This window comes from Vibrio clamense, assembly GCF_050337905.1.
GTDB lineage: Bacteria > Pseudomonadota > Gammaproteobacteria > Enterobacterales > Vibrionaceae > Vibrio > Vibrio cortegadensis.
Genome location: NZ_JAKJTJ010000018.1, coordinates 461,370 through 506,930 on the forward strand (window position 1 = coordinate 461,370; position 45,561 = coordinate 506,930).

Below are 45,561 nucleotides of genomic sequence, written 5' to 3' on the forward strand. Positions count from 1 at the left end.
TGCATGATCTTGATATTAAAAACATCAGCCTTGTGGTTGGCATTGAAGACAGTCGCGGACTGATTCGCCTTGATGACATGACGCTCGCAAGCTCAGATATTGAAGTGATACCAGGAACCGGATTAGATCAGCTACCACAAGGTTTCCATAGTGAGCTAAAACTGGATGACCTGAAAACAGAACAACCTTTGGCATTCGACCTTAACTTCTTACTCCAAGGGATGGGACAACTGCAAGTGACGCCAATTGGCAGCGAAACTACGGTGGAATTGTCTTCTCCTTGGGCTCACCCTAGCTTTATCGGTGACTACTTACCAGTGGCGTCAGATATATCTGAAGATGGATTTAAAGCGCAGTGGGTAAGTAATAACTTCTCTACCAATATCGCGCAATTATTCCAAAGCTGCCTGTCATCAAACAGCGCTTGCTATGAGCTTGAGCAACGACAAATGGGAGTGGATTTGATTGATCCCGTTGATCACTATCTGAAATCTCATCGCGCTGTGAATTACTCACTATTAGTGATAACGCTAGTATTCGCGAGCTTCTTTCTGTTGGAACTGTTTCAAGCGCGTCCAGTCCACCCTGTGCAATATGGGTTTATTGGCTTGGCTCTGGCGCTTTTCTATTTGCTGCTGATTTCGATGAGTGAGCACCTAGGTTTCAACTGGGCATATGTCGTGTCAGCGGTGGCATCGACGGGTCTATTGAGCGTGTACGTCAGTGGTATGTTGAATAACCTAAAGCATGGCACGGTATTTGGTGTGTTATTGCTTACGATCTACGGCTTATTGTTTGGGTTGCTTCAAGCAGAAAGTTACGCGTTAGTCATGGGCGCATTACTGTGCTTCGCGATTTTGAGCTTCACTATGGTGATCACACGCAACATTGACTGGTATGCCCGCAATATAAAAGTGGGAGACGAAGTAAAGGCTACAAATGAAGATGCTTAAGCAGAATATTTCTGCCCGTCAGCAAAGCGAAATGAATGACAATAATACCGGTATTTACTTTCGTTTTTCTACGATACATGGGCTTAAAAGCTTCATCTGTTTCATCGCTCTGGTGGTCATCGCGCTTTACGTTCGAGACAGCTTTATTCGCCCGACATTCGGTGATGTGTTGGTTGTTGTTTGGCTTTACTACTTGTTGGCGAGCATCCTCTCAATGCCCGTCAAATGGCTCGCTGCGTTGGTGGTATTAATAGCGTTTGTTGTCGAATTTGGACAGCTATTACAGGTGGCGACTTGGCTTGGTATCGAATCACCCTCACTTCTTGCCATGATTTTAGGCGCGACATTTGATTGGAAAGATCTGTTTGCTTACGGCGTAGGAGGTGCATTGTGCTGGTGGATGGAGGCGAAATGAAATTGAAAGTGGATTCAACAATAACTCATTGTGTTCAGCCAAAGCGACGTTTTCGTAAAAGAATCAGCTTGCTCAAGCAAGTATACCTTTGGTCATTAACCAACAAAGAGCAGCCTTAGAGTGAATTGGATAAGGTTTTTCTTTTAGGCTCTCGCATTCTCGAATAACCCAAGTGAATCTTAAGCTCACTGCTACTCATGGTGAGCTTAGATTTATTTTATAGATCTTCGTGAATGATCATTTAAGCCAGATTTTGGGTCTCAATAAAAGCTGACAATTTTTCAATATTCTTAACTTTTAATTGGTTACCAATCTTTTCGACAAACCCCAAGTCAAGCAATTGATGAACCACACGGCTATAGGTTCGCTCTGAACAACCAAAACGTTCAGCTTCTTTATATGCCTGAGCAAAATTAATTTTAGGTTTAGCTTCGAGGTAGCGTTGCTCAATATCCCAGGCGATGTTGTAAATTAAGGGATATAAAATTCGGTTCATTGCCACCGACATAGTATCCTGGTATTTCTCTGACAATGACTGGCTTAGCCAAATAGCCAGCATGGGCTCTTGCTGCATAAATTCAGAAATAAGGCTTACAGGTACAACTTTAGCCTCAAGTATATCACTGGCACGGATATCAAACTGGCACTTGGTATTTGTAAGAAATTCGACTTCTCCAAACAAGCGATTGTCGGCAAAAAAGAGACCTAAACTCAAGCCACGTCCATTCTTAGCGGTATGATCAATACTGTACTCGCCCATTCCAACCCAATACAGCTCGCAGATCTCTTGTCCTTGTTTTAGTAAATAGTCACCAGGCTGAAAATGTTTGGTTTTTAGTTCTTGTTTTTCCAAAAGCTGACAGAATAACGCATGACCATGCTTCGATAATTCTTTGATTTTATTCACTTCGATGACCTGCGATTATTTTTGTGAACAGAACAACTCCGATCCAGACAAGTGTCCTGATGCTTTTAAGTAAGTAGGAATAACATAGCAATAAATCTGTTAACTGTTAACTGTTAAGGGTATCAATATGACTCCACATATTAACGCACCTCAAGGTGCATTTGCTGAAACTGTATTATTTCCAGGTGATCCACTGCGAGCAAAGTACATTGCCGAACATTATCTAGAGAGTGCTAAGCAAGTTTGTGATGTACGAAATATGTTTGGTTATACCGGCTATTACAAAGGTAAAAAAATATCAGTAATGGGGCATGGTATGGGTATTCCATCTGTCTCTATTTATGCCCATGAGCTAATCAACGAATACAATGTAAAAAAGTTGATCCGTGTAGGTAGTTGTGGCGGTGTTTCCGACGATATTTTTGTTCGGGATATTATTGTCGCAACAGGTGCAAGTACGGCTTCTACAACAAATAGAACACGCCTTGCCGGTTACGATTATGCAGCGGTACCAGATTTTGAATTACTGAAAGCTTGTTGGGAAACTGCTGATAGCCATAAAATTCCTGCTCGTTTCGGTAGTATTTTCACGAACGATCTATTCTATGGAAAAGACCCAAATCTAATGCCAGCTCTGCTGAAAATGAACATTCTTGCTTGTGAAATGGAAACTTCGGCATTGTTTGCTATTGCTGCAGAAAGCCATGTTCAAGCTCTGAGTATTCTGACTGTTTCTGACCATATCATTAGTGGAGAAGAGACAACTGCAGAAGAGCGTGAAACCACCTTTAACCAAATGATGGAGCTGGCTTTAGAGACAGCTCTTAAGGATTAATGATGTTAACTCCGGATATGCTGGGTTACCTGGCTTCATTATTCGTCGGCATATCGCTTTTAATGAGCGATATAAAAAAGCTTCGTTATATTAACTTTGTTGGCTGTATCGGGTTTGTGGTGTATGGCTTAGCTATCGGAGCCTGGCCGGTAGTCTTTATGAATGGCTTTTGTGCTTTAATTAATGTTTATCACATCGTAAGGATATATAAATCCAGCCAAAAAATAGCCGTTTAATTCCCGCGATTTATTATCAAAGGGGGATAACATACATCCAATAGTGCTTTTTAATATTCTTGAATGAATATAGAAAGAGAGTGTGTGTTTTTCTATTAACAATAAAATATAGAGCGCCTCAAAGCCCAATTCACTTGAGGCACTCTATTGTTAATTCTCTAATACGTGAAACAGTCCATCGGATAACTTGACTCGAAAAATGGCATCCTTTGAACAAAGGTATGATGGCAGTTACTCTTCGTCTGTCACCAGTAGCAGAGAAAAAGTGTTCGTCGGCTCTAGTGGGTTCCAGTTGTAAACTTCGCCATTCACTGAGTCAAACACCATTACGTTTGAACCATCACCGTTCGGAGTGTTACTCCAGATATAGCCGGCATAGTCACCGACTTCTAGCGTGTAACCACTTGCGAATGCAGTGCCATTCATCGCAGGGCTATGGCAAGCACGTTCAGTCAACGCGACCAACTCTTTAATATTGGGTAAGCGCCAGTTCTTTTTGCCAGCGAAGTCATACAAAGCATGGTTGCCTGATTCATTTCGAATTTGCTCTGCGGTTGATAGAGCTAACTGCCATGACATCTTAGTCGCGGCGCCAGAACATGCCTTATTCGCTGTATCCCATGATTGTCCTACAGGACAACGCATCCACGTCAGGCTCGTTTTTAAGTCAGTTATCGTCCCAGCATCAGAGTAAGTGTAACGAGAATTTGGTGCTGTCTTGCCAAAATCTGTGGAACATTCTTGTGCAGCCATGGCAACTTGAGAAGCCAGAACAAGAGATAGCGCGGTCATTATTTTCTTCATTTTATTGGCCCTTAACTGCTACTAGACGGATTGGGAATTGGTATGATGTACCAGTATCACGCTCCACTTTGTCAGAATAAATCTCAACAAAGCTAACGTAACCTCGGTCTGCACCTTTCGCAGCCACTACTGCAAATTGAAGTGCACCTTCATAGTTATAAGTAGAGTAGTTGTTAAATGTGAAATCACTTAACCAAATTGCACCCGATTCAATATCTGGACTGCCCTTACCCTGCTGGGGGAAATAATCCATCGTCATACCATAAACATTACCGTCGGTATCTTTCTCTGTTTCACCTAAGTCCAGAGCATCATAGAACTCTTGGTATGTTGGTAGACGCCAGTCCGCAATGCCACATAGCGACTGCTTGTTTATGTGTTCAACATATTGACTTGTTGAACAGATGCCATCAGCGGCATCCACACAACCAACCACTTCGAGATCTTCGTAATACGGTTTGAATGTTGCTGATTCAAAAACGAATGTACGATCTTTAAATTGAACAGAACTCGCGTCCGCACTCTTGTTTTCCCACACTAGACCAGTGCGCTCATCCATTGTACAAGCCCACTCGGTTGCGTCCGCAGCCAATGTTGCGCCTTGTGAATCTAGCTTAACGAACTTAAAGCCAGCACCTGTTGATGCCTGCTTGTCATCTTTATCAAAACCGTACTCCGCATCTTGACCAGGGTAAGAAGTTTGAACTTCTGCTACGTCTGCAGCGCCATCAGCAAAGTGAAGAACTACGCCAGTATCGTTACTGCCAACGGTCTGCTCTGCCACCGCTGAAATTTCCTCTGCAAACGCTTTTGCCTCTGCTTGAGTCAGTAACTCTGATACTAACGGTTTACTTTGATAACTCAGGCTTTGAGCAAGCAGGGCAACGCCTTTCGTCATTTGATCAGGCTGCATTTCTGCCAACAGTGCTACCGCGTTTTGCTCTAGGTTATCGAACTCACTAGCACTTGCATTAGACATGACCGAACCAGACAGTGAAACGCCTGCATCGGTGAGTTGAGCTTTTACAATTTCTTCAGCTTGAGCGACGGTTTTACCATCCACAACCAAACCTGCCATCAGCGTCGTAACACCGTTAATTGTATTTCCAGTCGCTAGGTTTTGGCCCGGAGTAGCGAGGCTAAGTGTCTGACTTGAACCTTGGTCAACTTGAGCCAGAATCGTGCTAGTCAAAATGTTTTTGTTGCCCGAGTTCAGCGCAAATTTACCTGAATTATCACTCTTTGTATTTGGCTCAGTCGAGTCACAAGCAAAGTTTTGGTTTAAGTCGACACATACTGGTGTATCAAGAAGTGTGCCTTGTGAAACAATGGTGCCCGCTACATCATAAGTCGGCGCTGTCGTGTCACCACCAGAACCGCCGCCACAGCCAACTAGGGCTAATGATGCAGCAATGAAAGAATATTGAAACTTCATAGATTTATCTTCTTTTGATTAATAGTATGTGGTTTATCGAGAGCGGATAACTCTCACCATTGAAAGCAATAACAGTCCAAATAAGGCAAAAGGTGAACCACTACCACCCGAGCCACCGCTATCACTTTCATTAGTGGTATCAGCACTGCACTGATACTGAGCAAAGTGACTCACACCCCACTCTTTCAACACCCCAGAGTTTCCTGACACACGGTCAGATACTTCGAGACGCCAAGTACCCCAACTCGGTTGACCGACAAGCGCTTGTAGCTCCTCGTCGTACTGAGCTGTGAAGTAACCTTTAAATCCATTGGTATTGCTTGATTGATGGCTGAGTAACACAACCGATTTACCTTGAGGTGACACTAGCGTCACTTGTAGATCTTGTAGTGAGTCATGCTCGATATTCAGGTAAACAGCGAAGGAATCGTCAATCGTGCGAGATTTGTCTGATAGCGTTTGAGAGAATAGTCTGTCGCCCTGTTCAGGCAACGAAGAGTTCACTGCTTGAGGTTGTATTTCTAATTTTGGTGTCCCATTCACTAATGCAACGCTCTCTGCCCATTGATGTGTCTTCAAGCTGTCGCCAAATTGGTAGTCCAATGACACTGTAGAATCAAACTGCATACCACAGGTTAGATTGCTTGGAAGCGCCACTTTCATTGCGCTTGCATCTGACAACGTTTCATCAATATCAAACACCGATGCATTGTTCAGCTGCCATTGACCTTTGATGTTGGCTTCTCGGCCCATTTGACTGAGGTTTAGCCCAACATTCTGACTTTGCGCGATGTATCGAGCATCATAACGAACGCGAAATGGTGCTTTAAGTAAGTTATGTTTATTAAAGCTGTCCGTTAGTAACTGGGCATACTCTTTGTCCGGGAACAAACCGCTTGCGGCAAATACCGTCGATTCCGCAAGATCATGCATTTTTACTCCACGCCCAATTCCGAACATGCCCTCTAGAATGATGGTATCAAACTCGCGAAAAACGCCGTCAGATCCATCACCATAACGCTCAACCGAAGCTTTTAACGCTTGGAACAACGGCGTAGACCATAACTCGTCACCCAATTCGCCACCGACACTGACGTGCGCGGGGTATTCTGAGTTTTCAAAGTAACGAGCGTGCTGGTTCCATAAACTGCGAGTCGTTTTACGTGTACCGAACACGCCATCCCAGTTGAAGACCGTATCCAGATCGAACTCTTGACCACGACGTGACGTATCAAGGTATTGAATCTTGTAGCTTGCGCTGCCTGCCCAGTAATCGGCAAAACCTTCTGCAATAGCGCCGGTATGACCATAAGCCCAGTCCGGTACGATTTGATAATGAATACCATGACCAAACTCATGCAGAACCACATCCCCATCGACCGCATCAGGAGAAACGCCACCCACACCAAGCATCAATGCTTTCGGTCCGTAATAGTAAGTAGAGTTGTCTTTTGATAACCCTCGTGCGTCAAAACGCAGCGGCTCATCAAACAAATCGTAGGCTAAGCTCGTCAGATATTGCATCGAGCTATCAAGGTGGTAAAACGCCATTAATTGTGGAAACGCATTGTCTCCAAACTCTGTGTTTTGCATCTCCGCCAGGCTATCAAACGTTTGAACGCCTTCTGTGGTGAGGAAGTCAGACGTATCGAGTACAGGCGCTTCACCAGGTGCTGGCACCGCAAACAATCCGGTCGCATCTACTTGCTTCAATCGCGGATTAGACAGATAGAACTTACCGCCCGACTGTAAAACCTCAATAGATTTGGTCACGTACTCAATCGACAGAGGGTAATCCGCTAAGGATGCCCAAGTAGAATCAGGTGCGGCTTGCTGCTGCATCGTACGTAAGTCAGGGTTGAATAGAGAAACCTCAATATCAATCAGATTACCCGAGCTAAGTGCTGGAGGCTCTTGCGCCTGTAGCTCACGCGGCGATTCTAACTCTGCTGCGATCATCGGTTCACCATTACGGATGATAGTATCTTCAAAGCTTTTAAACACACGAACGACATGATGTTCTTTGTCGGTTGTTACAACCACAGTGCGCTGCGCTTGATACTCCCCCTTCACCCAAACATCAAAATTGTAATGTGCACCAAGTTGAGATTGTGTTTTGTAGCGATACTTAAACTCTCCGGCATTGGCATAATTCGTGTCGAGGTACGTTTTCGCTTCTGCTTCGTTATTCACACTGGCACTGGCTGCTGGATAATCCCACTCAGCGGCCTGTACCGTCGTGGCACAGGCAATAAGGAGTAAAAGCGCTAATGGTTTTAACTTCATGATTTCACCCTAGAATTCGTATTTAGCATTCACTGTAATGTAACGGCCTGGCTCAGTTGAGTAGCGTTTGCTCTCTTCTGCGATCCCTGCAACGTCTTGGTAGCGGATGTACTCTTTATCGAACAAGTTCACGACGGTCGCACTCACACGAAGGTCTTTGGACACGTGGTAAGTTGCACCAATATCAACCGTGTTCCAAGCACTGGTTTGTGCACATTCGGTTGCTAAGCCGAGGGAAGTTTGACACGTTGGAACGCGATCCATCGCAGCGGCCCAATTCCATAATGCGTAAGCACTAAAGTCTTGATTGGTGTAGTTCACTTCTACATTACCTTCGAAAGGAGTGATGCTTCGAATGTAGTCACCGTCGGCTTCTTTTCCGTCCACATAGCCAAACTTGGTACCTACATTCCACTCTTTGGTTAATGCATAAGCAGCAGAAAGCTCAACACCGTATGTCTCTACGCCATCGAGGTTTTGGTACTGTTTGATGTAATTACCGGTGCTTGAATCAAAGCCTGTCGTCACAACATCGATGAAGTTTTCAAACTTGTTGTAAAAAGCAGAGACGTAAAGATGTGCGCGACCGTTATCGAACTTATGACCAATTTCGAATGAGTCTGACGTTTCGGCTTCTAGATCTAAGTTAGGTGCGATAACAAAAGGCGTTAACGGAACAAAATCATGGTTTACGAAACCATACGCTTTATCGTATTCCGGAGCGCGATAACCATGGTTGTAAGAAACATAGACAATGTTATTGGCGAACACTTCTCGGGAAACCGACAAACTTGGAGAGACTTCCGAGCTATCAATATCTTTCAGTGGGAAACCACCAACGTCACCTTTTCCATCAGGCGTAAGACGGTGTGCATCAAAACGTAAGCCGCCAGTAACAGTCCACTTATCCAGTTCCACCATGTCTCTTACATACAAGCCGATGTTGTAGGCGCGAGCGGGAGCAAAAGGTTGCTTGGTAGAAGGCGTAACGCCATTCCAGTCAATTTTAGAGTCGCTATCAGTACGTTCGTAGTAATCGGTAGCCAGCTCAACACCGTAAGCTAATTGATGATCAGTGTTTGCGGCATAGAGGGTATGAGTAAAGTCGCCTCGAAAGCCAATCGTTTCATCAATGAACGTTTTATGCTCTAGCTCACGACGCTTGGTCAGCAAGCCATTATGATCGACTTGTCGCATTAGACGGTTCGTGTCTTCAGCCACTTCGGTATGACGCCAGTAAATCTTAGTGTCTAACTCTTCGAACCAAGTCGGTTCCAGCGGCGTGACTTCGGCACCGATATACGCACTGTACTCTTCTGATTTTTCATCTTCGGCAAAGTTTTCAATATGCCAAATACCGTCTGGCTGAACGGAAGGCGACCCTTCTAAGCGCTCTTGATTCTGAGTGTAAAGCTCTGCGTGTGCTGTCAGCATCAATTCATCACTGTAAAAATGGTTGATGGTGTAAGCACCACTGTAACCATCGAGATCACGGTTGTATAAATCTTCATCAAAGTTACGCGTCTCTTGTCCTTGCCAATAAGAAACATTGAACAGACTCTCTGTATCACCAGAGCGGAACGCTAGATTACTCGTCGCTTTGTATTTGTTGCTGATGTCGGTATAGGTACCAGAAACGTCTGTATAGAAATCCTTATCTTTAAGAAAATCGCCCGGTTGTTTAGATTTCAAAATCACGACACCACCAATGGCACCAGAACCATGCACAGAAGAACTCGCACCTTTGATGATTTGAAGAGATTGAAAATTGGATAAATCGAAAGTATCTCGACCAACCGCATCGTTAATATCATTCGCACCAAAGCCGTCTGCTGAACGGATACCGTCACGGACAATCATGATTCGGTTGCCCGTCATACCACGGATGGTGATGTTTTGAGGACGCCCAGCACCACCTGTAACGCTTACACCCGGCTCATTACGTAGTGCATCATAAAGCTCCGTCTCACCTCTCGCTTCAATTTCTTCTTCCGTAATCACCGCAACACTGCCAGCCACTTTTGATAGGGGCTGATCAATTTTGTTAGCGGTAACGACCACCTCTTCCATAAAGTAAACGTTAGATTCTGCGTGCACTTGACTGGCAGCAAGTACCGAAAGTACTGCCACTGACACTGGGGTAAGCTTCATTTACTGCTCCGCTTTAGATGTTTTAATTAGTGATAATAGAAATGCATATTCCTTTGCTTGTTGCTCTCTTGCCTGTCTTGGATCCATGCGATGGCCAGAGTTAAAATCCGTTTGCAACAAATAAGGTCCTGTCGATTCACTGATCGACGAAATGGTGGCGAGATATTTCGCGCCTTCCCAGTAAGGCACACGTTGGTCGTTCAATCCGACTTGAACCAGTATGGGTGGGTAAGCGTCTTTGCGGATATTAAGAATAGGATCATAGGCTTGCATAATACTGCGTTGCTCTGTGAGGGTCGGGTTCCCCCACTCACCATATTGCTGCGCCGTCAAAGGCAAAGAAGTGTCAGACATGCTTGCAACAACATCAACGAACGGCACTTTTAATACCGCTCCAGCAAACAAGTCAGGAGCTTGGTTAATGGCACCCGCAACTAAGGTGCCGCCCGCACTAGAGCCCAATGCGTATACATCACGTTCTCCATGCTTAAAGTGCTTCAGTGCTTGTGCTACCGCCGTAAAGTCATTGATGGAATTGGCTTTTAGAATCCCACGCCCTTGTTCATGCCAATCGTTACCAAAGTAGCCACCGCCACGAACGTGTGCAATCGCATAGATCGCGCCTTGGTCAAGTAAACTCACCGTCTGAGGCATGAAGTAAGGTTTCATGGTAAAGCCGTATGCGCCATAGCCATAGAGTATTACTGGGGCGTTTTCATTCAGCTTGTCTTTACGATAAGCGAGAGATACGGGTACCTCAACACCGTTCGCTTTCACCGTAATACGTTGGGAAACATAATCTTGGCTTGAGAAGTCACGATAATCATCTTGGGAGAAGTCCGATTTTTCCAGAGCCTTAACATCAAACTCTTCCCACAATGGCGGTGTCGTCATAGACATACTACGAATGTGGAGCTTGTTGGAAGCATAGTCACCGAGCCTACTCAACCACGCGACACGACCTTCTGTTTCCAGTGATAACGATTTCTTAACGTTGCCAGCGTATGAATACACGGTGAGTATGGTTGCGCTCTTTTGCTTGGTTAATGCCACAAGTCCAGCATCATACAGATAGAACTGTTCAACATTGTTCTTAGAAGATGCAAAAGGTGTCCATTTGATGTTCTTACCATGCCCAATAACATCGGAAAGCTTCACCTCAAACAATCCAAAACTTTCACCCAGATTGCTGTTAATGAATACCCTTCCTTGAGCAACATCTGCGTAATATTCAATACTTGCTTCTGGTTTGCGCAGTGACGAAGTCAACGATCCAGAATCTAATTCAAGTAGCTTTTGCTCGGTAGTTGACTCATTGTTACTTTGGACTAGAGCGTAATGTGAATCTGCCGCGGGATAGAAGGACATCAACCAATCGGTTTTGTCCTCTTGCCAAATCACTCGTTTCTCAAGCGTTTGAATATCGATTCGTAAAATTTGATGTGGACGCTGCGTATGTGATTCTTTCGCAACGACATAAGCAAATTTACCGTTAGCGGATAACAAAACACCATTATCAACATTGTCCGTTAGCTCTACTGACTTTCCTTTTTCAAGATCGACGTAAATGGCACGGTATTGTTCGCTACCATTGATGTCTTCAGTAAACAACAAAGCATTATCCTGAATGCGCCACTGACCGATTTGAAAGTATTGATACTCTGCTTGGCGAGACGAGAAATCGTAAACAATGTTCTCTTCAGCATTGCTATCCGAGCGAGACAGCAAAACGTAACGCCCCTTTCGGCGAGTGAGATTCCATTCCTCACCATTTTGAATGACCCACGGTGCCTTACCTTTCTCCGCGGCCATCGAATCCCATTGAGTTAGCAAACTCTGTGTGATGTTGTCGTATCCATTCTGAAACTGTTCTGTTTTTTGGTTTTGTCTTTCGAGGTAAGAAAGCACACGCTGGTCTTGTCGAGAATCATCTCTCAACCAATCAAAATCTTCCGCAGCAAAACTGGGCAAAGAGGTGACTAAAAGCCCCAAAAAAACATAAGTAAATTTCATATAAATGGCACAACTATTTATAGGTTTGATATTATTTTGCGCATCATACACCCCAAATGATAATGAGATCAATTATCATTTGTATTTTGTATGGCGTTTTTATCTATTTTTCTTATGCCAAACGTTTAAATGGCCGATGAATGTAAATTGAGAACCTGTTGAAAATTGATCTACTTTGTCATGCGACAACAAATGAAGTGATTACCCATATCAACAGTTATGCATAAGGTGATAGATGCCTTTTTAGCGACGGTATTCATTAAAAATAAGGTTTGGAATTCTAATTTCTACTGGTAACTGTCGTTTTTGTTCAATCTTTCATAGCACTCATCACCTACTATTCTCGACATAGAAAGTGGGACGTATCCTCAAAGTAACCCCTTCCTTCGTAATAACGCTACCTCTATAGTCAGGAAAAATAGTCATGTTAGAAATCAAACCACTCGAAACATTAGAAGCAATTAACGAACTAAAAAAACAGTATTTTGAACAGTCGACATCGCCACTTGATGGTATGTGGCACTTTGGCTTTGTCCCTATGTCCTCTCATTTCGGCTTTTATGAAGGCGATACGTTAGTTGGGTTCTGCTGCATTAATGGTGATGGCTATATGTTGCAGTTCTATTTGTCACAAGCAGCCCACACTCAGGCCAGAGAACTGTTTACTTTGATTGCAGAGCAAAACAGCGCAGTGGTCGGTTCCATTAAAGGTGCATTTGTGAGTACCGCCGAACCTCACTATTTATCGCTTTGCTTAGATAACTCATCTTCATTTAAAGTAAATGCGCTAATGTATCAGCAAGTTGCGCCATTGGTTTCTGAAGGATCAACAGGTTTAGAGTTAACTCTTGCAAGTCAGGATCAACTATCTGAGTTCGTTGAATTTGCCGTTAGTAATATTGGTGCTCCTGCGCAATGGTTGTCTGAGTACTTCAGTAATCTAATCACACGAGAAGAGCTTTGGGGATATTGGAAGGATGGTCGGTTATTAGCAACGGGAGAATGTCGTCTATTTGATGAACACCAGACTCAATATGCTGACTTGGGGATGATTGTAGCTGAGTTAGAACGAGGTCAGGGGATTGCCACTCGCGTGCTAGGCCGTTTAGTAAACTTAGCCAATGAACGTGGTTTAATTCCGATCTGCTCAACTGAAAGTAGCAATTTGGGCGCTCAAAAGGCGATTCAACGAGCGGGACTCGTTCCTTTAAACCGTATTATCCAGATAGAATTTAACCATCAATAGGCAGTTAATGGATAAGCCCTCCCTCAATTTGGAAAGGGCTTATTTGTGAAAACGCTAACCTGGCATATAGTGAGAGTAGATGCCGCGAACTGATTGAGAGTATTATGATCCACTGGCTAAAGCCTTCAAAAATAACCGAAGTTGCCAAATACATTGAGTGTTATTGGTTCATTGAAAAGCGTCCTGATGCCAAGAGTTTTGACTACCCGAAATTAAACCCTGATCCGTCTGCTCACCTGGTCATTTCTCCAGCCAAACAGACCTACCACTACGATATGAACCCTGGAACGGCTAATGGTAAAGGGAGCCACTTGTTATATCCCCATCATCAGACACTTCAACTCGATCACTCAAAACCTTTTGTCCACCTTGGCGTCAAATTTCATGTTGGGGCTCTCTATTCATTGAAACTATTCTTAATTCAACATCAAACACTTGATAACGCAGAAGAAATTCAGCTAAGCACATTGTTTACGGAGCTATGTGAGAGTAGTGTTCAACTGATTGAAATGGCACGAAGTAATCCAGATCTGTGTTGTAAAAAATTGGATAATCTGTTTTTGCCACTCGCTTTGAACAGCCATGAGGATCAACATAGCCAGATTACACGTAAAGCCCTTAAAGCGCTGGACTCAGGATCAATTTCTGAATTGGGTAACCAGTTATACTGCTCACAACGTACATTAGAAAGAAGCTTCAACAGGGTGACAGGTTTAACGCTAAAACAGTGTCAGTCAATGAATAAGCTTGAGGCGATGCTGGAGTATCTTTACCAACGCGATTCAGATGATATCGATTGGGTCGAGATTGCATTTCGGTTTGGTTTCAGCGACCAACCCCACCTCATCCGCTACTTAAAGAAACAAATTGGCTTAACGCCTAAAACCTACGAAAAAGATCGTAGTTTAACTATTGATGTTTATGGCGGTGTTCGATCTACGTAATCTGTCGGAAATGATTAATCAAGTAATCTATTGCCAAGCGAGCACGCACTGGAAGCAAACGTTGATTTTGATATACGATCCAACTGCTGCTTCCTTTGCCCCAAAAGTCTTGAAGTATTGGAACAAGCGAACCTGACTCCAACCCTTTCGCTAGGCTGCTTTTCGGCATATACGCAATTCCTAGCCCTCGCTCACAAGCAGAGACCACTGCGTTAGAGTTATTACTTTTCCAGCGACCATGGACACGCATGTTAATAGTGTTGCCATCGTTTTCAAAAAGCCAGTGATCGTTATTGGCAATAATGCAGCTATGTTGTTTCAGTTGGCTAGGGTGAGTGGGTTCACCATAACGAGTGAGATATTCTTGACTCGCGACCGCAGCCATCGGGCGATCCACCAGCTTTCTGGCAACTAAACCTGAATCTTTTAGGGCACCATAACGAATAGCGAAATCAATACCATCTTCAATGAAGTTAACCATGCGAGAATTAAAATCCATTTCGATGGTGAGCTCTGGATACGACTTAGCAAACTCCATTAAAGCAGGGGCGACATGATCTTCTGCAAATGCACCCGCAGCGCTGACACGCAAAGTACCACTTAACGTCACTTGCTGTGAGTTTAAGCCTTCATTCGCTTGTTGTAGCCCGGTGACCAGTTCCCGGCATTGTTGGTAATACAATTGACCCGCTTCGGTTAAATTCACTAACCGAGTTGAGCGAGCGAGTAAAACGGTTCCGAGCCTTTCTTCTAACCGAGACACTTGTCGGCTAACGTGACTGGTACTGCAACCTAGCTGTTTTGCAGCCGCTGAAAAGCCATGACTTTCAGCCACCGCGACGAATTCAATAATCCCATCAAAATTGTTCATTCTATTCATCTTTGCTATATAGCAATAATATTTTGCCAATTATCGGTATTATCAGCCAAACGGTTTTGAATTAATATCTTTTTCGAACTCAAAGCATTCAAGGAAGCCATAATGAAAAAGATTCTAATTCCAGTAACGAACCATGCCACTCTAGGCGAAACAGACCAAGCTAACGGTACTTATTCACCTGAGATCACTCACGTCATTCACGAGCTGACCGCTGCTGGCTTTGAATACGATATCGCATCAATTGAAGGTGGAAAAGCGCCACTCTACGGTACTGATATCGAAGGCGATCAGATAAACAGCAATGTATTATCGGATGATGATTTCCAGAATCGAATCAATAACAGCATTCCAGTATCGCAAATCAATATTGATGACTATGACGCTGTTTTCTACCCTGGTGGTTTTGGGCTGCTATCTGACCTTTCAACGAATGTGAGTTTTGCTCAACTGGCAGCGAAACATTACGAGAATGGTGGCATTATCGCTGCTGTATGTCATGGCCCAGCTGCATTACTTCCAATTACATTGAGTAATGGTGACAGCCTACTTGCTTCTAAATCGGTAACGGGATTCACACGTGAAGAAGAGATCGATTTTGGTACGATTGATGACATCCCATTCCTGCTTGAAGAGTCACTCTCTCGTAAAGCGGTTCGCTTCAGTAAAGTGCAACCTTGGCATGAGCTAGTGATCGTTGATGACAGAGTAATTACGGGCCAAAACCCAACTAGTGCTCATGGTGTTGGTAAAGCGTTAGTCACCGCACTATCTTAAACATATTGTCGATGCAGTTTTAAAAACATCCGATAAGAAATAAGGCGGGGAGTGTTAAGTTGGTGAAGTCACTGGCGAACATTTGGCTTTAATGATTTTAGTTTCCTTTGCCACAGTGCTTAAAAGTGAAGATGTGCTTCCGATTCGGTAGCACATCTTTTCATCACCCTTTTATTAGCCGCCAGTTTAAGGGCGTAGGGCTAGTACTTTATCTATATCTTCAGCACTATTACGCTCTGGCACTTGCTCCCACTCTTCGCCCCAAGAGCGATTAATGGTACGTCCGCGCTGTACGCCTTCTCTCTTCTCAAGCATTTTCGCCCAACGAACAACGTTAGTATAAGAGTCTACTTGTAAGAACTCAGCCGCATCATAAATATTGCCCAATACCAAGTTGCCATACCACGGCCAAATGCCCATATCAGCAATACTGTACTCTTCACCCGCAACATAAGTAGTTTTAGCCAGTTGTTTGTCTAACACATCTAATTGACGCTTCACTTCCATTGAAAAACGATTGATTGGGTACTCTAACTTTTCATCGGCGTAAGAATAAAAATGACCAAAACCACCGCCTAATAGCGGGGCTGAACCTTGAACCCAAAACAACCAATTAAACACTTGGGTTCTCGCACAGCCCTCTTTTGGCAAGAAATGGCCAAACTTCTCAGCCAGATGAACAAGGATAGATGCAGATTCAAATACATTAACGTCTTCATCGCCTGATTTATCCAGTAGTGCTGGAATTTTTGAGTTTGGATTAACATCCACAAAGCCAGATGAAAACTGATCACCTTCGCCAATATTGATCAGATAGGCATCGTATTCCGCCTCAGTAATTCCGAGTGCTAACAACTCTTCTAATAGAATCGTAACTTTTTGACCATTAGGTGTACCAAGAGAGTAAAGCTGCAAAGCATGCTTCCCTACAGGTAAATCTTGATCATGCCTTGCACCTGATACTGGGCTGTTTATGTTCGCCCATTTATTACCGCCACTTGAATCATTTACCCAGATTTTAGGTGGTGTGTATTCATTAGCCATTCTATTTTCCTTTTCTATTTTGAAGCTGACATACCAAGATATTGGGTCAGGTTTTTAAGTTAAAAGGTTAGCTCTTATTTTTAGTTAGAATCTTTGGTTATTAAATGGACTCACGAGATATAAGTGAGCTATTTATGGTGAAAATTACAGCGACAAACGCTAAGATACGCGCACTTTAGCAATATGCTCGCCTATATCATTAGTTCAACTATAGACGAGAGATCGAATGTTTTTAAATTCCTCCATCGACATCAATTGCCAACCAAATTTAGCTTTATGAGAATCTCAATGCCACAGACTACGATTAAATTCATTGCTGCCGATATGGACGGCACTTTACTTGATGAAAATAGCCAATTAAATCCGGACTTTTTCCCGCTTTATCAGCAATTAGAGCAAAATAATATTATCTTTGCGGCGGCATCTGGTCGTCAGTATTACAGCCTAATGGAAACGTTCGCACCACTGAAAGATCGCATGATGTTTATTGCTGAAAATGGCACATTAGTGATGCATCAGGGTAAGGAACTTTATAGCTGCACCATCGAGAAAGAGATCATTCACGAGATCCTCAAACAAGCTCGACTCGTTGAAGGTGCCCACATTGTACTTTGTGGTAAGAAGTCCGCTTATATTGAAACACAAGACTCAAAAGCGCGCGCTGAAATCTGTAAGTATTACCATCGCTGTGAAATCGTTGATGACCTTCTAACTATCGAAGATGAATTTGTTAAAGTGGCAATTTGTCATTTTGATGGTTCTGCCGAACACGTTCACCCTCTGATCAACGAGAAGTTTGGTGACAGCCAACAAGTCGTGATCAGTGCAAAAATTTGGCTGGATGTGATGAATTCAGCAGCATCAAAAGGCGCTGCAATTAAACACCTACAAAACGAGTTAGGTTTTAGTTATGAAGAGACGATGAGCTTTGGCGACTACTTCAACGATGTTGAAATGCTGCAAGCAAGTTACCACTCCTATGCGATGGAAAATGCACATGAAGGCGTAAAAAAACACGCCCGATTCAGCGCGCCAAGTAACCGTGAAGCAGGTGTGTTTCAAGTTCTCAGCGCATTGTTGAAATAACAGAAAATCTGAATTTAAAAGTCGCTAGATCGGCAATCTAGCGGCTCTTACTATTCACTATATGGTGATCGTCTAATCTCACCTACCGCTCTTAACTAGGGTTCCAACAGATATTAGCGAGAACAATAGAGAGTGCCCCTTCAGAGAAAAGAACAAATGGCGTATCTAAATGCGCTATCGGAACACCATTCTTATGGAAAAATTCACAAGGAATTGAAACGGTTACAAACTCATCTCGAATCTCAGAGCAGAAATGGCTGATATCAAACTTGGTATGATCATGTAATTGGCTGGCAAACGCTGGTTTTTGGACGCCAATGTAAACGGGCTTTGTCGCTTTACCGCTCACTTTTAATTCAAACTGAAGTGTCCCCGCTTGGTATTGGCTGTAATCCATCACCTGTCCATCGCTTGTTTGAACATAAACAACGCTTAACCCTTCCCCACAACACTGCAATTCTACCGCGTCCTGTTGCTGCTGGTAATTGTAAGGTTTTGTTCTGATCTCGCAGAGTGACAAGCTGTTATTTCTCGACACATCAACCCCTGTCCAGTGAGCCGAATCCGCGACCTTCAACTGATAATCACCAATGGTCGCATTCACCCCGTAGAGATGAATAGGCAGTGTCGCATACTGCTGGCGCTGAGCAGACTCCTCTTCTATATCAAGGTTATCAAGATCTCGTACTTGCGGTGTATCACGATAGTTTAGTCCGTAGCCATATTCGAAAAGGGGGGCATGCTCTCCTTGTGGATCTTGTTCAAACTCTGGTAATTGGTAATTAGGGATATGAGTAGGAAGACGATGCACCGACGTGCTTCGCTTCTTGTTCGGCCAACTAAATGATAGTCGTCCAGTAAAATCAAATTGCGGTTCACCTTGCTTGTTTTCAACCAAAACATCGGTGATACCTTTACCTTCACTTCCTGGTAAGAAGGCGGCAATGAAAGACTCAGAGAGGGCAATTTCTTGATTCACATAAAGCGGGCGACCACTAAAGAATAACGAGATAACCTTTACGCCTTGCTGATGAAGTTGCTTTATTTTTTCACAATCTGCCGCGTAACTGCGCTTTAAGGTTCGAAACTCTAAGGTTTGCCACGCTTTAATGTCACCCATCATTTCAGCATAAGGATCTTCACCGAAAGCCACTATAGCGATATCACCCTCCTGCCACTGTGTGTTGAGATCTGGGTCATAACAAATCTGTTCTGCACCTAACTCCGCCTCCAATGCCATTTTTACTGTCGTAGCACCTGGAAAATCATCTAAGCCGTTTTCATCTCCTTGCCAGGTTAAGTTCCAACCACCAGACTGCTTTTGTAAATCATTCGCGGCACTGCCTGTTAGAATAATCTGTTGATCACGCTTTAATGGCAAAATGCGATTATTATTTTTAAGTAATACTAATGATTTTCGGACAGCTTCTCGCGCCACTTCACGGTGTTGCGGAGCACCTAAAATATGCTGTTCCCCAGCCAACTTTCTTGCTGAAGGACACGGTTTACCCCATAATCCAGCACGCATTTTCACTCTTAAAATACGCGTCACCGCATCGTTGATTCGACTAATATCGATGGTTCCGTTAAGCACATCTTTTCGGGTTCTGTGATACACGGCTTGCCAGTGTTTACGCGTTGGGATCATCAAAATATCGTTACCCGCATTAATCGCGTAACTCGCATTACCATCTGAGCATTTGCTCACTTCTGCGTGGCCATGCCAATCTGTAACGATTAACCCATCAAATCCCATTGCCTGCTTAAGCACACCCGTTAGTAAATACTTACTACCGTGAATTTTATTATTGTAATTGCCCTCAGTGTCTGGAGAGTGATCATAATTACTCGGATCAGCCCAACTATTAAACGATGACATCACCACCTGAGCCCCTGCGTCTAATCCGCTAAAGTAGCCCATAGCATGGATATTACGCATCAAATCTTCACTGTAATTATTCACTCCACGATCTACGCCAGTTGCCGTTCCACCATCACCAAGCCAATGCTTCACATTCGATATAACGTGATATTCATCTTTCAACTCGTCGGCATTTCCTTGCAACCCTTTTACCATTTCACCAGCATAGGCAAAAACAACTTCCGGATCTTCCGAATACCCCTCGTATACCCTCCCCCAACGTAAATCTCTTGGCGTCGCCACAGTAGGAGCAAAGGTCCAGTCCAATCCTGTTGCGGCAATTTCTAACGCAGTAATTCGTCCAATCCTATAAATTAGTTCTGTATCTCTAGCGCAGCCTAAGCCAATGTTATGCGGGAAGACGGTTGAGCAAAAAGCGTTATTGTGGCCATGGACAGCATCCGTCGCCCACATAAATGGAATACGAAATGGTCTATTCTCAAATGCAGTTTCCGCTGCATGCCAATAGCCATCAGCTGAACTGATCCACTCTTTCGCCATGGCTCGCTTATTACCATTTGGCCAAGATCCACCACCATTAAGAATGGATCCAATTTTGTATAGCTCTACCTCTTGAGGGGTAATATCACGCAGCTCCGGTTGGATCATTTGACCTATTTTTTCTTCCAGAGTCATCTGTTCAACAATATTGCGTACAGCTTGCTCGATTGTGTTGTCGACTTTAATCGCTGATTGTATTTTAGGCCACTGAGCATAATAGGGAGTGCAAAACGTTGTCGTCATAAAAACCTCAGATTCAATGCTCTTCAAATACCGAAACAGGTTAGACAAAGAGTATTAATAAAACAGAAATTCATAATGTAGCAATACCAAATGTAACGGTACAAAATGCGAACAAAAAAGCCGCTTCAACTGAAGCGGCTTATGAGTATCTCAAGAGACTTTGTCGGCTTTAACCTGAAGCTAGACAGGCTAAATAAATTGTATCTCTTTAAATCTCACTGCAATATAAATAAGCCTTATGCCACGGCACTGTTAAATGCTTACCTATTGCAAATTAGAATACCAAACTTATAAGTCGTCCGATTTACATGTTTGGCTAAGCATGCCATCGCCCCCGACAGGCATGCTTAAAGGCAATCTCTCCCATTACCTAACTAAAATGGTGATTACCACCACATATCTGTTTGAATACCAACCAGTAGGTCAGCCTTATCACGATCCGAACCGTCTAGGTAAGTGGCTAAGAAACGAATCTCTGGAGCAGGTCCCATCCCTGTAGGAACGATAACCGTTGGTGCAATCGTTAACTTGTAGTTAGTTTGATCATCACCAACACCGTTTGAATCTTCCCACTTGTTGTATTGGTAACCCGCTTCAGTCGCAATAAAGAAGTTCTTAGCGACAGGGAATGAAGGACGGATCATCGCTGATGCCCAACTATCTTTGCCGCCATTATCCATGTCGTTATATTGACCTTGAATCGAGTGGAAGATACTCACACCATTTTCGAAGAAGTAGCCACCCCATACAAGTGCACGGGCTGATACATCACCACTTTCAACTTTCTTCATGTTGCTCGGGCTTTCTAATGCGCCATTGCCTGGTTTGTAGGCGTTGTACGTTGTTAACGTACCACCAAGCAGTTGACCTGAACCTAAACCTTGACCAGCTTGCGCAATATATTTAGTGAAACCCTTATCTGATAAGCCAAATACTGAATCTGAATGCACGATAGCCGTCATTTCAAAACCGTTACTCGCGTATTTTGTTGCGGTGCCACCATTATCAACGTAGTTATCTGGTAAATATTTACCCATGGCATGTAATTCTACGCCGTCAAAATCTACGCCGACATGAACAGAGTGCATGATATTGTTTGAATCACCCCAGAATGACGTATCATCGGCGTTATCACTTGCGATATAAGCGAAATCCCACTTATTGCCGCCAAGTTCAATACCTTCAATACCTACACCTGTACCAGACATATCAGTATAGAAAAAGTCAGTCATAAAGATGTAGTTGTCTTTACCGTAAAAACGTTTACCACCCCATAAAGTGCCAGTGTCTGTCACACCATCGAATTCTGCAAAAGTCTCTACCATACCAATGCTGCTGTTTGCCGCATCAGCATTTGCACCCAATTGGTTGTTGCCACCCGATTGCGTATTATCAGCACCTACACGAGTTTTAATGCGAATTTTTTGTCCATCATCATTTTCAAAGTTTTTTTGTAACGCAAGCTCAAAGTGACTATCTGATTCAAGACCTAAGCGACCTAGACGCTCTTTTGATGCAGGGAATTTTGCACGTTTGTAATCATCATTTTTGCTGTAAAGAACACCTGCACGGAAATAACCGTGAAATTCAAATCCATCTGATTTTTCAGCATAAACAGCAGGGGCAGCAGATAAACCGGCTGTTGCGACCAAACAAGCAAGGGTAAGCTTAGAAAGTTTCATATTAACTCCATGTCCAAATTTTGCCTTCAAAAGAAAGCGCTTTCTTTTATATTTATAAAAAAACCAATCTCTCTGATTAGCTAAAAGTGAGGAAAGAAGTTTTCACTGCCCTGCACTTACTAAAATTGTTGGTATTGGCTGTTTAATTAGTACAAACGAAGTATAAATCGATCAAAGGATAGAAAACTGTGATCCTTCACACCAAAGAAAGCGCTTTCATGGTTATGAGTCACATTTTAAACTTTAACTATAAAATCAAGTCGGTATTTACCTTGTTATTCACTTGTGTTGTGAAACTTAAAAGGACATATTCTCTATAAAAATGCTTTAAACTCGCTTACCTCGAATTTAAAGACTCACTGAATAAGTGGAAGGCTGACCATAAGAACCACTGACTATCTTTTACTATCTAACTCCTTAACTATCGACTTTTATACACAGGAAAATTTAATTCTATCAACGATAAATAAATTAAATTACTGTTATAAAAGGTAATTATTTAATATTCTTTTTTACCCACCCAATATACAACGCCATACCAACATTAACATTACAATACAAAAAGCTGAGTAAACAACTCTAAAACACAGGAGAACCACTCATAATCCGTAAAAATGATGGACACGACTAGGCTACGTTTAGATTTTACATCAACTCCTAATCACTGGAGTAGAGCAAACCAGAGCCACTATAGATAAGTTAATCATAATTAGCCTTTCGTCACTTAAATTGAAAGCGCTTTCTTATATTATCTATTAATAACGACATACAGTTGCGACAATAAACGTGAGGACTCATGAAAAATGTAATCATAGTACCAGCAATACTTGCGCTTTCAGCTTGTACAACAACCACAAATTCACCTGCGCGCTTTTACGTCACCGCTCCCGGTGTAGAAGAACTAAAAAGTGATGATCATTGCTGCTCTCAATTAAATACCATTCATTACCAACCCGTCACGCGAAATGGTGAACATCGACTCAGCATCGCACTCACGAGTCCTAAAGTGGTGTTCAAATCTGGTCGTTCATTTGTCGAAGGTATTCAGTTGCCTGCATCGCTTACCCCTATCTCTTTTTCTGTTCATTCCAATATAACGACCTCAGCTTTTGTGCCTTCAATACTCGTTCTTGACGATCAATACCAACCTTTAGATGTCATTGACGAACAATCAATTCACTATCAAGCGCAAGGTCTATTAAACAGTGCTCGATACACAGGAGACATTGAATTAAATCAGCGTTACAAAAATGGAAAATCACCCGCTTACTTAGTGGTGTTTACAACAAAAGAAGCAATAGAGACTGAGTCTCCAGTTGGTGAACCAAGTGATATGGCAATGCGTTCAGGAGATATACAAGCCAATATCGCGCACAACACCGATTACTCAATTCCGCACTCAGCCATTGGCAATGTTTATTTTACTTTCAACTTCGAAGCGCTTGCTACCCCTGCGTCTGAAGAGTTAAGAGAAGAACGAATAAATGACACCGTCACGAAGAAAGACGCCTTAGCGACACCCCATCAAACCGCAGAAAGTGAGGAGAATGTTTATACTGAACTCGTGGAAAACGCGGTGAAATCAGGAAACTTCTCAACGGCCCTTGCTTATGTTGAAGAGTCTGAACGACTAGCCATTTCGGGTGTGAGAGCAACTTTCATTCAAGCAATGAAGCAGTATGAAGAGGCCGATAACTAAGAAACCAGACAAAATTCAGTCCATTAATAATCATAAAAAATGCCGCTTTTCGCGGCATTTTTTATTCGTTAATCTAAACGTTTCAACCTATGCTTTACGGTTTTTCTAAACGAATATTATCCAGCTTAAACGTCATCGCACCTTGTGGCTCTAGCACCAATAAGTTGCTAATAGCAGCAGGATCGGCTTGATTACCACCAGCAAAACGATTGTCACTATCTAGAATATCGGCTATAGCAATACGCACTTCACCCCATTGGCCAACAGCGGGTAATGGCACGGTGACATCACTCGTTTTCGGCCAGCCACTGTCCATTTTAACCAGTAGCTCAGTACCTTCTCCCATGTTTTCGACTTTCAAATCAAAGACTAAAACGCCTGTTGCTTTCCAGTGTGTAACATCCGTTACTGGCGAGCGGAAATAGACATTACCACCACCATTTTTCTTAGTGATCTCAAGTACAGTCCCTCTATCGGCCTCTTCTACTTCTTGGTGCTCGACAATATCAAGAGGATCATAACTTGCGTAAGCTAAGCTGCTATTTAAGCTATCTGTAAAAATATTTAGCACAGGACCATCAGCGTAACTATCATCCATTGCTAAAATTTCAGGCGCTTGATGGCCTTTCACGAGTGCAGCTTGATCAGAACGACCTGCACAACCTTTCCCTTTCCAACGGTCATTTTTACAACGATATACTTTTACAGAATCAACAAGCATGGTTTTTGGAAATGAATCCGGCTCAATACCTTTGCTGTTTGCATTAGCTGACCACGAGCCACCTACTGCTAGGTTAAGTAATAAATGGAATTTCTCATCGAACGGAGCGGCACCTTTTGCATTGGAGAGTACGCCCTCTTCTGCCTCATATTGACTGTACCAACCTTCTTGGGTTTGAGTGGCGTAATGAATATTATCGACATACCACCGAATCTCTCCCTCTTCCCACTCTATAGCATAAGTATGGAAATCATCGGCAGGGTTAATCCCATTAGGTAACGATGCTCCTTGACCGCTATACACATTGTCTGGCCATTTTTTTCCGTAGTGCAAACTGCCATAAACGCGGTTTTCTAAATCACCCGATTTTGCTCCTGGTGCATCAGACTGCGTTTTTAAGTTCACCGCTTCCATGATATCGATTTCACCAGATGCGGCCCAAGTGCCATATTTATTTTCTGTGGGTAGCATCCAAATCGCAGGCCATGTTCCTTGACCAGATGGCAGCTTCGCTCTTATTTCAAAACGACCATATTTACTGTCTCGTTTATTCAGTGTGCGTAACCTTGCCGAGGTATAAGGGAGGGTTTTGGTCGCCCCACCCGCTTTACCTTCCGGGTTATCAGGCCCAGTAAAACTCTGTTTTTTAGCTACAATATGAAGGAATCCATCTTGTACGAATGCGTTATCAGCTCTTTTGGTGTAACACTGCTGCTCGTTGTTGCCCCCACCCCAACAATTTTCTTCTAATGACCAGTTTCGTCTATTGATCGTGTCACCTTCAAACTCATCCTGCCAAACTAATTGCCAATCACTGCTTGGTACAACAGGCATTTCAACTAAACTGACGGGCTTTTGAGTTTGGACAAGATCGGTATTTCCATCCACAGCATCGTCGGTACTAGCACAACCTGAAAGCAACACTAATGTGGCAATGGAACTTAGAAAAGCGGTGGATTGATTGGGTAAATATCGCATTACAACTCCTTGTTATTATTCTCTTTAGCGCTCTTTTATCTATAAACCACAAAAGAAAGCGCTATCTTATATTTCAGAAAATCTAATTGTGAAAATCCATGTAAGGGCAAGATATGAACCTACAGCCCTTGAGTAAAGGTAGTTAAGCTTATATAAACATGTTCAATGAAAAAGCGATGACGATCATAAAAAGAAAGCGCTTTCTTTTTGAGGTTCACATATTCAAATAAATAATACGCACTCACATGAGTTGGAAAATGCGCTACAGAAAGTAACACTCATCGATTCATGTCTAACCTTTACGTCCAGAAAAGCCGTCTCGTCTGCGCCAAGTATTCATCAATAACAAGCTGATCATCATCCATATCGAACTGCTCCCAGCCGAACTTCCTGCATTACTCGGTGTTGACGTATCGCCTCCTGTGTCATCACTGCTATCATCGCCAGCACTCGTAGATTCATTGCAGTATTGTTCGTCATTTATGGACGTCACTTTGCAGTGCGCAATATAATCCACTTCCATATTAACCTGTTGCAAATTGGGATCAATCACCCCTCCTAACATCCCGCCCATTGCGACATTAAGCAGTGCAAACATCGGCTCTTGATACTGAGTACAACTCCTTAAATCTTGGCTAACAACCAAATGCTCATCGATAAAGAAATCGATCTTGTTAACACTCCACTCCATGGCGTAGCTATGCCAATCAAGCACATCCTGAGCACCATTTGGGTATGTGTAGCGATATTCACTGCCACAACCAGATGTATTAAAAAAGTTGGTGATGTAAGAACTAGGCTGATTCGAAAACCACTCCCATACATCAATCTCTCCCGCTCCTGCGCTTGGCCAATGAGAAAAATCGTTATCACCTTTGTTTGGCTGCTGCGCAATTCGATTTTCCAGCAACCAAAATGCAGGCCAAGATCCCGCTTCTAAATTATGAAAACGGATCCTTGATTCAATTCGACCATATTGAAATTCTTGCTTATCTTTTGAATTTAAACGACCAGACGTCCACGTTTTTTGTTGCCCACCAAGCGTGGCGCAATTCTGAGTTTTCTTACGAGCAATAATTTTTAGTGTGCCATCCGATACATCGTAATTCCGAGCATCTGAAAAATCATCATCGGTATAACATTGTACTTCATTGTTATAATTGGCTTTTGTTTGTGCGGTCCAGTTGTCCCAGTTCACCCCGTCGCCATCAAATTTATCGATCCATTGCACTTCCCAACCAGCAAAGGCTGGAGCGGTAAATAAAAAGGAAGCACTGACTATAAGCCAAATTTTTTTTGAACATAAAATAGAGAGCATTGACATCATCCACTGATTCAGTTTTTTATGCAGATATAGATAATGGCAGTGAGAGCCACTGCCATTGATTTAGTGACATTGATTACTTTTGATAAACCACATTACGAACGTCTACGATACCGCCATCAATATCTGTAGTTCCGCTGAAATACAGTAAAGAGGTCACATCGGTAAAGTCCGGGCTACCATTCATTAGCTCTGATACCGGAACAGAATGACTTACCCACTCGTTAGTGATTAAACGATCACCTTGATTAAACGTTACGCCATTATTGGTTTGTGGACGTGCATCGTTTCCATATAAACCGGTTTGGAATCCAATAACAACCTTTGAAGATGTGGTTCCTCTGATATCAAAATTGAGAGTTCCATTTTCGAAACCAACGAGGTTATCACCCGCTTGACCTGATAAGACTAAACCAGCCCCCCAGCCCCAACCTTTAGCCACACCTGCCGTAGGTGGTGTCGTTAATGTCAATACACCCTCCACTTCTTCAAGGAAAGCTGTATCTTCCCAAGCAACGGCTTCTAAGCCAGCTCGTAAGTTCCCATCGACGAATACATTAAAGTCATTACCAACAGGTGGCTCACCAGTAACGGGTTTAGGGTTCGGAGCGTGAACACTGTCTAGCACCGTTTGCTCTAAACCGCCTTGGCTTTTCACAATCTCTAGCCCAGCACGAGTTAACCCATGAAATGCTCCCGCATCCACTTGATCCCAGATCGCAAATTTTGCATTGCCGTTAATATCAATTAAGCCGAAGTGTTTTTCAGAATCACCTGTGTTGTCAGCATCACCTTTCCACGGCTCATCAAACGCTTGGAAGAAGAATAACGATGCGCCAAATTCATCAGACCATTCTCGCATTAAATCATTAAACGCTTTTTGCTTATATTCGTCTGCGGCTTTAGAACCCTCATCACCATACATAACGTTAGTTTCTGACGCCCAGCCCGTCTCACCAATGTGAATTTGTTTTACTACGCCTTGGCTAGCTAAATAATCTTGAGCGGGTTTTATTTGTGACAACAGGTTCTCTTTGGCACGTAACATCGCGGCATCAACTTGCTCAAGAAGACTTAAGCCTTGCTCACTTTCAGGCACTAACCAAAAAGCGTTGGCGTAATGAGTATCGTGGAAAGGGTAAGAGTGGAGAGACACGTAATCAACAGCTTGAACTAAAGCAGCAAGATCGGGATGATCATAATCCCCTAGTCCTGACCATGACGCGAAATTATCTGAACTTGTTACCCATACATCTGCTGGAATTTCACCCTGAGCTTTTTTCTCTTGCAGTGTGTTCACATGTTCGAGAATGATTGTTGGTGTAACGTGATAACCCGCCCAATGCACCATCGCTTCATTACCGACGGCAAGCACTTTAATAATCTCTGGGTAATCATTTACCATCTCCACGGCTTTAGCCACTTCAAGGTAGTTCGCCGGATTATTCTGGGTTGGATCTGGTGTTTGATCAGTCCATGAATTCAATGCATCAATCCAAATACCAAGCATCACGTACATTTCAAACGTTTCGTCTTCATCCATTAACTCATCAATCGCAATAAGTAAATTGGCGGTATCACTAAAACCTTGAGTGTTATACGTGCGTAGTAATTTGAAGCCCATCGCTTCCATAAGACGTAGATCTTCTTTTATTTCAGCGACAGTTGGAACATTCGCTTCAGTACGCTCTGTTGTTCTGAACGCTCCGTATGAAATGGCTGGGTAGTCAGGATTTCCTAGTAATACCTGACCATTTTTCGTTGTAGGAAAATCCCCTACTGGTGCAGGCTGTGCGGAAAGTACTGTGTTTCCATCAGAATCATTTTGTCCATCACTATCATTACTATTGCTGCTATCACTTCCGCACGCAACGAGTAACATCGAAAGTCCAGCTAGAAAGAAAACTTTTAAAGATAATTTATTCATCATAATTTCATCATCGTTTTTTTAATGAATTGTTACATCAACCGAATTAGGTCGACGTTCAAGCGAGATAAGTGAGCACTGGCCATTTACGCCAGCGCTACTTTCTATGTACTCGGGATTACTTGCCGTTAAAGGGGATGTTTGGCGATGAGCCATCTTCAAGGCTGTCATCACTACAACCTGAAAGTGCAATAGTTAACGCCGTCATGACTAAAGTTTTGTTAAACTTCCATTTTTTTTCTCTCATGTAGATATGTCCTTCATCATATTTTTATATATTTTGTTGAACCCAACAAAAGAAAGCGCTTTCTTTAATTTGTTAGATATACATTTATAAACAATGAAAAAACTGATAAAAAATAAGCACCACATATTAAACTAGTGTTTAAATACCAGTAAGTTATCATTAGCAATTATTCTATAGCTACGATTTAGAGCGAAATGTGACCAAACACACCAAGCAAGCGCTTTCTTTATGTGTGGATCACATTTCGCTCAGTCAAATAGGTTTACTTTATGTTACTGAAGCGCACAATCATCGTTAAGCGTTACCCAGTTCAGAATTTTTGTAGAATGATCATCAGATCACTATGCTCTTTCTAGTCTCGAAGGTAACATAGGCTTAGTTTCACTCCTTGCAGGATATAAGGGCATTCCCATTGATCACCATTAAAGAAGTCTCTGAACTGGCTCAAGTTTCTCAATCCACTGTCTCCAGAGCGTTAAATGAGCATCCAACAGTAAAAGAAGCCAATCGAAAAAAAGTATTCGATGCGATCGAACAGCTTGGCTATAAACCTAATGCGTTTGCACAAGCGTTGGCTTCGAGTCGCTCAAATAGCGTTGGTATGCTTGTGGGCTCTTTGGATGGCCCTTTCTATGGCCCTTTAATGCACATGGCTGAAGATACGGTTCGAAAAAGCAATATTCATTTGATAGTGACAAGTGGACAAGAATCAAAAACGAAAGAGTTAGATTCAATTCGATTCCTACAGTCAAAACAAGTGGATGGATTGATCATTCACTCCGACCAACTCACCGATGATGAACTGATCCAAATTGCTCAAAAAAGTGAAAGTACGATTATCCTCAACCGCTATATACCTGAAATTTCAGATCGCTGTATTTACATTGATAATGAACTGGGTGGATATTTGGCAACGAAACATCTACTTGAACATGGCCACACCAAAGTTGCCTGTATTACTGGTCAAATGAGCAAAGTAGATAGCCGAGATCGCCTACAGGGTTATAGAAATGCCTTGTCTGAATTTTCTATCCGTTATGATGCAAGCTTAATTGTTGAAGGTCGTTTTGATCATCAAGGGAACCATGAAGCTGCTCGTCGCTTATTAGATAGAGATCCGGAGATCAGCGCCATCTTTTGCCAGAACGATAATATTGCATTAGCTGTGTATGACGTTGCGTCCGAGCGCCACTTGAAAATTGGAGAGGACATTGCGGTGGTTGGGTTTGATAACGACACTCATAGCCAACATATTCGACCACGCCTAACAACGGTTAACTTCCCTGTTCATGAAATGGGAGTAGAAGCGGCTAAAGGTGTTCTTTCTCTTATCAATAAGCAGACTTACCCACTGAAGCACAAACTAACACCTGAACTGGTCATTCGAGATTCCGTTAATCAAAGATAATTCACAACTCGATCATTGCCATCAACATCATATTAGTGGATTGAAAAAATAAGACGAAATCAAAGACAAAAATGAACAAATAAAAAGGGTCCTAAGTATTATCTTAGGACCCTTTTTTAACTCAAAGTGTTAAGTAAGGATAAGTTTACCTCACTCTATTTTTGACGGAGCATCGTATTTGGAATAGACACAACTACTTTACTGATTTTATCTGAACGCTCAAATAACTCAGAACTCAGTTCAGCAGGAATCAATAAAGAGTCCAGTTTTTGCTGAGATCCATCTGCAAAATGCACCTCTATCTCTTCGGCATTTTGTTCATTCACTTGGTAGATAAATGGCACTTGGCAATAAGTGAAGGCTAATTCATCCGCTTTCACAACAAAACTTTGTGCATCACCAGCCAGTGTCTGACAATTAAATGTAAACGGCTTGTCCAAAAACTCACGACGAGCGAGAAGCGATGGTTTAATCGCGATTGAGCCATTTATCACTTCAATACCCAACTCACCAAAACGAGTCATCACTTCTTCTTTCACTTGTCCTGTCATACCTGGCTGCTGAGCGCCAGAATGTTTTGGAGTATGTGAATACGGGTCTGTTGGGAATGCGCCATAATTTTGTGGTGTTTTGTTAAAACCAATACCAGCTCGTACTTTATAGTAATAATCAGCAAGCTTAGCAGTAACCATGCTATTCGGATCTAGCTCCCACGCTTGTTGGTAGTTCTCTTGTACTGCAAGCAGAAGTTTTGACACCATATGCCAGTAAATACATCCTAATCCTTCATAGCCAAACATGGTTCCAGAGCGACCTGTAAATGCCTTGTGGTTGAAGACTTGTTCATACAACTCTTCAATGTTCGTCCACTCATCAGCATTTATGGTAGGGAAATCGAGTTTGACTTCATTTAGCGCGGCTTTCAAATAACTGCTATTTTCGAAACTCGCATTGAAGTGATAATTACCTTGGCTATCTTGAGCTAAGATGCGCTTATCACTTGTGCGAGTCATCATGCGAAGAAGTTTACTTTGCTCAATCGCCTCTTTCGGCACTCTATTTTTCTGCATGAATGAAGATAGGTCACGATCTGGATAGAGCATGAAACTATTCTGATCCGAGCGGTACATATCGCTAGCAAACAGTTTGTCTAACAGATCAACCGCTTGATTTGGAGATAATACGCCCGAACTTAGAACAGCAACCTGTCCTTCAAGCATCGGGTACAACTCTTCAACGGTCAGACTTTCAGCCGAGGAGCTTAAAATGTTATAAGCATTGTACAGACCATCTTGGCGTAAGTTATTTTGAGTACTTGAATCAAGCACCTGTAAACTCACTGTCATTAGTTTCTCAATCGCAGATCGTTCTACTTTTGTTTTTCCTGAGAACCCGTTCATTCGGTAGACTTTTTGACGATATTCATCCGCCGATTTTTCTAGCAGAGTAAGCATCGCTTTACGCGTTTGGCGAGTGACCGTGTCTTGGCGGATCTCTTTCGCGGCATCAGACAAAGTATTCGTTACTGCTAGCATCCACTCAAACACTTCTTTTGAGATAGAGAATGATTTAGGTGCCTGCTCAAGTAATTTTTGCATAAATGCCACGTAACGACGCATGTAATATAGTGTCACCATCGATAAACCGTTACCGACAATTGCGTTGTTCGCATCATTCCATTCTGGGCGCTGAGTATTGAGCCAAATACCGCCATCAAGCACCAAATTGCTCAATTTTGCCAGCAGTGGAACCAGCACTTTTTCCATCAAGTTAACCATGTAGACTTCGTTATCGCCACTCATGATCAAGCGACCATCGCTACCAATCTCTTCTACTCGTTTCTCGGTCAGTTCTTGTCTTTCTTGATTGAAATCAACGGTATCTTTTGGATTTTCAAACAACGCCTGTACACCACACAATTCATACGGCACGTTAGCGTAGCTGAAAATATCACTATCAAGTAATTCCAGGAGATCCTTTTGCTCGAACTTGTCTGCCAATTCTAAGAACTTGAGTAAGTAGATGATCTGGTGATCGCCCCAATACCCGATATTGCTCCATGGGTCATCGGCTTCTAGTAATTCCCAATCCACGCCATCTTTAGTAATACGATATGGGTTATAACCATCCAGTGTCGAAGCATTTACGAACTTAGAAATAAACGATTTAATAAACCCAGGATAACTTAGGGCCATCGCTTCCCAGTTTTGGAATATGTCGCGCCAGTTACCTTGGTAAGAGAGTAAACGCTCACCAAATTCATCTTTAAGTTTAATTTCGTAATGGTTCCAAGGGCGGCTTGGATCACCATGACGACGACCAAAAGTAAGAGGTAAATATTCGTAGCTCAAACGGACTAGCTGTTCATCTCCAATTGCTTTTGCATGGGACACTAATTCGGCATGAGTAAACGTTTCAGATAACTGTGCGAAGAAGTCTTGATGACGACTGAACACTTGCTGATTTGCACGACGCATTGTTTTGATTACATCGGCTTTTTCAAGCATGTAACCATTTTCAAACACGCCACCACGCATATTATTAAAGAGTACATTTGCGTAATGATGAACACTGGTATTTTCATCTGCGGTTAACTGCCACGCATCAGCACCAGACATCAGGTTAACTAACTCTTGTTGGTTCCCTGCGATACTCTGTTCTAGCTCGATTGCTAACGTTGCCGGTGCTAATAGCACTTTTTGTAAATCACAAACATCCGCGTGATTTTTATCAATATCCGCGACAATCGACCACGTGTTGTTTTGATTGGCTTTTAGGTTGATTGATTTATGGATAAGGTAGCTGCCACGAATTCCTTTCGTTAGCGGTTCGTTACGGATCTCCCCACCTCTACGGAATGTATTTAACTGCGTACTGGTCAAAAGAATTTGGCTACAATCATGATCTAAGCTAAAGACCGTTGTTGCTAGCAGTGACTCAGCAGGGTCGGCACGATCACTTAATTTCGCGTACATACTGAACAGCGCTAATGAGCTACCTTCTACCTGCTCATTCCATTTGTATGCATCCACTAATGCGCTACGAGTTTGTAATGCACTAAGCGGAGCTCCCGATGGTAAAAGGTTCTGTAGACCATCAAGGACATCCACTTTTCGTGACGCCCCAGACAAATCTGTCAACTCAGAGCGACGAACAAAACCAAACTTCTCACTGGTGTTCCAGCTGTATTGAAACTTCAACTGTAAACTATGATTGAGTTCTTCAAATACAAGCTTATCGCCAATCGCATTTTTATACAGGTGGCGCTCTACCTCATATAAACCATCATGGTGAACATTAAACGGTTCCCACAGTGCAACTTTGTTTCCATCTTGAATACGGAAGATAGTTTTTGAGCCCGTGTTTTCAGCACTCTCATGAATGTGATCGACTGACTTATATGGAAAGAGTGCATTCTCCGGACGAATACGTCCCGCAGACAAGCTGCCTGTTGAAGAGATAAATAACCAGTGATCGCTCGAAGAAACAACGCTAATAAAAAACGGTGCCATTTGATCAACATTAGATATTTTGTAGTAACGTTCGCCTAGCAGATCAACAAACTGACCTTCCACTTCAGGCTGTAAAGGGTAATCGTGTTTCATTATTCAGATTCCGATATCTGAATATTCAAATTACCACGGCTTAACGTGTTTTTATAAACCGACTGGTAATTCAAATATTCTAAAAGTTTAAATTTATTATGAAAGCGCTTTCTTTTGTGCTTTTTTAAATAAGCCCACCAGCGTTATAGGTGATGGCAACGCGCATAGTGATCATCTGCAATTTTCGTTGGCTCTGGAATAGTTTGAGTACACTGCTCCGTCGCTTTAGGACAACGCGTTGCAAAAGGGCAACCAATACTGCTTGGCTTCCACATCGGTATATCACCTTTTTTCACATTCAATTCGCGCTTACCTGCATTCCCAACTTCAGGAACAGCGGCTAACAATAGTTGCGAATAAGGGTGTTGCGGATTTTGCGTCACATTGTCGCTGCTTCCCCACTCCACCATATGTCCGACATACATAACGGCCGTTTTTTCAGCAAAATATCGTGCCGTTGCAATATCGTGAGTGATATACATAAAAGAGATGCCATGCTTATCTTTCAGATCTGACATCAGATTCAAAATACCTAAGCGCACTGACACATCAAGCATCGAAATAGGCTCATCCGCTAGAATAACTTCAGGGCTCACCGCGATCGCACGGGCAATTGCGACGCGTTGACGTTGACCCCCACTGAGCTCAAATGGATATTTTTCGGCCGTCTCTTTTACTGGTGAAAGCCCAACCATATCGAGTAGCTCATACACTAATTGCGGAATCGCCTCTTTCTTTGCTCGCTTATGAATCAGCAGTGGACGAGCAATATGATGATAAATCGTGTGTACAGGATTAAGAGAACCGAACGGGTCTTGGAAGATCATCTGTACCTGACGTGCGTACTCAATCTCACCATTCTCGTCAATGTAATCAGCAAGAGGTTGGCCTTTAAAGTGGATATCGCCAGCGGTCTTATCGTAGATTCGCGTTAAAATCCGTGCGCCAGTACTTTTTCCTGAGCCTGACTCCCCTACGATAGCCAGTGCTTCACCTTTACGTAGATCAAATGACACATCATTGACCGCTCGCATCAGGTTACTTTTCACTGATTGACCAAGAGGAAAATCTTTAACCAAGTTTTTTACCGACAAAATCACATCTTTATTGTTGGTATTGTCTACTGTTTTGGTGGTGTTCATTTTCATTCCCTCACACTAAATGACAAGATACGTGGTGACCGCTTGCAATCTCACCCAAGCTTGGTTCGCTCTTGCTACACAGTTGAACACATTCCGTGCAGCGCTCTTGGAAGTTACACCCTTCCGGTATATTAAGTAGATTCACAGGGTTTCCAGGAATACCAAATAACCGCTCTTTTGGACCATGAATTGTTGGGAATGAAGAGATCAACCCTTTGGTGTAAGGATGTTTGGGTTCGCTGAACACTGTTTTTGCATCACCTAACTCAATTAAGTTACCTGCATACATCACTCCAATTCGATCGGCAATTTCACCCATCAAACTTAAGTCATGGCTAATGAACAGAATAGAGAAGCCAAATTTTTCTTTAAGCTCATATAGCTCATTCAAAATTTCACGCTCAACAACCACATCTAAAGCCGTTGTTGGTTCATCCATAATGATCAGCTTTGGCTCTAATGCGAGTGCAATAGCAATCACCACACGTTGGCGCATACCACCACTCAATTGGTGCGGAAAGCTCGACATACGGTCGCCATGAATACCGACAACATTGAGTAACTCAACACCACGATCATGCGCTTCTTTGTATGGGATCTTACGGTGAGCTAAAATCACATCCGTTAGCTGTTCACCAATCGAAATCACTGGGTTAAGTGAGTTCATGGCACTTTGAAATACCACTGAGACATCATTCCAACGGAAGTCGCGTAACTGTTTGTCACTCATCTTTAAGATGTCTATCCCTTTATAAAGGATTTCACCCTCAGAGATTAAAGCTGGTGCTTTGTGTAAACGTGCAATCGCAAATGCTAGAGTACTTTTTCCACAACCAGACTCCCCTGCAATACCCAGAGTTTCACCGGGAGCAATAGAAATACTGACGTTGTTTACCGCTCGCGCAACACCATTGGGTGATACATAATCAACGCAAAGGTTGTTAATTTCTAATACGTTACTCATCTTAAACCTCGACGAATGTCAGCTTCTTTTTTCAGTTTGTGCCACAGTTTGATGTGTGGGCCGGTACGTAGTTTAGGGTTACTGACTTGGTCGATTGACATATTAATCAATGCCAAAGCACCGCCTGTAATCGCAAGTGCGAGTGCAGGAACCAGCATTTCCCACCATGCGCCAGTGTAAAGAGATGACGACGTTTGCGCCCAATACAGCATCGAGCCCCAACTTACTTCTGTTGCGTCGCCTAAGCCTAAAATACCTAAACCTGCTTCTGAGCCCATGGCATAAATCACGGTACCTAAGAAGCCACCAAATACGATTGACACAAGGTTTGGTAAAATTTCGACCAAGATAATACGAATCTTTGATTCACCCATTACTTCCGCAGAGATGATGAACTCTTTACTACGAATCGCCATGGTTTGTGAACGTATTACCCTTGCCCCCCAAGGCCAGGAGGTTATCCCGAGCAACACGGTTATCACCAGCGACCCGACTTGCCCTAAGAAAGCAGCAAGGACTATCAATAATGGCAATTGAGGAAACACTAAGAATACGTTTGTAATGAAGTTCAAACGATCATCAATTTTCCCACCTAAATAGCCTGATGTAACGCCAACCAGCACGGCGATAGTCATTGCGATCACACCCGCCGATATTGCGACAGTAAGTGACTTTCTTGCTCCATATAACACTTGGCTATAAACATCACGTCCGCTACGGGTACTTCCTAGAAAGTGCTCCGAACTTGGCGCAATATGAGGTCTTGCCACACGCTTTTCCGGGTTATGTGTCGCTAAAACAGGTGCAAATACGGCTCCCATTAGGACAATGGTGAGTAACAATCCACCAATAATCGCGGGTGGGTTACCGTAGAAAAATGCGTACGCTTTACCAAATATTTGCTTAATATTTTTCCATGAGAACTTAGGTTCACGAACAGGCATATGAGGCTGATTCGAACATTTTTGAGCGTCAATTAAATTATCCATGATGCACCTTAGTTAGAAATTCGTGGATCGAGCCAAACGTACAATAGGTCGGCGATGAAGTTAGCAGTCAAAACCGCAGAAACTAAAATGAGAAGAATAGCTTGAATCAGTGGATAATCTCGGGCCACGATGCCTTTCAGCAAGATGTTCCCCAACCCCTGATAGTTAAATACGACTTCGGTCATAATGGAGCCAGCGAATGAGAAACCAATCGCCATCGCAATAGCGGTTGCAACAGGCAATATGGCATTGCGACCTGCATAACGGTACATGACTCGGAAACTACTCAGGCCCTTTGCTTCAGCCATGGTGACGTAATCTTCTCCCAATACGTTAATCATGGCATTTCGCATATTGAAAACCCAAGTCGAAATACCCACCACCACCATTGAACCCACAGGAAGGATGGCATGCTTGGCGACACTGGCAATAAATTCGAAAGTAAACCCTGGCTCTAGCGCTGGGTCATACGTATATGCCAACGGTAGTAGTTCAAGTTTTAAACCAAAGAAATAGAACAGTAAAAGAGCCGTTACTATGTAAGGGAAGTTACTGATAAAGGCCAACACTGGCGGTACCACTTGGCCAAAAAAACCTTCACGTCTATACGATGCGTAAGTACCAATACTTACCCCAATAATCAATGCCACAATTAATGAGCCTAACGCGAGAAACATTGTCCAAGGCAGAGCCATGGCTAATACATCGGTAACGCTTACAGGAAACATTAAAATTGAAGGGCCAAGATCAAGAGTAAACACACTTTTGATATAAGCGATGTACTGTTCAAAAACATTCCCATCGACGAATCCGTACATTTCTCGCACTGCATCCATTTGAGCTGGATCCATACGACCTTGTGCAGCAGCGAAAAGAGCATCCACAGGATCGCCAGGCATTAAACGTGGCAACATAAAGTTGAAAGAGATAGCGATAAGGAAAGCTGTAAAATAAAAACCAAAACGGCGAACTAAAAACGACATAATAAATCTTTTAACCTAGGAGCTATAATTCATGATTATAGCTCCACTACATATTATTTACTTAAGGTGCAAGTTATTAAGAATAATGACTCGCTTACCACCGTCATACCATACTGGTTGAACATATGGATTTTTTTCACTTGGCCAGCCGACGATCTTCTGCGTGCTGTATTGGAACCACGTTGGGTTAGAGAACAATGGAATAAACGGTAAGTTTTCTGCCGTAAATTCTTGTAGTTCACTTAGGATCTCTTCTTGTTTCTGAACATCACCTGTTTTACCAAAGCTTTCAATCAGCGCATCGATTTTTGGTGAGTTTACACCGTGACCAGCGTGCCAAGTTTTACCAATACGAGATGTTGTGAAGTACTCTTGATATGCAAGAATCGGGTTAGTCGCAACCATTGACCAGTTGATCGACATTTTGTATTTACTGTCTTTCAAGTTGCTGTCATACACAGACCAATCTACGGTTTTAATGTTCGCTTTCACGCCCACTTCTTCATAGTACTCTGTCACCATTTGAACCACTTGGATCCAATCAGTCCAGCCACTTACTACTTCGATATCAAACTCTAGCGCTGAACCATCTTTTTGATCTCGGAAACCATCTCCATCTTTATCAACAAGACCTGCGGCATCTAATAGTGATTTCGCTTTCTTTGCATCATATTGTGTTAAGTACGCGTACTTATTGCTTATTTTTTTATCAATATGAGTCTCATATAACTCACCAATACCACCCGCATTGAAGTTTGGTGTTGGGTAACCATAAGCGGCAATATCAACGATCGCTTCACGATCTAGTGCCATTGAAAGGGCTTGGCGAACACGTAGGTCATCAAATGGTGCTTCTTTAGTATTCACATAAAGGTGAATTGCATCATTCGCTGGGTACCAGAAGTGGTTATTGGCTTTATCTTTTTCAACAAATGTTGATTCAACATCGGCGATAAAGTTTGAACCCCAATCGATCTCACCTTTGATCAAGGCTGGTTGGATTTGTGAGTTATCGTTATAAGAACGGAAGTTAACACAATCCAAGTATGGACGACCTTCAAGGTAGTAATTAGGGTTTCGACACAGTTCCATCTGTTGCGGCTTGATGTATTTAACTGCCGTCATAGGGCCGCTGCCAACAGGGTTAAGGTTCATGAACGTTGTTACGTCAGACACTTTTGACCAAACATGCTTAGGTACGATATGGTAGCGCTCAAGGTTCCATACAAAGGTAGAATCCGCTTCATTCAGGTTAAAGACGACAGTGCGATCATCTGCGGCTTCAATTGTCTGAAGGTTCTTCGCTGACCAAATACCTTTTTGGTCAAATGCAGGAGCATCCTTTGTTAGCATGAAACTAAATGCCACATCTTCAGCCGTTAACTTAGTTCCGTCAGACCATTTAAGATCAGGACGTAAAGTAAGTGTCAGCGTTTTTAGATCATCAGAATACACGGCAGACTCAGCCAAACGGTAATCTGTTTTACCTGTCATGTTGTTAAACACAAGTAACGGCTCAAACATTACACCGTGTAACAAATCCTTAGTCGTATACGGGTTAAAGTTCTCTACAAAGCCTGTATTAATGATTGGAACTGTTAACGTTCCTCCCTGCTTAATACCGGCAGCTTGTACTGAAGTTGCGAATAGAGCCCCAGCAGCGAGTGAAGCGAGTAAAGTTTTCTTGTGCATCACGTAGTCCTTAGAATGATAATTGGTTTCAAGAAAGCGCTTTCTTTTGAGTTCATAATATAAGGTTTTTACTATTCAGCAATGTTCAAAAGTAGGAAATGAATTATGGATCACAGATTATATATCGCTACGAAACTTTCATTCAGTTATATCCGATACCGATGATACTGATTAATTCACCATTTAACTCAATAAAAACAATAATATAAATATTAATTATCGTGCTATTTATACTCAAAAAAAAGATACTGCTTAAGCTCATATCTTTAATATCAATTTCCCTGCTATTACTCTCAATAAAGCCTCACAGTCACAGCAAAGACAATTAACCAGGATCAATCACCGAACTCAAAAAGAAAGCGCTTTCTTTTCTTGTTTGGTGAAGTAACATATCAGTGAGTGGTTAGTTAATGATAAAAAGAGGTTTTCCATGATCAAATTCTGGAACGGTAACAAGTCGAAATCTCGACAGCTATACGAGTTAGATATAATAGAAATGTTGTTCAATAACAATAAGATAGATTGTGACAATACCAATTATCCTAGCGCAGAAGATGAAGGTAATATATTCAATACAGGGACAGATGTATTAGTCACCGTAGCAGGAAACCAAAAGTTTATGCCAAACACGTTTCTAGAGTTAGCTGAGCCTCTGTGCAAAGGACTGCTTGGCTGCCGAATCCTTATCATTCGCGATCAAGATAGAGCAAAATTCCATGATATTGACGAGGAAACTCTCAAGGGTTTAATCGCGGGAATACCTAATACTTGGGCTGATGCTGATCTCTTCCGAGCCAATCACTATCAAGTTTTAGAAAAGGGAGAACTAGAAGATGTCTTTCGCTATTTAAAACAGGGGTTGTGTGACTATGTCTCATTAGGGGCAAATGAAGTAGAGCATGTTTTCGATCAGCACGCTCAACACTTAGGAGGGTTAACTATCGATAAAAAGGTGGCACTCTACTACCCAATGCCACTGGTTTTTTATATACACCCTCAACGTACTGACTTACTTGAAGCATTAACCGACAGGATAAAAATTACACAAAACAATGGCCAGTTTGATGCTATTTTTGATAAACACTACGGGAAGGTAATCGAGAATATGAATCTATCTAAACGAAGGTTCTTTCAGCTATCAAATCCATCCTTACCAGCGCACTTTCTTCCGCACATTACACCCATACTCGATACTTTCAGATAATCAGTTTTCAGTTAATCAAAGCAGCTAAGGAACACCATATTGAAAGTATCGAATGAGTAACGTAATTATATAAAAGGCTCTACTTGGCTCTTAAAGAGAACTTCTCTGTCCCAGAGCCATCTGGAATCGCCATCTGCTGAAGTGTCAAATTATCAATTACTCCTGGGTAGCTAGAAAGTTCAATAGTGGAATAACCCCAATTTTTTGGTGAGTATATCTCGCCAAACTTATACGTCATTGCGTATGGAACCTTTGTATCGTGCGCATAGCCAATGACATGCGTGTATTCATGTGTAAGAGTTCCTACGGCTGTCTTCACATTCTCGTAATTGCTTTCAGCACCATCAATCAAAATTTGGTAACGGCCTAAAGATAGGGAGATATACGTATTGTTTGCAGCACCTGTCGAACCATTTCGCACTACCCCTTTGATATACATAGGCTTACTCTGCCCTTGAATATCGCGCCATACCTCTATTGGTTTCACGAGCCCCTTATCGATGATCTGTTGATTAGAAAGCAAAAGTGTCTTAAATTTTGGCGTTCTCATGATTCGTTGAATGCGCGGTAATACCACTTCTAACGCATCTAATCTGTCTTGGTTCATTCCGCTATATGCTTGTAATGCAAAGTTGAAAGCATTGAACGCATAAATATCAGTTTGCCAATAAGGAACGGCCTCTGAAACACCATCCAGATCGGTATCAATATCAAAAGTGAACTCGATAGGCAGCGTTGAAAAGTCTATTTTGGAAAGCAATTTCTCATCTTTTTGACTTAGCCACACTTGATCTTCACTACCATCACATCGCCATAGTTCAGCTCTTTCTGTCGGATGATTTTGTCGCCCTGAAGATAAGCAAAAATCTGGTTTACCATTGATTTGAACTTGGTGCTGAGTCGTATAGACAAAACTTTGCATAGGTTGGTTGCTCTCGCACAGTTGCAGCATTAAATCTGCCCCCTGAGCAGTCGCATTAACACCTAAGCAAATATTGGCATCTTGTTGCAGTCTGATATTGCCAGTATCCGTATCAAACATGAAAACTTGGTTAGCCCCAGAGGTTTGATCTTCAGTATCACAGCTATTCAGTGATAATCTGGAAGCAACATTAAGTGATGAACGTGGCTGTAAACACAGACCATTTTGGTTTTCCTGCTGTAAGTAAAAGTGACTAGGAAGTGCAACTTCGCTAAATTCACTCGCATAAGCTATTGAACTTATAGAAGAAAACACCATAATCGATAATAGAGAATAATTTGAACGCATCATTACACCTTTGCTTATTACTTGTTAAGGTTCATCGTACGCTATATAAACTACAAAACTATCACTGGCTATAAATTGTTTGAGACTGTACCCAATAAAATGATGTTTGATCAATGCGTTACAACCACTGAATCGCTTGTCCATAGCTCCGAGAGTACACTCGCGACGTTAGAGGCGTGTCGGAATCAATCATGCTCACTCAAGCATTGAATGCTTACCGAGGAGGTTTCATTCTCATCACACATGATCAGGATTTTTCTGCCGATTCGGGGTGTATCGTCTGGTTAAACTAAGACAATAATGTTCACATGAGAAACAAAGCGGAACATCACCGTTGTTCCGCTTCACTGGAGTGCAAATTGCGTAATAACATGGAGCTTTTGTCTTGCCTGAAGAAACTCTATTTCAAAAACGATAGCTCTCTTTCAATTACTTTGATTTCACGTTGCTCTTCTTCGATTTTTCTTTGGTACTTTAGGATCTTATCTTCTTCTTCATAAGAATGGGCTTCTTCAAGTTCAGAGCGATACTCTCTGAGATCGCTTTCAGAATCCTGAAGCTTTTCAAGTAATTCATCCTTCAAATCATCATTAGTACAGTAATCATTGACGTGATCTAAAGCATTCTTCAATCCGGCAAGTTTATTGTCATGTCCATTTAATTTGGCAATGTCCATTTTAGCTTGAATGATACATGCCTTTTTATCGCAGCCTATTTTTTCTGAACAATCAGAAGCAAATGCAGATATAGGAAGAAAAAAGAAGATAGATAACAATAATTTGATGTTATTGCGTAACATAGTAATAGCCTATTTCAGATTGAGTAAGATTCAGAGCCGGAATTTACAGGTACTGAGTTTAGGTGGCTATATTGTTTTGTAGTTAAAAATATACAGATGATATATGGTCGAGTTCGTGAATTATTTATAGTATGAATTCGATACTTTTCTTTTTTATCTTTTGACTAAAATATCGGAAATACCTGAATGATTGATCGCCCACTTCCGATACGTTTTGATAAAAGGGGTTGCTGACAAGAGAGGCAAAATCTACTGTAAAAAGGAACAAACCAAACATTGATCGTTTAGGTTCCAAGTATAAATCATAAAGGAATTGTGCCATTGCAGGATCATGAACGGGAATAATGAGCGACTTCTTAGCCATACATTCAGCCATATACTGAAGCACCTGCTGCCTGATCGATAAGCTAATAGAGCCAACACTCAAAAGCATACTGGTCTTTTTATCATAAACAATATGACCTACCATCAACCCTTTACAGTAAAAGATGTGAATCACAAGGTTGTCAACTGATAGGTGCTCTGCCTTGTAAAATTTCAAAAAATCTACTGCATACAACTTTGAGTGAATCGATAATATGTCATTCCAAGAGTCACTAGGAATGGTTTTTATCGTATGGGAGTCAATACTATCTATTACGTAACTGTATGATATATCTTGATTAACAGGAATTTCGCTAAGTTTCACGGAAGGTGAAATTACTTCTGTTTCTTTTGGATCATATTCATAGTGTTGAGAGAGAAAATTAGAGATACCTAAACGCCTGAGTAAGCTCGTTTTGGTTTCACCTCTTTCCCATTTGCTAATCATAACTTGGTTTACACCATCAAAAACCCTATGTGAACACGCAAGCAAGCTTGCCAAATCTTCTTGGGATAAGTCCCGTTCTTCACGCAACCTTTTTAGTTCATTTGGAAAGTCATTTCGATTCATTTAGTGCCTATTATCAACTAATTATTAGTGCAGTGTCTTAAATATAAGTTAGCTTATTTTGAGACTAAGGCAAATCAGAAGATCATCGCATTGTGCTTATGCCCGACAAGCTGGACAACCGCATGCTCTTCAATGTTAGCCTCTTGTATTTCATTGACTTTGGTATGGCGGAATGAGTAAGCGCTGGGTTTATTTCCCACTTACAGTGACAGGCGTCTAGAACATCACCAAAACGTCACAATAACAATCTTCTGGCCAAGCCGTATCATAACGCAGGAGATCTGTATAAAAACAGATTTGAACTCGACAAAGCTTAATGTCGCATCTTGGCTCTGTCGAAAAGAGTATGAAGTAATTGAACCTGTTCGATATTTCTCAGGCAAGCGATTTTTCGTTCACGGGTTGGAGAGAATTGAAACGCTTTGGGATTATCACAGTGCGTTCTTGCGAAACAGGACAAGTTTCGAAGCTCTAGATACGAAAAAACCGCTGTAAAAACAGCGGTTTAATCTTTAAAAGTGGTGGAGGGATAGGGATTTGAACCCTAGAACCGCTATTAACGGTTGCCGGTTTTCAAGACCGGTGCTTTCGACCACTCAGCCATCCCTCCACAAATTTTTACTAAATATAAGCCTTATCTAAGATGCTTATTATCTAGTTTTTGTTTTTAGGCTTCCTTAAATGTAAAGGTAAATCTAAAAACTTTTTTGCTTTTATCTTTTTTATAAAGAGATAAAAACGAATAGGAGCCTGGCGATGTCCTACTCTCACATGGGGAAACCCCACACTACCATCGGCGCTACTGCGTTTCACTTCTGAGTTCGGCATGGAGTCAGGTGGGTCCGCAACGCTATGGTCGCCAAGCAAATTCTTTTTCTACTTTCAGCTTTTAAAAAAGCTAAAGGTAAAATAATTCGGAAAGCTGTTTCTCTATTTAATAGAGCAATTAAAAGTCTCTAAACTCATTCAAGTGTTTCTTGTTTTGCTTCTGCTTTTTAAAAGCGGAAACAAATTGGTATTGAGTCCATCAAAACCCCTTGGGTGTTGTATGGTTAAGCCTCACGGGCAATTAGTACAGGTTAGCTCAATGCCTCGCAGCACTTACACACCCTGCCTATCAACGTTCTAGTCTTGAACAACCCTTTAGGGCACTTAAAGTGCCAGGGAAGACTCATCTCAGGGCTCGCTTCGCGCTTAGATGCTTTCAGCGCTTATCGATTCCGAACTTAGCTACCGGGCAATGCCACTGGCGTGACAACCCGAACACCAGAGGTTCGTCCACTCCGGTCCTCTCGTACTAGGAGCAGCCCCCTTCAATC

The 45,561-nt window shown here is 42.3% G+C and carries 34 protein-coding genes, 1 tRNA gene and 2 rRNA genes (1 of these 37 cut by a window edge); 11 read left to right on the forward strand and 26 right to left on the reverse strand.

Features of this window, described 5'->3' with window-relative positions:
• Both creD and L4C39_RS02710 read left to right on the forward strand, forming a co-directional pair.
• A protein-coding gene (creD, locus tag L4C39_RS02705) for a cell envelope integrity protein CreD (protein WP_429744249.1) crosses the window boundary here: on the forward strand, positions 1-953 show its 3' portion. 388 nt of this gene lie to the left of the window's left edge; the window shows 953 of its 1,341 coding nt (coding positions 389-1,341); the start codon falls outside the window, past its left edge; the stop codon is at positions 951-953.
• A complete protein-coding gene (locus L4C39_RS02710) occupies positions 940-1,368 on the forward strand; it encodes a ribosomal maturation YjgA family protein (protein ID WP_429744251.1) in 429 nt (142 codons plus the stop codon). Before creD ends, L4C39_RS02710 begins: the two co-directional genes overlap by 14 nt.
• Before the next feature lie 241 nt (positions 1,369-1,609).
• Here L4C39_RS02710 and L4C39_RS02715 read toward each other — a convergent pair whose 3' ends face one another.
• Positions 1,610-2,275, reverse strand: a complete 666-nt coding sequence (locus L4C39_RS02715) for a Crp/Fnr family transcriptional regulator (RefSeq protein WP_261890090.1) — start codon at positions 2,273-2,275, stop codon at positions 1,610-1,612.
• A gap of 127 nt (positions 2,276-2,402) precedes the next feature.
• On the opposite strand from L4C39_RS02715, the gene deoD reads away from it, so the two are divergent.
• Both deoD and L4C39_RS02725 read left to right on the forward strand, forming a co-directional pair.
• Positions 2,403-3,110 carry a purine-nucleoside phosphorylase gene (gene deoD, locus L4C39_RS02720; RefSeq protein ID WP_017054777.1) on the forward strand — a complete coding sequence of 236 codons (708 nt, stop codon included), beginning with the start codon at positions 2,403-2,405 and terminating at the stop codon, positions 3,108-3,110.
• A gap of 2 nt (positions 3,111-3,112) precedes the next feature.
• Positions 3,113-3,346, forward strand: a complete 234-nt coding sequence (locus tag L4C39_RS02725) for a YgjV family protein (protein WP_136994844.1) — start codon at positions 3,113-3,115, stop codon at positions 3,344-3,346.
• Positions 3,347-3,577: 231 nt separating this feature from the next.
• Here L4C39_RS02725 and L4C39_RS02730 read toward each other — a convergent pair whose 3' ends face one another.
• The 5 genes from L4C39_RS02730 to L4C39_RS02750 are packed head-to-tail and all read right to left on the reverse strand — an operon-like array spanning position 3,578 to position 12,035.
• On the reverse strand, positions 3,578-4,150 hold the full coding sequence (locus tag L4C39_RS02730; RefSeq protein WP_261890089.1) for an Lcl C-terminal domain-containing protein: 573 nt from the start codon (positions 4,148-4,150) through the stop codon (positions 3,578-3,580).
• 1 nt (position 4,151) lies between these two features.
• Positions 4,152-5,585, reverse strand: coding sequence for an Lcl domain-containing protein (locus L4C39_RS02735; RefSeq protein ID WP_261890088.1), 1,434 nt, complete (start codon positions 5,583-5,585; stop codon positions 4,152-4,154).
• 33 nt (positions 5,586-5,618) lie between these two features.
• On the reverse strand, positions 5,619-7,871 hold the full coding sequence (locus L4C39_RS02740; protein ID WP_429744255.1) for a proprotein convertase P-domain-containing protein: 2,253 nt from the start codon (positions 7,869-7,871) through the stop codon (positions 5,619-5,621).
• Between the two features lie 9 nt (positions 7,872-7,880).
• Entirely contained in the window at positions 7,881-10,022 is a 2,142-nt protein-coding gene (locus L4C39_RS02745) for a TonB-dependent hemoglobin/transferrin/lactoferrin family receptor (protein ID WP_429744257.1), read from the reverse strand.
• Positions 10,023-12,035, reverse strand: a complete 2,013-nt coding sequence (locus tag L4C39_RS02750; protein WP_429744259.1) for a prolyl oligopeptidase family serine peptidase — start codon at positions 12,033-12,035, stop codon at positions 10,023-10,025.
• A 424-nt stretch (positions 12,036-12,459) separates the two neighbouring features.
• On the opposite strand from L4C39_RS02750, the gene L4C39_RS02755 reads away from it, so the two are divergent.
• Positions 12,460-13,281 carry a GNAT family N-acetyltransferase gene (locus tag L4C39_RS02755; protein ID WP_429744261.1) on the forward strand — a complete coding sequence of 274 codons (822 nt, stop codon included), beginning with the start codon at positions 12,460-12,462 and terminating at the stop codon, positions 13,279-13,281.
• A gap of 104 nt (positions 13,282-13,385) precedes the next feature.
• Positions 13,386-14,225, forward strand: coding sequence for a helix-turn-helix domain-containing protein (locus tag L4C39_RS02760; RefSeq protein ID WP_429744263.1), 840 nt, complete (start codon positions 13,386-13,388; stop codon positions 14,223-14,225).
• On the opposite strand, the gene L4C39_RS02765 is transcribed toward L4C39_RS02760, so the two are convergent.
• Positions 14,218-15,096: a LysR family transcriptional regulator gene (locus L4C39_RS02765; RefSeq protein WP_429744265.1), complete on the reverse strand. Its 879-nt coding sequence runs from the start codon at positions 15,094-15,096 to the stop codon at positions 14,218-14,220. The genes L4C39_RS02760 and L4C39_RS02765 overlap by 8 nt on opposite strands.
• A 111-nt stretch (positions 15,097-15,207) precedes the next feature.
• Here L4C39_RS02765 and L4C39_RS02770 point away from each other — a divergent pair, with 111 nt between their 5' ends.
• Entirely contained in the window at positions 15,208-15,879 is a 672-nt protein-coding gene (locus L4C39_RS02770) for a type 1 glutamine amidotransferase domain-containing protein (RefSeq protein ID WP_113797101.1), read from the forward strand.
• A gap of 186 nt (positions 15,880-16,065) precedes the next feature.
• Here the strand turns inward: L4C39_RS02770 and yghU are convergent, their stop codons facing one another.
• Positions 16,066-16,923: a glutathione-dependent disulfide-bond oxidoreductase gene (gene yghU / locus L4C39_RS02775; RefSeq protein ID WP_429744268.1), complete on the reverse strand. Its 858-nt coding sequence runs from the start codon at positions 16,921-16,923 to the stop codon at positions 16,066-16,068.
• A 288-nt stretch (positions 16,924-17,211) separates the two neighbouring features.
• Between yghU and L4C39_RS02780 the strand changes: the two genes are divergently transcribed.
• On the forward strand, positions 17,212-18,009 hold the full coding sequence (locus L4C39_RS02780) for a Cof-type HAD-IIB family hydrolase (RefSeq protein WP_429744270.1): 798 nt from the start codon (positions 17,212-17,214) through the stop codon (positions 18,007-18,009).
• Positions 18,010-18,100: 91 nt separating this feature from the next.
• Here the strand turns inward: L4C39_RS02780 and L4C39_RS02785 are convergent, their stop codons facing one another.
• Positions 18,101-20,674, reverse strand: coding sequence for a glycoside hydrolase family 3 protein (locus L4C39_RS02785; protein ID WP_429744272.1), 2,574 nt, complete (start codon positions 20,672-20,674; stop codon positions 18,101-18,103).
• 386 nt (positions 20,675-21,060) lie between these two features.
• The gene (locus L4C39_RS02790) at positions 21,061-22,356 is read right to left on the reverse strand and encodes a carbohydrate porin (protein ID WP_429744274.1); all 1,296 of its coding nucleotides are present in this window, start codon (positions 22,354-22,356) and stop codon (positions 21,061-21,063) included.
• 796 nt (positions 22,357-23,152) lie between these two features.
• Here L4C39_RS02790 and L4C39_RS02795 point away from each other — a divergent pair.
• A complete protein-coding gene (locus tag L4C39_RS02795) occupies positions 23,153-24,055 on the forward strand; it encodes a MalM family protein (protein ID WP_429744276.1) in 903 nt (300 codons plus the stop codon).
• Between the two features lie 94 nt (positions 24,056-24,149).
• Here the strand turns inward: L4C39_RS02795 and L4C39_RS02800 are convergent, their stop codons facing one another.
• The 4 genes from L4C39_RS02800 to L4C39_RS02815 all read right to left on the reverse strand — a co-directional run bounded on the left by L4C39_RS02800 (position 24,150) and on the right by L4C39_RS02815 (position 29,252).
• Positions 24,150-25,754, reverse strand: coding sequence for a glycoside hydrolase family 16 protein (locus L4C39_RS02800; RefSeq protein ID WP_429744278.1), 1,605 nt, complete (start codon positions 25,752-25,754; stop codon positions 24,150-24,152).
• A gap of 292 nt (positions 25,755-26,046) precedes the next feature.
• Positions 26,047-27,072 carry a glycoside hydrolase family 16 protein gene (locus tag L4C39_RS02805; RefSeq protein ID WP_429744280.1) on the reverse strand — a complete coding sequence of 342 codons (1,026 nt, stop codon included), beginning with the start codon at positions 27,070-27,072 and terminating at the stop codon, positions 26,047-26,049.
• 82 nt (positions 27,073-27,154) lie between these two features.
• Positions 27,155-29,008 carry a glycoside hydrolase family 17 protein gene (locus L4C39_RS02810; protein WP_429744282.1) on the reverse strand — a complete coding sequence of 618 codons (1,854 nt, stop codon included), beginning with the start codon at positions 29,006-29,008 and terminating at the stop codon, positions 27,155-27,157.
• Between the two features lie 115 nt (positions 29,009-29,123).
• Positions 29,124-29,252 carry a hypothetical protein gene (locus L4C39_RS02815; protein ID WP_429744284.1) on the reverse strand — a complete coding sequence of 43 codons (129 nt, stop codon included), beginning with the start codon at positions 29,250-29,252 and terminating at the stop codon, positions 29,124-29,126.
• A gap of 412 nt (positions 29,253-29,664) precedes the next feature.
• Between L4C39_RS02815 and L4C39_RS02820 the strand changes: the two genes are divergently transcribed.
• Entirely contained in the window at positions 29,665-30,660 is a 996-nt protein-coding gene (locus L4C39_RS02820) for a LacI family DNA-binding transcriptional regulator (protein WP_429744286.1), read from the forward strand.
• 155 nt (positions 30,661-30,815) lie between these two features.
• Here L4C39_RS02820 and L4C39_RS02825 read toward each other — a convergent pair whose 3' ends face one another.
• The 6 genes from L4C39_RS02825 to L4C39_RS02850 all read right to left on the reverse strand — a co-directional run bounded on the left by L4C39_RS02825 (position 30,816) and on the right by L4C39_RS02850 (position 40,035).
• Positions 30,816-34,265 (reverse strand): hypothetical protein, encoded by a 3,450-nt coding sequence (locus L4C39_RS02825; protein WP_429744288.1) that lies wholly within the window; start codon positions 34,263-34,265, stop codon positions 30,816-30,818.
• A gap of 143 nt (positions 34,266-34,408) precedes the next feature.
• Positions 34,409-35,407 (reverse strand): ABC transporter ATP-binding protein, encoded by a 999-nt coding sequence (locus L4C39_RS02830; RefSeq protein WP_429744290.1) that lies wholly within the window; start codon positions 35,405-35,407, stop codon positions 34,409-34,411.
• Positions 35,408-35,417: 10 nt separating this feature from the next.
• A complete protein-coding gene (locus L4C39_RS02835; protein WP_171755689.1) occupies positions 35,418-36,371 on the reverse strand; it encodes an ABC transporter ATP-binding protein in 954 nt (317 codons plus the stop codon).
• Complete coding sequence (locus L4C39_RS02840; protein WP_390903271.1) at positions 36,368-37,315, reverse strand: ABC transporter permease; 948 nt, start codon at positions 37,313-37,315, stop codon at positions 36,368-36,370. The genes L4C39_RS02835 and L4C39_RS02840 overlap by 4 nt, the downstream gene beginning before the upstream one ends.
• A gap of 53 nt (positions 37,316-37,368) precedes the next feature.
• A complete protein-coding gene (locus tag L4C39_RS02845; protein WP_017052031.1) occupies positions 37,369-38,343 on the reverse strand; it encodes an ABC transporter permease in 975 nt (324 codons plus the stop codon).
• Positions 38,344-38,400: 57 nt separating this feature from the next.
• Entirely contained in the window at positions 38,401-40,035 is a 1,635-nt protein-coding gene (locus L4C39_RS02850; protein ID WP_429744293.1) for an ABC transporter substrate-binding protein, read from the reverse strand.
• 430 nt (positions 40,036-40,465) lie between these two features.
• On the opposite strand from L4C39_RS02850, the gene L4C39_RS02855 reads away from it, so the two are divergent.
• Positions 40,466-41,239 (forward strand): type 2 periplasmic-binding domain-containing protein, encoded by a 774-nt coding sequence (locus L4C39_RS02855; RefSeq protein ID WP_113796756.1) that lies wholly within the window; start codon positions 40,466-40,468, stop codon positions 41,237-41,239.
• A gap of 79 nt (positions 41,240-41,318) precedes the next feature.
• On the opposite strand, the gene L4C39_RS02860 is transcribed toward L4C39_RS02855, so the two are convergent.
• From L4C39_RS02860 to L4C39_RS02885, 6 genes are all read right to left on the reverse strand, one after another.
• Positions 41,319-42,512, reverse strand: coding sequence for an RICIN domain-containing protein (locus L4C39_RS02860; RefSeq protein WP_429744295.1), 1,194 nt, complete (start codon positions 42,510-42,512; stop codon positions 41,319-41,321).
• Between the two features lie 397 nt (positions 42,513-42,909).
• Entirely contained in the window at positions 42,910-43,308 is a 399-nt protein-coding gene (locus tag L4C39_RS02865; RefSeq protein WP_113796752.1) for a DUF1090 domain-containing protein, read from the reverse strand.
• Positions 43,309-43,432: 124 nt separating this feature from the next.
• Positions 43,433-44,242: a helix-turn-helix transcriptional regulator gene (locus L4C39_RS02870; protein WP_429744297.1), complete on the reverse strand. Its 810-nt coding sequence runs from the start codon at positions 44,240-44,242 to the stop codon at positions 43,433-43,435.
• 519 nt (positions 44,243-44,761) lie between these two features.
• Positions 44,762-44,852: transfer RNA gene (locus L4C39_RS02875), tRNA-Ser, on the reverse strand.
• A gap of 138 nt (positions 44,853-44,990) precedes the next feature.
• A 5S ribosomal RNA gene (gene rrf, locus L4C39_RS02880) occupies positions 44,991-45,106 on the reverse strand.
• A gap of 184 nt (positions 45,107-45,290) precedes the next feature.
• Positions 45,291-45,561: ribosomal RNA gene (locus L4C39_RS02885) — 23S ribosomal RNA — on the reverse strand; the annotation flags it as partial.

Bases quoted from the DNA above. Each gene is read 5' to 3' on its own strand.
- L4C39_RS02710 (WP_429744251.1), top strand. From the start codon at position 940: ATGAAGATGCTTAAGCAGAATATTTCTGCCCGTCAGCAAAGCGAAATG.
- deoD (WP_017054777.1), top strand. From the start codon at position 2,403: ATGACTCCACATATTAACGCACCTCAAGGTGCATTTGCTGAAACTGTA.
- L4C39_RS02725 (WP_136994844.1), top strand. From the start codon at position 3,113: ATGTTAACTCCGGATATGCTGGGTTACCTGGCTTCATTATTCGTCGGC.
- L4C39_RS02730 (WP_261890089.1), bottom strand. From the start codon at position 4,150: ATGAAGAAAATAATGACCGCGCTATCTCTTGTTCTGGCTTCTCAAGTT.
- L4C39_RS02735 (WP_261890088.1), bottom strand. From the start codon at position 5,585: ATGAAGTTTCAATATTCTTTCATTGCTGCATCATTAGCCCTAGTTGGC.
- L4C39_RS02740 (WP_429744255.1), bottom strand. From the start codon at position 7,871: ATGAAGTTAAAACCATTAGCGCTTTTACTCCTTATTGCCTGTGCCACG.
- L4C39_RS02745 (WP_429744257.1), bottom strand. From the start codon at position 10,022: ATGAAGCTTACCCCAGTGTCAGTGGCAGTACTTTCGGTACTTGCTGCC.
- L4C39_RS02750 (WP_429744259.1), bottom strand. From the start codon at position 12,035: ATGAAATTTACTTATGTTTTTTTGGGGCTTTTAGTCACCTCTTTGCCC.
- L4C39_RS02755 (WP_429744261.1), top strand. From the start codon at position 12,460: ATGTTAGAAATCAAACCACTCGAAACATTAGAAGCAATTAACGAACTA.
- L4C39_RS02760 (WP_429744263.1), top strand. From the start codon at position 13,386: ATGATCCACTGGCTAAAGCCTTCAAAAATAACCGAAGTTGCCAAATAC.
- L4C39_RS02765 (WP_429744265.1), bottom strand. From the start codon at position 15,096: ATGAACAATTTTGATGGGATTATTGAATTCGTCGCGGTGGCTGAAAGT.
- L4C39_RS02770 (WP_113797101.1), top strand. From the start codon at position 15,208: ATGAAAAAGATTCTAATTCCAGTAACGAACCATGCCACTCTAGGCGAA.
- yghU (WP_429744268.1), bottom strand. From the start codon at position 16,923: ATGGCTAATGAATACACACCACCTAAAATCTGGGTAAATGATTCAAGT.
- L4C39_RS02780 (WP_429744270.1), top strand. From the start codon at position 17,212: ATGCCACAGACTACGATTAAATTCATTGCTGCCGATATGGACGGCACT.
- L4C39_RS02785 (WP_429744272.1), bottom strand. From the start codon at position 20,674: ATGACGACAACGTTTTGCACTCCCTATTATGCTCAGTGGCCTAAAATA.
- L4C39_RS02790 (WP_429744274.1), bottom strand. From the start codon at position 22,356: ATGAAACTTTCTAAGCTTACCCTTGCTTGTTTGGTCGCAACAGCCGGT.
- L4C39_RS02795 (WP_429744276.1), top strand. From the start codon at position 23,153: ATGAAAAATGTAATCATAGTACCAGCAATACTTGCGCTTTCAGCTTGT.
- L4C39_RS02800 (WP_429744278.1), bottom strand. From the start codon at position 25,754: ATGCGATATTTACCCAATCAATCCACCGCTTTTCTAAGTTCCATTGCC.
- L4C39_RS02805 (WP_429744280.1), bottom strand. From the start codon at position 27,072: ATGCTCTCTATTTTATGTTCAAAAAAAATTTGGCTTATAGTCAGTGCT.
- L4C39_RS02810 (WP_429744282.1), bottom strand. From the start codon at position 29,008: ATGATGAATAAATTATCTTTAAAAGTTTTCTTTCTAGCTGGACTTTCG.
- L4C39_RS02815 (WP_429744284.1), bottom strand. From the start codon at position 29,252: ATGAGAGAAAAAAAATGGAAGTTTAACAAAACTTTAGTCATGACGGCG.
- L4C39_RS02825 (WP_429744288.1), bottom strand. From the start codon at position 34,265: ATGAAACACGATTACCCTTTACAGCCTGAAGTGGAAGGTCAGTTTGTT.
- L4C39_RS02830 (WP_429744290.1), bottom strand. From the start codon at position 35,407: ATGAACACCACCAAAACAGTAGACAATACCAACAATAAAGATGTGATT.
- L4C39_RS02835 (WP_171755689.1), bottom strand. From the start codon at position 36,371: ATGAGTAACGTATTAGAAATTAACAACCTTTGCGTTGATTATGTATCA.
- L4C39_RS02840 (WP_390903271.1), bottom strand. From the start codon at position 37,315: ATGCCTGTTCGTGAACCTAAGTTCTCATGGAAAAATATTAAGCAAATA.
- L4C39_RS02845 (WP_017052031.1), bottom strand. From the start codon at position 38,343: ATGTCGTTTTTAGTTCGCCGTTTTGGTTTTTATTTTACAGCTTTCCTT.
- L4C39_RS02850 (WP_429744293.1), bottom strand. From the start codon at position 40,035: ATGCACAAGAAAACTTTACTCGCTTCACTCGCTGCTGGGGCTCTATTC.
- L4C39_RS02855 (WP_113796756.1), top strand. From the start codon at position 40,466: ATGATCAAATTCTGGAACGGTAACAAGTCGAAATCTCGACAGCTATAC.
- L4C39_RS02860 (WP_429744295.1), bottom strand. From the start codon at position 42,512: ATGATGCGTTCAAATTATTCTCTATTATCGATTATGGTGTTTTCTTCT.
- L4C39_RS02865 (WP_113796752.1), bottom strand. From the start codon at position 43,308: ATGTTACGCAATAACATCAAATTATTGTTATCTATCTTCTTTTTTCTT.
- L4C39_RS02870 (WP_429744297.1), bottom strand. From the start codon at position 44,242: ATGAATCGAAATGACTTTCCAAATGAACTAAAAAGGTTGCGTGAAGAA.